The organism is Chromobacterium subtsugae (assembly GCF_001676875.1).
GTDB lineage: Bacteria > Pseudomonadota > Gammaproteobacteria > Burkholderiales > Chromobacteriaceae > Chromobacterium > Chromobacterium subtsugae.
In genome coordinates this window covers 1-57,671 of the sequence record NZ_JYKA01000022.1, presented here as the reverse complement: position 1 = coordinate 57,671, position 57,671 = coordinate 1, and the positions used below count along the sequence as shown (strand labels likewise).

At 64.1% G+C, this 57,671-nt stretch carries 45 protein-coding genes and 5 tRNA genes (1 of these 50 running past the window's edge); 26 read left to right on the top strand and 24 right to left on the bottom strand.

The window, feature by feature from the left end; translation table 11 throughout:
• A protein-coding gene (locus MY55_RS19585) for a hemagglutinin repeat-containing protein (RefSeq protein WP_167595313.1) crosses the window boundary here: on the top strand, positions 1–2,118 show its 3' portion. 2,679 nt of this gene lie to the left of the window's left edge; 2,118 of the gene's 4,797 nt are visible here — the last part of the coding sequence; its start codon lies beyond the left edge, outside the window; the stop codon is at positions 2,116–2,118.
• A gap of 90 nt (positions 2,119–2,208) precedes the next feature.
• Entirely contained in the window at positions 2,209–2,616 is a 408-nt protein-coding gene (locus MY55_RS19580) for a response regulator (RefSeq protein ID WP_047236456.1), read from the top strand.
• A 61-nt stretch (positions 2,617–2,677) separates the two neighbouring features.
• Here the strand turns inward: MY55_RS19580 and MY55_RS19575 are convergent, their stop codons facing one another.
• Complete coding sequence (locus tag MY55_RS19575; protein WP_047243607.1) at positions 2,678–3,517, bottom strand: pirin family protein; 840 nt, start codon at positions 3,515–3,517, stop codon at positions 2,678–2,680.
• A gap of 99 nt (positions 3,518–3,616) precedes the next feature.
• Here MY55_RS19575 and MY55_RS19570 point away from each other — a divergent pair, with 99 nt between their 5' ends.
• A complete protein-coding gene (locus tag MY55_RS19570; RefSeq protein WP_043577502.1) occupies positions 3,617–4,525 on the top strand; it encodes a LysR family transcriptional regulator in 909 nt (302 codons plus the stop codon).
• On the opposite strand, the gene MY55_RS19565 is transcribed toward MY55_RS19570, so the two are convergent.
• The 7 genes from MY55_RS19565 to MY55_RS19540 form a co-directional block, all read right to left on the bottom strand.
• Entirely contained in the window at positions 4,519–5,193 is a 675-nt protein-coding gene (locus tag MY55_RS19565) for a GntR family transcriptional regulator (RefSeq protein ID WP_043577501.1), read from the bottom strand. The two genes, MY55_RS19570 and MY55_RS19565, sit on opposite strands and share 7 nt — an antisense overlap.
• Positions 5,194–5,255: 62 nt before the next feature.
• A complete protein-coding gene (locus MY55_RS23885) occupies positions 5,256–5,660 on the bottom strand; it encodes a hypothetical protein (RefSeq protein ID WP_157889392.1) in 405 nt (134 codons plus the stop codon).
• 4 nt (positions 5,661–5,664) lie between these two features.
• Positions 5,665–5,740, bottom strand: a tRNA-His gene (locus tag MY55_RS19560).
• A gap of 47 nt (positions 5,741–5,787) precedes the next feature.
• Positions 5,788–5,863, bottom strand: a tRNA-His gene (locus tag MY55_RS19555).
• 247 nt (positions 5,864–6,110) lie between these two features.
• Positions 6,111–6,186: transfer RNA gene (locus MY55_RS19550), tRNA-His, on the bottom strand.
• 26 nt (positions 6,187–6,212) lie between these two features.
• A tRNA-Arg gene (locus MY55_RS19545) sits at positions 6,213–6,289 on the bottom strand.
• Positions 6,290–6,310: 21 nt separating this feature from the next.
• Positions 6,311–6,387, bottom strand: a tRNA-Pro gene (locus MY55_RS19540).
• 227 nt (positions 6,388–6,614) lie between these two features.
• Between MY55_RS19540 and folD the strand changes: the two genes are divergently transcribed.
• From folD to MY55_RS19525, 3 genes are all read left to right on the top strand, one after another.
• Positions 6,615–7,466, top strand: coding sequence for a bifunctional methylenetetrahydrofolate dehydrogenase/methenyltetrahydrofolate cyclohydrolase FolD (folD, locus tag MY55_RS19535; protein ID WP_043577500.1), 852 nt, complete (start codon positions 6,615–6,617; stop codon positions 7,464–7,466).
• Positions 7,467–7,620: 154 nt separating this feature from the next.
• Entirely contained in the window at positions 7,621–8,484 is an 864-nt protein-coding gene (gene purU, locus MY55_RS19530) for a formyltetrahydrofolate deformylase (protein WP_043577499.1), read from the top strand.
• 7 nt (positions 8,485–8,491) lie between these two features.
• On the top strand, positions 8,492–9,088 hold the full coding sequence (locus MY55_RS19525) for a hypothetical protein (protein WP_065202904.1): 597 nt from the start codon (positions 8,492–8,494) through the stop codon (positions 9,086–9,088).
• Positions 9,089–9,153: 65 nt separating this feature from the next.
• On the opposite strand, the gene MY55_RS19520 is transcribed toward MY55_RS19525, so the two are convergent.
• From MY55_RS19520 to rlmD, 5 genes are all read right to left on the bottom strand, one after another.
• Positions 9,154–9,624: an NUDIX hydrolase gene (locus MY55_RS19520; protein WP_047236458.1), complete on the bottom strand. Its 471-nt coding sequence runs from the start codon at positions 9,622–9,624 to the stop codon at positions 9,154–9,156.
• A gap of 159 nt (positions 9,625–9,783) precedes the next feature.
• Positions 9,784–10,611 carry an undecaprenyl-diphosphate phosphatase gene (locus MY55_RS19515; RefSeq protein ID WP_047243611.1) on the bottom strand — a complete coding sequence of 276 codons (828 nt, stop codon included), beginning with the start codon at positions 10,609–10,611 and terminating at the stop codon, positions 9,784–9,786.
• A 102-nt stretch (positions 10,612–10,713) separates the two neighbouring features.
• Positions 10,714–11,340 carry a YecA/YgfB family protein gene (locus MY55_RS19510; RefSeq protein ID WP_047236459.1) on the bottom strand — a complete coding sequence of 209 codons (627 nt, stop codon included), beginning with the start codon at positions 11,338–11,340 and terminating at the stop codon, positions 10,714–10,716.
• Positions 11,341–11,444: 104 nt separating this feature from the next.
• A complete protein-coding gene (locus MY55_RS19505; RefSeq protein WP_043577496.1) occupies positions 11,445–12,635 on the bottom strand; it encodes a NupC/NupG family nucleoside CNT transporter in 1,191 nt (396 codons plus the stop codon).
• 264 nt (positions 12,636–12,899) lie between these two features.
• Positions 12,900–14,444, bottom strand: a complete 1,545-nt coding sequence (gene rlmD / locus MY55_RS19500; protein WP_043577495.1) for a 23S rRNA (uracil(1939)-C(5))-methyltransferase RlmD — start codon at positions 14,442–14,444, stop codon at positions 12,900–12,902.
• Between the two features lie 398 nt (positions 14,445–14,842).
• Here rlmD and MY55_RS19495 point away from each other — a divergent pair, with 398 nt between their 5' ends.
• Positions 14,843–15,736, top strand: a complete 894-nt coding sequence (locus MY55_RS19495; protein ID WP_043577494.1) for a L,D-transpeptidase — start codon at positions 14,843–14,845, stop codon at positions 15,734–15,736.
• 54 nt (positions 15,737–15,790) lie between these two features.
• Here the strand turns inward: MY55_RS19495 and MY55_RS19490 are convergent, their stop codons facing one another.
• Both MY55_RS19490 and MY55_RS19485 read right to left on the bottom strand, forming a co-directional pair.
• Complete coding sequence (locus MY55_RS19490; protein ID WP_047237391.1) at positions 15,791–17,068, bottom strand: O-acetylhomoserine aminocarboxypropyltransferase/cysteine synthase family protein; 1,278 nt, start codon at positions 17,066–17,068, stop codon at positions 15,791–15,793.
• 119 nt (positions 17,069–17,187) lie between these two features.
• The gene (locus tag MY55_RS19485) at positions 17,188–18,615 is read right to left on the bottom strand and encodes an aminotransferase-like domain-containing protein (RefSeq protein ID WP_043577491.1); all 1,428 of its coding nucleotides are present in this window, start codon (positions 18,613–18,615) and stop codon (positions 17,188–17,190) included.
• A 203-nt stretch (positions 18,616–18,818) separates the two neighbouring features.
• Here MY55_RS19485 and MY55_RS19480 point away from each other — a divergent pair, with 203 nt between their 5' ends.
• On the top strand, positions 18,819–19,442 hold the full coding sequence (locus tag MY55_RS19480; protein ID WP_043577490.1) for a LysE family translocator: 624 nt from the start codon (positions 18,819–18,821) through the stop codon (positions 19,440–19,442).
• 89 nt (positions 19,443–19,531) lie between these two features.
• Complete coding sequence (gene gltX, locus MY55_RS19475) at positions 19,532–20,920, top strand: glutamate--tRNA ligase (RefSeq protein ID WP_208856065.1); 1,389 nt, start codon at positions 19,532–19,534, stop codon at positions 20,918–20,920.
• A 67-nt stretch (positions 20,921–20,987) separates the two neighbouring features.
• Here the strand turns inward: gltX and MY55_RS19470 are convergent, their stop codons facing one another.
• From MY55_RS19470 to crcB, 3 genes are all read right to left on the bottom strand, one after another.
• A complete protein-coding gene (locus tag MY55_RS19470) occupies positions 20,988–22,409 on the bottom strand; it encodes a Dyp-type peroxidase (protein WP_065202902.1) in 1,422 nt (473 codons plus the stop codon).
• 72 nt (positions 22,410–22,481) lie between these two features.
• Entirely contained in the window at positions 22,482–22,934 is a 453-nt protein-coding gene (locus tag MY55_RS19465; RefSeq protein WP_157889391.1) for a hypothetical protein, read from the bottom strand.
• 91 nt (positions 22,935–23,025) lie between these two features.
• Positions 23,026–23,439, bottom strand: a complete 414-nt coding sequence (crcB, locus tag MY55_RS19460) for a fluoride efflux transporter CrcB (RefSeq protein ID WP_425266123.1) — start codon at positions 23,437–23,439, stop codon at positions 23,026–23,028.
• Positions 23,440–23,792: 353 nt separating this feature from the next.
• Between crcB and MY55_RS19455 the strand changes: the two genes are divergently transcribed.
• Positions 23,793–24,218, top strand: coding sequence for an acyl-CoA thioesterase (locus tag MY55_RS19455; RefSeq protein ID WP_043577475.1), 426 nt, complete (start codon positions 23,793–23,795; stop codon positions 24,216–24,218).
• A 4-nt stretch (positions 24,219–24,222) separates the two neighbouring features.
• Here MY55_RS19455 and mnmC read toward each other — a convergent pair whose 3' ends face one another.
• Positions 24,223–26,226 (bottom strand): bifunctional tRNA (5-methylaminomethyl-2-thiouridine)(34)-methyltransferase MnmC2/FAD-dependent 5-carboxymethylaminomethyl-2-thiouridine(34) oxidoreductase MnmC1, encoded by a 2,004-nt coding sequence (gene mnmC / locus MY55_RS19450; protein ID WP_047257885.1) that lies wholly within the window; start codon positions 26,224–26,226, stop codon positions 24,223–24,225.
• Positions 26,227–26,509: 283 nt separating this feature from the next.
• Here mnmC and MY55_RS19445 point away from each other — a divergent pair, with 283 nt between their 5' ends.
• Together MY55_RS19445 and clpB are read left to right on the top strand one after the other, a co-directional pair.
• A complete protein-coding gene (locus MY55_RS19445; RefSeq protein ID WP_160309811.1) occupies positions 26,510–28,540 on the top strand; it encodes a methyl-accepting chemotaxis protein in 2,031 nt (676 codons plus the stop codon).
• A 117-nt stretch (positions 28,541–28,657) separates the two neighbouring features.
• Complete coding sequence (gene clpB / locus MY55_RS19440) at positions 28,658–31,237, top strand: ATP-dependent chaperone ClpB (RefSeq protein ID WP_043573229.1); 2,580 nt, start codon at positions 28,658–28,660, stop codon at positions 31,235–31,237.
• A 62-nt stretch (positions 31,238–31,299) separates the two neighbouring features.
• Here the strand turns inward: clpB and MY55_RS19435 are convergent, their stop codons facing one another.
• Both MY55_RS19435 and fliW read right to left on the bottom strand, forming a co-directional pair.
• A complete protein-coding gene (locus MY55_RS19435) occupies positions 31,300–31,869 on the bottom strand; it encodes a DNA-3-methyladenine glycosylase I (RefSeq protein ID WP_043573227.1) in 570 nt (189 codons plus the stop codon).
• Positions 31,866–32,309, bottom strand: a complete 444-nt coding sequence (fliW, locus tag MY55_RS19430) for a flagellar assembly protein FliW (RefSeq protein ID WP_043573224.1) — start codon at positions 32,307–32,309, stop codon at positions 31,866–31,868. The genes MY55_RS19435 and fliW overlap by 4 nt, the downstream gene beginning before the upstream one ends.
• A gap of 307 nt (positions 32,310–32,616) precedes the next feature.
• Here fliW and MY55_RS19425 point away from each other — a divergent pair, with 307 nt between their 5' ends.
• The 13 genes from MY55_RS19425 to argS all read left to right on the top strand — a co-directional run bounded on the left by MY55_RS19425 (position 32,617) and on the right by argS (position 49,774).
• Positions 32,617–33,831 (top strand): EAL domain-containing response regulator, encoded by a 1,215-nt coding sequence (locus MY55_RS19425; RefSeq protein ID WP_047237384.1) that lies wholly within the window; start codon positions 32,617–32,619, stop codon positions 33,829–33,831.
• 10 nt (positions 33,832–33,841) lie between these two features.
• Positions 33,842–34,576, top strand: a complete 735-nt coding sequence (locus MY55_RS19420; RefSeq protein ID WP_172670402.1) for a response regulator — start codon at positions 33,842–33,844, stop codon at positions 34,574–34,576.
• A 1-nt stretch (position 34,577) separates the two neighbouring features.
• Complete coding sequence (locus MY55_RS19415; RefSeq protein ID WP_052877998.1) at positions 34,578–38,453, top strand: PAS domain-containing hybrid sensor histidine kinase/response regulator; 3,876 nt, start codon at positions 34,578–34,580, stop codon at positions 38,451–38,453.
• A 51-nt stretch (positions 38,454–38,504) separates the two neighbouring features.
• Positions 38,505–39,335 (top strand): ferritin-like domain-containing protein, encoded by an 831-nt coding sequence (locus tag MY55_RS19410; RefSeq protein WP_043573219.1) that lies wholly within the window; start codon positions 38,505–38,507, stop codon positions 39,333–39,335.
• A gap of 15 nt (positions 39,336–39,350) precedes the next feature.
• Positions 39,351–39,566: a hypothetical protein gene (locus tag MY55_RS19405; protein ID WP_043573215.1), complete on the top strand. Its 216-nt coding sequence runs from the start codon at positions 39,351–39,353 to the stop codon at positions 39,564–39,566.
• A 156-nt stretch (positions 39,567–39,722) separates the two neighbouring features.
• On the top strand, positions 39,723–40,142 hold the full coding sequence (locus MY55_RS19400) for a hypothetical protein (RefSeq protein ID WP_043573213.1): 420 nt from the start codon (positions 39,723–39,725) through the stop codon (positions 40,140–40,142).
• A gap of 22 nt (positions 40,143–40,164) precedes the next feature.
• Positions 40,165–41,511, top strand: a complete 1,347-nt coding sequence (gene trhP, locus MY55_RS19395) for a prephenate-dependent tRNA uridine(34) hydroxylase TrhP (protein WP_043573256.1) — start codon at positions 40,165–40,167, stop codon at positions 41,509–41,511.
• A gap of 689 nt (positions 41,512–42,200) precedes the next feature.
• Positions 42,201–43,301 carry a polyamine ABC transporter substrate-binding protein gene (locus MY55_RS19390; RefSeq protein WP_080962429.1) on the top strand — a complete coding sequence of 367 codons (1,101 nt, stop codon included), beginning with the start codon at positions 42,201–42,203 and terminating at the stop codon, positions 43,299–43,301.
• Between the two features lie 194 nt (positions 43,302–43,495).
• Positions 43,496–44,401, top strand: a complete 906-nt coding sequence (locus tag MY55_RS19385) for an ABC transporter permease subunit (RefSeq protein WP_043573210.1) — start codon at positions 43,496–43,498, stop codon at positions 44,399–44,401.
• Positions 44,398–45,237: an ABC transporter permease subunit gene (locus MY55_RS19380; protein ID WP_065202899.1), complete on the top strand. Its 840-nt coding sequence runs from the start codon at positions 44,398–44,400 to the stop codon at positions 45,235–45,237. The genes MY55_RS19385 and MY55_RS19380 overlap by 4 nt, the downstream gene beginning before the upstream one ends.
• Positions 45,238–45,287: 50 nt before the next feature.
• Positions 45,288–46,757 carry a DUF3138 family protein gene (locus MY55_RS19375; protein WP_043573204.1) on the top strand — a complete coding sequence of 490 codons (1,470 nt, stop codon included), beginning with the start codon at positions 45,288–45,290 and terminating at the stop codon, positions 46,755–46,757.
• A 104-nt stretch (positions 46,758–46,861) separates the two neighbouring features.
• Positions 46,862–47,896, top strand: coding sequence for an MBL fold metallo-hydrolase (locus MY55_RS19370; RefSeq protein WP_065202898.1), 1,035 nt, complete (start codon positions 46,862–46,864; stop codon positions 47,894–47,896).
• A 159-nt stretch (positions 47,897–48,055) separates the two neighbouring features.
• Positions 48,056–49,774 carry an arginine--tRNA ligase gene (gene argS, locus MY55_RS19365; RefSeq protein ID WP_047238325.1) on the top strand — a complete coding sequence of 573 codons (1,719 nt, stop codon included), beginning with the start codon at positions 48,056–48,058 and terminating at the stop codon, positions 49,772–49,774.
• 79 nt (positions 49,775–49,853) lie between these two features.
• Here the strand turns inward: argS and MY55_RS19360 are convergent, their stop codons facing one another.
• From MY55_RS19360 to MY55_RS19350, 3 genes are all read right to left on the bottom strand, one after another.
• A complete protein-coding gene (locus MY55_RS19360) occupies positions 49,854–50,486 on the bottom strand; it encodes a HugZ family pyridoxamine 5'-phosphate oxidase (RefSeq protein WP_047238326.1) in 633 nt (210 codons plus the stop codon).
• Positions 50,487–50,582: 96 nt separating this feature from the next.
• Entirely contained in the window at positions 50,583–52,202 is a 1,620-nt protein-coding gene (locus MY55_RS19355; protein WP_065202897.1) for a S53 family peptidase, read from the bottom strand.
• A 246-nt stretch (positions 52,203–52,448) separates the two neighbouring features.
• Positions 52,449–54,077 carry a S53 family peptidase gene (locus tag MY55_RS19350; RefSeq protein WP_065202896.1) on the bottom strand — a complete coding sequence of 543 codons (1,629 nt, stop codon included), beginning with the start codon at positions 54,075–54,077 and terminating at the stop codon, positions 52,449–52,451.
• A gap of 740 nt (positions 54,078–54,817) precedes the next feature.
• Between MY55_RS19350 and MY55_RS19345 the strand changes: the two genes are divergently transcribed.
• A complete protein-coding gene (locus MY55_RS19345; protein ID WP_052877999.1) occupies positions 54,818–57,373 on the top strand; it encodes a TonB-dependent receptor in 2,556 nt (851 codons plus the stop codon).
• Positions 57,374–57,671: the final 298 nt, after the last annotated feature.

Below are 57,671 nucleotides of genomic sequence, written 5' to 3'. Positions count from 1 at the left end.
TGGGGCGTGGATGTCGGCGTCAATGTCGACTACAGCGGCATCACCCGTCCGATCGCCAATGCCGGCGGCAGCGTGGCCAAGGGCGACGTGGCCGGCGCGGCAGGCCAGGCGGCCAATCTGGGCGCGGCCAACCTGGGCGTGGACATCGGCGCCATCGGCGGCAGCGCCAGCTCGCAAAGCCAGAGTAGCGCGGCGCAGGCCACCAGCATCGCCGGTTCGGCCATCAACGTGGCCGCGAGCGGCGCCTTGAAGGACCAGGCGACGCAATACCAGGCGACCCAGGGCCAGGTGAGCATCAGCGCCGACAGCCACCAGATGACGGCGGCGGCGAATAGCCAAACCCAGAGCAGCCAGGCCAGCGAAGGCGGCGCCAGCGTGCGCGTCTACACCACCACCGGCCAGGACGTGAACGTCAAGGGCAGCGGCCAGGGCAGCTACAGCAACAGCCAGAGCGCGTCCAGCAACGCGGTGACCGGCGCCATCCAGTCCGCCGGCGGCGTCAGCATCCAGGTGAACAACGACGCCAGCTACCAGGGCGCGGCCATCAACGGCGGCAGCGGCCAGGCCGCTATCCAAACCGGCGGCAAGCTGACGCTCTCCCAGGCCAACAACACCAGCAGCAGCCAGCAGCATGATGTGAAGGTAGACGTCGGCCTGGGCATCAGCACCAGCCCGATCGACGGCGGCAGCAAGCTGGGCGGCAGCGGCAATCTGGCGGTGGGCAATCAGCAAAGCCAGGCGGCCAGCAGCCAGGCGGCGACAGGTTCGGTGCAGTCGGCCGGCGGCATCGCGCTGACCGCCGGCAACGGCCTGACCGTGCAAGGCGGCAGCCTGCAGAGCGGCGGCGACGTCAAGCTGCAGTCCGACGGCAAGGTGAGCCTGCAGGCCGCTACCGGCAACGACAGCAAAACCGGCAGCGGCTGGGGCTTCAACGTCAACGCCGGCGGCAACAACAGCAAGGGCAAGGACGCGTCCGGCCAGGGCTTCAATGTCGGCGGCGGCGTGCAGCTGTCCAGCCAGAACGAAAGCAGCGCCAGCCAGTCGGGCGCGCAGGTGAGCAGCGGCGGCGCGCTGAGCGTGGCCGCCGGCGCGACCGGCAACAACGCCATCCAGCTGCAAGGCAGCCAATTGGGCGGCAAGACGGTCGGCCTGACGGCCGATAACGGCGGCATCAGCCTGCAATCGGCGCAGAACAGCAGCCAGAAAAACGACTGGAGCGCCAGCGCCAGCCTGGGCGGCGGCGGCAACAGCAGCGTGGCCAAGGAAAACGGCCAGCCCAAGGCCGACGGCGCGAGCAAGACCTACCAGGCGAACGGCGGCTTCGACGTCAAGGTGGACCAGCAGGACAAGCTGGCCAACGCCAACGCGACGGTCAAGGGCGACCAGGTCAACGTAAAGGCCGATGGCCAACTGACGCTGGCTGGCGGCAACATCGCCGGCGGCAAGGTGGACGGCAGCGTCGGCGGCAACGTGGTGGTGCAAAGCCAGCAGGACCGCAACAACAGCACCCAGGTGGAAGTGGGCCTGAACGTCAGCAGCTCCAACGCCAAGGCCCCCAGCGTGGTGGACCAGGCCGCGGCCGTGGCCGGCCCGCTGTCCGGCGCGGTGAAGGACAAGGCGACTGACGCGGTGAACGCGGTGGCTGACAAGGTGCAGGGCGCTCCGGCAGCGGCAGATGCCAAGCCGGGCCTGGTGGACGGCGCGCGGCAGCAGGCCGGCAGCACGCTGAAGGACAAGCTGCTGAACCCGCAGGACAAGGGCACCCAGGTGTCAGGCGTGATCGACGTCAGCGTCAAGACCGACAACAGCGTGGGCAGCGTCAGCGCCATCAGCGGCGACCAGGGCGTCAATCTCGCGGTGGGCGGCAAGGCGCAGTTGAACGGCGGCCAGATCGCCTCCAGCGGCGGCAAGGTGAACCTGGGCGACGCCAAGGTGGAAACCAGCGACATCCAGACCAGCAGCTATACCGGCGCCGGCGGCGTCAAGCTGGACGGCACGCCGGCGGCCATCATCCAGCAGGCGGTGAAGGATGTCACCTCCGGCCAGATGCCGCTGATCCATGTCGAGCGCGGCAGCCAGAACCAGACTGTGGCCGGCCAGGTGAAGTCGGGCAGCTGAAAACCGGCGGCTTCCGCCTGAGGGCGGGCTATGCTGACTCCATGGCGGAGTCGCATGGCCCGCCTTTTTTGATGCCGAGGGGGGGGCGGAATGACGTGTGAAAACAACGCGCGCATCCTGGTGGCCGACGACCATCCGCTCAGCCGCGAGCTGCTGAGGCAGATGCTGGAGCATCTGGGCGCGGAGGCGGATTTCGCCGCCGATGGCGAAGAGGCCGTCGACATGGCAGGACGCGCGGATTACCGGTTGATCTTGATGGATGTGAAAATGCCGCAGATGAACGGCCTGGAGGCTGCCTTGAGGATTCGCGGCCGGCGGGAGCGGCCGCAGCCCTGCATCGTCGCGATGACCGCTTGCGCGTTTGGATGCGAGCGCGATGGTTGCCGGGAGGCGGGGATGAATGCCGTGCTGGTCAAACCGTTCAAGCTGGAGGAATTGCGGCGCGTATTGGCAGCCTGTTTGCCGGATGGCGCGGGGGGAGACTGCTGCCCGTTGTAGTGGTGGAGTCTCGCAATGGAAAACGGCAGCCCGCGGGCTGCCGTTTTTGCGCGGCGAAGGCTTAGAAGCGGCCTTCGCTGTAGTCCTCCATCGCTTGCTCGATCTCCTGCCGCGTGTTCATCACGAACGGCCCCCACTGCGCGATGGGTTCGCCCAGCGGCCGCGCCGCCAGCAGCAGCAGCCGGCTGGGCGCGCCGCCATTGGCCAGCAACAGGCCTTCGCCCTCATTGTCCAGCACCGCCAGCTGGCGCGCGCGGATGTCGGCGCCGCCGGCCTGCAGCTCGCCCTGATAGAGATAGGCGAAGGCATGGTGCCCGGCTGGCAGCGGTAGCCATAGGCTGCCGTTGGCGGGCAGCGCGATGTCCAGGTACAGCGGCTCGGTGGAGGGGCGCTCGATCGCGCCGTGGCGGCCGTCGAAGCGGCCGGCCAGCAGCTTCAGCTGGTTGCCATCGGCGTCTTGCCAGCTGGGGATGTCCGCCGCCTGGATGTCGCGGTAGCCCGGCGCAGTCATCTTGTCCGCCGCCGGCAGATTGATCCATAGCTGGAAGCCGTGCATCAGGCCGTCCTGCTGCTCGGGAACCTCCGAATGGACGATGCCGCGCCCGGCCGTCATCCATTGCAGGCCGCCGGGGCCGAGCAGGCCTTCGTTGCCGGCGTTGTCGCGGTGGCGCATTCGGCCCGCCAGCATGTAGGTGACGGTTTCAAAGCCGCGGTGCGGGTGGCTGGGAAAGCCGGCGATGTAGTCGTCCGGATTGTCGGAGCGGAATTCGTCCAGCATCAGGAAAGGGTCCAGCCGCCGCTGCAGCGGCTGGGTCAGCACCCGCAGCAAGCGCACGCCGGCGCCGTCCGATACTTCCTGTCCGTTGACGATGCGTTCCACTTTTCTGCTGCGTTTTGACATGGCTTGGCTCCAGATGAATCACGATGACCCTATTGTTGCAGTGAAAAATCAGATAAAAAAGCGCAAAATACTGTGCAAAATGATCAAGAATTTAGATAAATGAAGCCATTCAGGACGACGCTGGAACAATGGCAGGTGCTGCAGGCCATTGTGGAAGAGGGCGGTTTCGCCCAGGCGGCCGCGCGGCTGCATCGCAGCCAGTCGGCGGTCAGCTACGCGGTGGCCAGGCTGCAGCAGCAACTCGGCGTGGAATTGCTGCGGCCTGACGGGCGGCGGATGCGCTTGACCGCCGACGGCGCGGCGCTGCTGCGCGAAGCGGGTGATTTGCTGCAGGCGGCGGACCGGCTGGAGCGGCGCGCGCAGGGTTTGCAGGCGGGCTGGGAGCCGGAGCTGCGGGTGGCGTTGGACAGCCTGCTGCCGACCGAGGTGATGCTGGCCGCCTGCGGCGATTTCGCCGGCCACTGCCGGGAAACCCGGTTGCAGCTGCGCGAAGTGGTGATGTCAGGCGCCGACGACGCCTTGCACCAGGGCGAGGCGGCGCTGGCGGTGGCGGGGAGGGTGCCGCAGGGCTTTTTGGGCGATTGGTTGCTGGACGCCGAGTTCGTCGCCTGCGCGGCGCCGGGGCACGCGCTGCACGCGCAAGGCGGGATGCTCGACGAGGCCAGGCTTCGGCGCGAAGTGCAGGTGGTGCTGCGAGATTCCGGCAGCCGGCAGCCGCGCGACGAGGGCTGGCTGGGTGCGCATCAGCGCTGGACGGTGTCGCAGCCGGAAACCGGCATCGCGATGGTGGAGGCCGGGCTGGCTTTCGGCTGGCTGGCGCGGCACCGCATCGCCGCGCAACTGGCTGACGGCAGGCTCAAGCCCTTGCCGCTGAAGAGCGGCGCGGTGCGCAAGGCGTCCTTGTATCTGGTGCTGGCGGATCCGCCGGCGGCGGGGCCGGCGTGCCTGTATCTGGCTGAGGCGCTGCGGCGCGCGGCTCAGGCCTGGATAGCCGCGCTGGCTCAGTGATTGGCCTGCTGGCCTTTCAGATAGCTTTCCAGCGCGTGGCCGGCGGAAAGAATGTGGAAGCGCAGGAATTCCGCCGCCTCGTCCGCCTTGCCCTGGCGGCACATTTCCAGCAGCCGGGTGTGCTCTTCGTGCGCGCGCTCCATGGTGCGGGTGAACAGAATCTGCATCCGGGTATAGCGGTCGGTCTTGTTGTGCAGCTGTTCGATCAGCGCCAGCGTGTTGGGGCGCTTGGCGGCGCGGTACAGCGCCAGGTGGAAGCGCGAGTTGATCTCGCCCCAGTGGCGCACGTCGTTGTTGTGGAGGGCGGCCTCGAATTCGCGCAGCGTCTGCTGGGCGGCGTCGTGGTCGGCCTGGGTCTGACAGGGGATGGCGGCCTTCAGCAGCGAGCCTTCCAGCATGGCGCGCACTTCCAGCAGCTCCAGCACGTCTTCCAGCGACAGCTTGGAAACCAGCGCGCCCTTGTGGTCGATGATCTGGATCAGGCCTTCGGCCTCAAGCTGGCGCAGCGCTTCCCGCACCGGCACCCGGCTGACGCCGTATTCGTTGGACAGCGCCTCTTGGCGCAACTGTTGGCCGTCGGCGAATTCGCCGGACAGGATGCGGCGGCGCAAGGATTCGGTAACGGCACTGGTAAGCGTCTGGCGCTTGATCGGCTGCAGGGTGGTCATGGTGGGTATCGTTATCTGTCAGTCAATCGGATACATGCAAATGTATTCGATTATACGGAGCTTCATTGTTCAGGCAAGCGGCAAAATTGAACATTTTCGTCGCGAATCTGTAATTCTTGGCTGCCGGGGTGAAAAAGCCGGCGGCGGGGCGGATTTTTCGCTTCCCCCATGGGCGTGGGCGCGATCGGCCAGCCGGGAAATCGGCAGGGGCGCCGGTTGCGGCCCGCCTGTTTGAGCGCGGTGCGCACGGCGCAGGGCTGGCGCAAGGCGTGCCGGGTGAGTCCCGATGGCTGGCACTTTTGCATGCTTGGCTTTCGCGGCAAGGCCTTATCCAGTGCCCAGGCGAGGAGCGCGCCTGTGGCGGAGGCGTTGCCTGAAAGTAGCGGCGCAGTCTCAATTTGATGCGCTGCGGCGCATCGGGATGCGAAAAAGGCCTTGGTTTCGAAAGAAGCCAAGGCCTTTTGCATGTTTTGGGGTGGATAATGGGACTCGAACCCACGACAACCGGAATCACAATCCGGGACTCTACCAACTGAGCTATATCCACCGCTGAAACGGCTGGTTTCACGGCGCAGCCATGAGACCGATAAACTGTGGGGTGGATAATGGGACTCGAACCCACGACAACCGGAATCACAATCCGGGACTCTACCAACTGAGCTATATCCACCGCTGATCGCCGATCAGACTTGCTGTCCGACGAGGAGGCGAATTATATGGGGACATTGGCCGGAGCGCAAGCATATTGTGCAATTTCGTTTGAAAGCGTTTGCGCGGCGATTTGGACTGGTTTTGCTTTGTCGTCTGGATGGTTGGAAGGCTGGCGAAATCGGTAGGCTTGGACCGGTGGCGAGGATTGGGCGGCGGCGGAAATGCAAAAAAGCGGCCAAATGAATGGCCGCTTTCTGCGTAATTCGTGGGGTGGATAATGGGACTCGAACCCACGACAACCGGAATCACAATCCGGGACTCTACCAACTGAGCTATATCCACCACTGGGTACTGCTATCAAGCAAGCTTGGCGCGCCCGACAGGAATCGAACCTGTAACCCCCAGCTTAGAAGGCTGGTGCTCTATCCGGTTGAGCTACGGGCGCTCTATCGGGCTGCTTGTCTGCTGGTCGGGGCGGCGGGATTCGAACTCGCGACCCCCTGATCCCAAATCAGGTGCGCTACCAGGCTGCGCTACGCCCCGAACAGAGAACGCAACTATACGGATGGGGCTTTGGCCTGTCAATGCCTTTGCTGAATTATTTTTCATGTTTTTCTCGGGTATTTTGAGCATGAAATATTTGCCTGCGGCATTTTTCCTTATATCTCTTGAGCTTAAGAGAAATAATCCTGGCGGGCCGTCTTACCGCGCTGCGGAAAAAATGCGAGAATGGCGGCCGTTATTTATCTGCGTCAAGATGGGATTCAGGCATGTCGGCACAATTGATCGATGGCAAGGCGGTAGCGGAAAAGCTGGTGGAGAAAGTGCGCGAAGGCGTGGGCGAGCGTTTGCTGCAGGGCAAGCGCGCGCCGGCGCTGGCGGTGGTGCTGGTGGGCGACAACGCGGCATCGGCGGTATACGTCGGCAGCAAGAAGCGCGCTTGCGAGAAGGCGGGCATCCGCTCGGTGGCTTATGACTTGCCGGCCACCACCAGCCAGCAGCAATTGCTGGAAATCATCGACGACCTGAATGCCGATGCCGGCATCGACGGCATTCTGGTGCAATTGCCGCTGCCCAAGCAGATCGATCCGCAAGCGGTGATCGAGCGCATCGATCCGAAAAAGGACGTGGACGGCTTCCACCCTTATAATGTCGGCCGCCTGGCGATCAAGATGCCGCTGATGCGGCCGTGCACGCCGCGCGGCGTGATGACGCTGCTGGAGGAGTACGGCATCGACCCCAAGGGCAAGAAGGCGGTGATCGTCGGCGCGTCCAATATCGTCGGCCGTCCGCAGGCGCTGGAGATGCTGCTGGCGCGCGCCACCGTTACCGTTTGCCATAGCGCGACGCAGAACCTGGCCGAAGAAGTGGCCGGCGCCGACATCCTGGTGGCGGGCGTGGGCATTCCCAACTTCGTCAAGGGCGAGTGGATCAAGCCGGGCGCGGTGGTGATCGACGTCGGCATCAACCGCCTGGAAAGCGGCAAGCTGTGCGGCGACGTGGAGTTCGACGCCGCGCGCGAGCGCGCCGGCTTCATCACCCCGGTGCCGGGCGGGGTCGGTCCGATGACGGTGGCCACGCTGCTGCAGAACACGCTCGACGCCGCCAATCAGTACGCCTGAGTCCGCCATCGCCCTGGCGGCGTTGACGGCCATGCTCGCCACAGCCACCGGCGCCGCCGGGCTGTGGCGATTTTGTTTGCGCCGGCGCGCCGGATTGCAGACAGCGGCGCCCGGCTGTTTTAGTATTAGGTGAAACTAAATTACGGATTTGAACATGAGTCACGAAAAACACTCGGCGACGCTGCTGATGAGCGCGCCGGACAAAAAAGGCCTGGTCGCGGCCATCGCCAATTTCCTGATGACCTACAATGCCAATATCATGCATGCCGACCAGCATCAGGATACCAGCGAAAACCTGTTCCTGATGCGGGTGCAGTGGGACCTGGATGGTTTCACCCTGCCGATGGACAGCTTCGCGGCCGCTTTCCAGCCCATAGCCGACGAACACAATATGAGCTGGACGGTATCGCTGTCGGCGCGCAAGCCGCGCATGGCCGTTTTCGTGTCGCAATACGAGCACTGCCTGGCCGACCTGCTGCACCGCTGGCGCATCGGCGAGCTGGAGTGCGACATCCCGCTGGTGATCTCCAATCACGAAACCTGCCGCCGCCTGGTGGAGTTCAACGGCATTCCCTTCCATCTGATCCAGGTGACCAAGGACAACAAGGCCGAGGCCGAGGCCGAGCAGTTCCGCCTGCTGGAAGAGGCGGGCGTCGATTTCATCGTGCTGGCGCGCTATATGCAGATTCTGTCCGGCGAGTTCGTCGAGCGCTACCCGGACCGCGTGATCAATATCCACCACAGCTTCCTGCCGGCTTTCGATGGCGCCAAGCCCTACCATCGCGCATTCGCCCGCGGTGTGAAGCTGATCGGCGCCACCAGCCACTACGTGACCGAGGATCTGGACGAAGGCCCGATCATCGAGCAGGAGGTCACCCGCATTTCGCACCGCGACGCGGTGGAGGATTTGATCCAGAAGGGCCGCGACCTGGAAAAAGTGGTGCTGTCGCGCGCGGTGCGCTGGCATCTGGACAACCGCGTGCTGTCGTACAACAACAAGACCGTGGTCTTCGATTGAGCCTGCCATGCGTTTGTTGATCGACGATGTGCTCGATTTGCTGCGGCTGCGGGTCAAGCCGCTGGCCGTCTACCAATATCCGTGGTGGCAACCGGCGCTGCTGCTGACCCTGCTGGGCCTGATCGCCAGCGGCGACACCGCCGAGCTTGGCGGCAACATCGCCGGCCGCATCGGCTTCATGGTGTTGTTCACCTGGCTGGAGACGCTGCTCTTTACCCGCTTCATCACCTTCTGGCTGCGCCTGTCCAAGGGCGAGCTGGCCGCGCCGCTGTTCGGCCTGGTGGTGGTGGCCAGCGGCCTGCAGTTCGTCGAGCCGCTGACCAGCTGGCTACCGGACGACGCGGCCGCCGTGGTGGACGTCCTGTTGTCTCTGATCGGCCTGGTGGTGCTGGTGAACGCGCTGGCCGTGGTGTCGGCGGTGTCGCGCCTGCGGGTGTTGCTGGGCGTGGCGCTGTTCATGCCGCTGGCGCTGGTGCTGCTGGCGGCGACTTTGTCTTTCGCCAAGACCGCCGGCTGGGTGGATTTGCCGGCCGACATGGTGGCGATGATGCAGGAGCGGGGCGTGGCGGTTTCGGCGTCGGAGCCGGCGGCCAAGGCTCGCTAGACCCATCGGGGTCATGAAAAAAGGGCATGCCCGCAGGCATGCCCTTTTTGTTTCAAGGCCGGGGCTTAGTCCACCTTGGCGATGTAGCGCGCCAGCCCCAGCAGCGCGCGCAGGGCCTGGCCCTTGGCGGTTTCCTCGCCGCGCAGCCTGGCGTAGCGGCGCAGGATGGCGCGGCCCTCCACGAACAGATCCATGTCGGTGTCCGGCGACGACACCAGCGCGATGCGTTCGATCTCGTTCTGCGGCTTGGGCTGGCCCTGGGCGATGCAGAGGTAGACCTTGTGCGCGTTGAACGGCGTGATGTGGTCGAACAGATAAAGCATGGAGTTGATGCGCAGGCCGGTTTCTTCGCGCACTTCGCGGATCAGCGCCTGGGAGCGCAGCTCCCCGCGGTTGGCCTTGCCGCCTGGCAGATTGTAACGGCCGCCGCGGCTGGCGGTGACCAGCACGCCGTCGGGCATCTCGATGATGGCTGTGGCTCGCCTGGCCAGGTCGCTGGGCAGGCGTTCATTCTTGCGTTCTTCCAAAACACTCATTCTTCCGAAAAGTCATTGTTAATGATGAGGTCTTGCGCCTCTTTGATGGCAGTCATTCTAAAACAGATGGCGCTTTAGTAGAGCGCCATCTGTATTTCAATAAGTGGAATTACTGTCTACTTGCAATTTTATAATAGGCGTCGCCCAAGTCCAGTCTATTTACACGAATTTGGCCGCGAGGCCGCCTATGCCCACCAGCAGGCAGTAAAAGCCGAAGGGGCGCAGCGATTCGATTTCGGTTTTCTTGAAGTAGCGCATCAGGAACCAGGTGCTGGCATAAGCGCACAGGCCGGCCACCGCGCCGCAGGCCAGCAGCAGGCCCCAGGGCGCCGGGGCATGGCTGTGGGCGAGCTTGGGGATTTCCAGCACGCCGGCGGCGGTGATGATGGGGGTGGCCAGCAGGAAGGAGAAACGGGCCGATGACGCGTAGTCCAGGCCGTGGGCGAGGCCGGTGACCAGCGTGGCGCCGGAGCGGGAAAAGCCCGGCAGCAGCGCCAGCGCCTGGCCGGCGCCGATCTTGATCGCCCCGGCCAGGCTGAGTTCGGACAGCTCGTGCGAGGCGGTTTTTTTCTTCAGGCGGTCGCCCCACAGCAGCATCAGGCCGTTGAGCGCCAGGAAGATCAGCACCGCGGTGGTGCTGGTGAACAGCTGGCGCAGCTGTTTTTCCAGCAGCAGGCCGAGCAAGCCGGCCGGGATGGTGCCGGCGATCACCAGCCACATCAGCCGCGCTTCGGGATTGCTGGCGCGGCCGCGGGCCTTCAGCCAGCCGCCGATCAGCGCGATCCAGTCGCGGCGGAAGTAAATCAGTAGCGCGGCGGCGGTGCCCAGATGCAGCATCACCATGAAGGGAAGGAAGTCCGGATGGGTGCGGTTGATCGACCAGTGCAGCCAGTCGGGAATCAGCACGCCATGCCCCAGGCTGCTGACGGGAAACAGTTCGCTGATTCCTTGGATGACGGCAAACAGCAAAGCTTCGATTGCGTTCATGGACAACCCCTGTTCAAGTGATGATGCGGCGGCAGCCGGCGAATTGCCGGCTGCCCATGGTTGTTTTGCATAACGCGCGCGCCGGCGCGGGGTTTACCCGGCTCAGTGCGGGCGGCGCTCCTGTTGCTCCAGCGCTTGCTCTTCCTGTTCCAGCTGGCGGCGGATCGCGGCGAAGAAGTCATGGATGCCGTGCACCGACGGCGAGATGGCGGCCAGCCAGGCCGCGCGCTGCTCCGCGCTGACGGCTTCGACGAAGGGACGCATTTCGGCGTCCGGGTGGCGTTCGAAGCCCAGCGCCAGGATGGGTTCCAGCAGCGGGGCGTTTTCTTCCGATTCGAACAGCATGCCCCAGTCGTCGTTCAGCAATTCCATGCCGGCGATGAAGCCCTCGCACCAGTCGTTGCCCAGCACCGCGCCGTTGGCGTCGGCGTCCAGCCAGGGCTGGAATTCGCCGCCGGACAGCGCGTTGGAAATATCCTGCCAGTGGCCGCGCAGCAGCGCGACGAACTGTTCCAGCGATTTTTCGCTGGGGAAGGCGCTTTCATCGTCGAAAGCCTCGCCCAGGATCAGCGGCAGGCATTCGGCCGGCGGAATGGCTTGCGGGCCGGACAACAGGGCGGAGAAGAAGCCGTCCAGCTGTTCCAGATTCATGCATTGCTGGCTGGTGAAGCGGTTCAGGGTGGCGGACAGGCGCTGGTAGTCCTGCTCGCTGAGCGGCTTGTGCGGCATATTGGGCTTTCTGAGAGGGTATGGCGGCCATTATGCCGCCGAGGCGGCCAAAACAAAACCGCCCGCATCAGCGGGCGGCGGGAAACTCGGGGCGGCGGGGCCGATTAGTAGGAAGCCAACACCAGGCCGGCGATCAGCGCGGACAGAATGCTGACCAGGGACGAGCCGTAAACCAGCTTCAGGCCGAAGCGGGACACCATATTGCCGCGATCTTCGTCCAGGCCCTTCACCGCGCCGGCGATGATGCCGATCGAGCTGAAATTGGCGAAGGACACCAGGAAGATGGACAGCACGCCGCGGGTGTAGCTGGACAGGTGGGCGGCCTGGTTCTTCAGTTCCAGCATGGCGACGAATTCGTTGGTCACCAGCTTGGTGGCCATGATGCTGCTGGCGGTCAGCGCTTCGTGCGTCGGCACGCCCATCAGCCAGGCGAACGGCCAGAACACGTAGCCCAGCATGGTCTGGAAGTTGATGCCGAAGATGGCGGTGAAGATGAAATTGACGCAGGCGATCAGCGCGATGAAACCCACCAGCATGGCGGCCACGATCACGGCGATCTTGAAGCCGGTCAGGATGTACTCACCCAGCATTTCGAAGAAGGACACGCGGTGCGCGTCGCTGCTGATCAGCTCATCCTCGCCCAGCGCGCTGTCGTAGGGGTTGATCAGCGACAGCACGACGAAGGTGCTGAACAGGTTGAGCACCAGTGCGGTCACCACGAAGCGCGGCTCTATCATCTGCATGTAGGAGCCGACGATGGACATCGACACGGTGGACATCGCGGTGGCGGCCAGCGTGTACATGCGCTTCTCGTCGAAGGTGTGGATGATGTTCTTGTAGGCGATGAAGTTTTCCGACTGGCCCACCATCATCGAGCTGATGGCGTTGAACGACTCGATCTTGCCCATGCCGCTGATCTTGGACAGCACGAAGCCGACCGCGCGGATCACCACCGGCAGCACGCGGATGTGCTGCAGGATGCCGATCAGCACCGAGATGAACACGATGGGCATCAGCACGTTCAGGAAGAAGCTGAACTCGCCCTTGTTCTGGATGCCGCCGAAGGCGAAGTCGGTGCCTTCCTTGGCGAAGTCCATCAGCTTGGTGAAGACGCTGGAGATGCTGCCGACGATGGCGAGGCCGTAAGTGGTGTTCAGCAGGAAGAACGCCAGGGCGATCTCGATGACCAGCAACTGGATCACGGAGCGGATCTTGATGTTCTTGCGGTCGCGGGCGACCAGCTGGGTCAGGGCCAGCACGACCACGAGGCCGATGATGAATTGGACGATATGCATGAGATTAGTATCGCTTTTGGGTTTCCCCTGCCTTGGCAGGTTTCGAGCAACGTTTCGGTCCCGCAAGCGGGCCGCACGCCAGTTTTTATAGGGCTGCGGGCAAAGCCGCGGCCGCCGCGCCGCCATGTTCCGGGGATATGACGTTGCGGCAGTAGGGACAATGCGCTGAAGTTCGGATGAAAACTAGTCTTTACATCAAACTATCTATCTTTAAGTGAAGATAGATCGGCCGCTATGGCATAAACGCCACAGGCGGCCGGCGGTTTACGCCTGGGGAGACGAGTCTTCGTTTTCGCGGCGCGCCTTCTCCGCGAAATAGTGGGCGCGGCGGGCTTCCTTGGCGGCGGCCTTTTCCGCCAGCTCGGCGGCTTTCTTGGCCTTCTCCGCGTTTTCCTCCGCCAGATGCGCGGCCTTGGCGGCCTCGCGCTCGGCGGCTTCCAACGCCTCGATTTCCTCGACTTCCTTGCGCGTCTTGCAGGGGCTGGTTTTTTCGAACCAGGCCACCGACTCCACGTGCGCGGTGTGCGGGAACATATTGATGATGCCGGCCGTCTTCAGCGTGTAGCCCTTGGTGTTGACCAGGATGCCGGCGTCGCGCGCCAGCGTGGCCGGATTACAGGACACGTAGACGATGCGCTTGGGCGCGGTTTCCTCGGTGATGGCCTTCAACAGCTGCACCGCGCCGTCGCGCGGCGGGTCCACCAGCATCTTGTCGAAATGGCCCAGCGCGGCGAACGACTCCTCGGTCACCTCGAACAGGTTGGCCATTTCATAGCTCACCTTGTCCTGCAGGCCGTTGTGGGTGGCGTTTTCCACCGCGCGCTTCACCAGCGGCTGGCTGCCTTCCATGCCGTGCACGATGGCGCCGGAACGGGCGATGGGCAGCGTGAAGTTGCCGATGCCGCAGAACATGTCGGCGATGCGCTCGCCCGGCTGCGGGTCGAGGAATTTCAGCGCGCGCGCCACCATCACCGCGTTGATCTGCGGATTCACCTGGGTGAATTCGGTGGGGTAGTAGGGCATTTCCACCGCGTATTCCGGCATGCTGTAGGTCAGCTTGGGCGCGTCCAGCGGGTAGATCGGATAGCAGGTGTCCGGGCCCTTGGGCTGCAGCCAGACCTGCAGCGGACGCTCGGCGGTGCCGTGCCGGTCGGAGAATGCCTTCAGGATGGCGAAGTCGGCATCGGTGATGGCGTCCATATTGCGGAACACCAGGATGTCGAGCTTGTCGCCGACCGCCACTTCCACCTGCGGCATGCGCTGGCTGATGGACAGCGTGGCGATCATCGCGCGCAGCGGCATGATCAGGTCGGAGATGTGCTTGGGCAGAATGTGGCACTCGCGCATCTCGGCGATGTAGCTGGAGCTTTTCTCATGGAAGCCCACCAGCACGCCGCCCTTCTTGGCCACCATGCGTGCGGACAGGCGGGCGCGATGACGGTAGTGCCAAGCCGGTCCGGCGATGGGGGTGAGAATGCGTTCGGCCTTGACCTTGCCGATGCGCTTGAGGTTGTCTTCCAGCACGCGCTGCTTGATCGCCACCTGGGCGGTGAATTCCACGTGCTGCATCGAGCAGCCGCCGCAGGTGCCGAAGTGCGGGCAGCGCGGCTCGGCGCGCATGAAGCTTTCCTTCAATACGGCGCTGGTCTGGGCGTTTTCGTAGCTGGGCTTCTTGCGGTAGCTGCTGTAGACAACCTTTTCGTACGGCAGCGCGCCATCGATGAAAATGGTCTTGCCGTCAACGTGGGCGACCCCCCGGCCTTCGTGATCCAGCGATTCGACCAGGGCAATAGTCTGTGGGTGCGTCATCGTCTTGCTTGCAAAATCAAACGGTAAACGCGGATTTTCTCAAAAACCGGCGATTCTTGCTGGTTTTTTTACGTTGAGGGAGCGGGCGGGGCGGTCGGCGCAAGTCGCTAGGAGTCAGTTGCCCCATGCCGCAGGCGGGCGCTCTTTACTCCATGAAGACATCGCAGACGCGGTGGCCGGCGCTTGCCGGTCCCGGCATGGCTTGGCTGAGTTGCGCCGGGCCGCGCGGCAGTCGGTAATAGAGCGGTATGATCTGAGAAGTGTTTGTTTGCCCAGACAGCTGCAGCTGCTGGGTTTGACGAATTGATGCTTGGCGGGGCGGTGTAAATTCGCACAATCCGGGCCGGCGGGGCTTTCTGTTACAATCCGAACCATGTTCATGTAATTCAGGGCAAGGTATGTTGAAGTGCTTATCGGTGCTGGCGCTGGGGGGCTCGCTGGCGTTTCCGTGCGCGGCTGCGGTGATGCCGGCGCCGGACATCCAGGTGAACCCGGCGGGACGACACCTGGTGCTGAACTTGCCGCAGGCGCGGCTGTTCCTGTACCAGGATGGCAAGCTGGCGCGGATTTTTCCGGTGGCGGTGGGCAAGATGCTGACGCAGACGCCGACCGGCAGCTTCGACATCACCGGCATTTACAAGGCGCCGGCGTGGCATGTGCCCAAGTCCATCCAGGATGAAATGCGCCGCAACGGCAAGGAAGTGCAGACCGTGGTGCCGCCGGGGCCCAACAATCCCTTGGGGCCGGTATTCGTGCGCTTTGGCGAAAGCCGGCTGGGGCTGGGCTTTCACGGCACCAACGCTCCCGGCTCGGTGCCGGGTTTTCGCAGCCACGGCTGCGTGCGGCTGAAAAACGACGACGCGCTGGAGCTGGCCGGCACGGTCAGCCGCGGCGACGCGGTCACCGTCGCCTATCAGACCATTCTGCTGAGCCAGGATGAAGCCGGCCAGTTGTGGCTGACCGTCTACCGCAACCATTACAAGCAGGAAGATCCGTCGCTGAAATACCTGGCGCAGACGCTGCTGGACTGGCAGCGCCAGCACCAGCAGGCGCTGTACGGCCAGCGGGTGGACGATGCGCTGAAGCAGCGCAGCGGCAAGCCGGTGTGCTTGAGCTGCAAGAGCGCCAGCGGCGCGATCAGCGGCGGCTTGCAGCCTTTTGCCTGGCTGTCGCGCCTGACGCCGGCCGCCGCGCCCGAGACGCCGGCGGCCAGCCAGCCGGCGCCGGATCGCGAGCCGGGTCCGCCGGCCAGGGCCAGCCAGCGCGGCAGAACCGCCGCCCGGGCCGGTTGATAGGGTTTTCGGACGAAAAAGGCCGCTTTCGCGGCCTTTTTTCTTGCTCGCCGTTTACTGCGCGGCGGCTTTCAGCGCCTGGCCGATGTCGGCCAGGATGTCGTCTATGTGTTCAATGCCGATGGACAGCCGCACCAGCTCCGGCTTGACGCCCGCGCTCAGCTGTTCTTGCGGCGACAGCTGGCGGTGGGTGGTGGAGGCCGGGTGGCAGGCCAGCGACTTGGCGTCGCCGATGTTCACCAGCCGCGTCACCAGCTGCAGCGCGTCGATGAAGCGGCCGCCGGCGGCTTCCCCGCCCTTGATGCCGAAGGACAGGATGCCGGAGGCGCGGCCGCCCAGGTAGCGGTCCACCAGCGGCTTGCTTGGGTTGTCGGGCAGACCGGCGTATTCCACCCACTCCACCGCCGGGCTTGCTTGCAGGAAATGGGCGACTTTCAGCGCGTTGTCGCAAATGCGGTCCAGCCGCAGCGCCAGCGTTTCTATGCCTTGCAGGATCAGGAAGGCGTTGAACGGCGACAGCGCCGCGCCCATATTGCGCAGCGGCACCACGCGGGCGCGGGCGATGTAGGCGGCCGCGCCCAGCGCTTCCACGTAATTGACGCCGTGGTAGCTGACATCGGGCTCGTTCAGCCGCTTGAAGCGCGCCTTGTGCTCTCCCCACGGGAATTTGCCGGAGTCGACGATGGCGCCGCCTATGCTGTTGCCGTGGCCGCCCAGGTATTTGGTCAGGCTGTGCACGACGATGTCGGCGCCGTGTTCGAACGGCCGGCACAGATAGGGCGAAGGCACGGTGTTGTCGACGATCAGCGGCAGGCCGTGGCGATGGGCCTCGGCGGCGAAGGCGGCGAAATCCACCACATTGCCCAGCGGGTTGCCTATCGATTCGCAGAACACCGCCTTGGTGCGTTCGTCCACCAAAGCGGCGATGGCGGCCGGATTCTGGTAGTCGACGAAACGCACTTCAATCCCCAGCTGCGGGAAGGTGTGGGCGAACAGGTTATAGGTGCCGCCGTACAGCGTGCGGGTGGCTATGATGTTGTCGCCGGCTTCGGCGATGGTCTGGATGGCGTAGGCGATGGCCGCCATGCCGGACGCCACCGCCAGCGCGCCTATGCCGCCCTCCAGCGCCGCCACCCGTTTTTCCAGCACGTCGGTGGTCGGGTTCATGATGCGGGTGTAGATATTGCCCTGCACCTTGAGGTCGAACAGATCGGCGCCGTGCTGGGTGCTGTCGAAGGCGTAGCTGGTGGTTTGATACAGCGGCACCGCCACCGCCTTGGTGGTGGGGTCGGGGCTGTATCCGGCGTGGACGGCTAGGGTTTCCAGTTTCATCGTCAGGCTCCAGGGCGGGTCATCGGGTCAAGCGCTTGTCATGATCGCCTACCTTAATGCCTGGCCTGCTCAATCGCAAGGTGCTAACGATGCTTCAAAATATAACTATCCGTTATATTTCAGTCCCTATCCGCCAGATCGGCTGCCAGTTCTCCGACCCGCGCCAGCGCGCGCTGGTAGGCCTCGTTCCACGGATAGCAGCAGGACAGCCGCAGGCAGTTGCGATAGCGGCCCTTGGCCGAGTACATCGCGCCGGGCACCACGGTGATGCGTTCGGCCAGCGCGGCCTGGAACAGCTGCATGGTGTCGGCGTGGCTGGGCAGCTCCACCCACAGCAGGCAGCCGCCAGAGGGCAGCGTGGCGCGGGTGCCGGCGGGGAAGTGCTGGGCCACCGCGCCGCGCAGCTTTTCCATCTGGCTGTTGAAGTGGCGGCGGATCAGCCGCAGGTGGTGGTCGTAGCCGCCGCTTTCCAGGTATTCGGCCAGCGTTTCCTCCAATAGCGCCGGCTGGCCCAGGCTGCTGGAAAACTTCAGCCGCCGCACTTCGCTGAGGAAGCGGCCGGGGGCGATCCAGCCGATGCGGAAACCCGGCGCCAGCGTCTTGCTGTAGCTGGCGCATAGCAGCACCCAGCCGTCGCGGTCGTAGGCTTTCACCGCGTTTGGCGTCGCGGCGCCGTAAAACAGGTCGGCGTGCGGCACGTCCTCGATCAGCGGCACCTGGTAGTCGTTGACCAGTTGCGCCAGCCGCTGCTTGGCTTCCGGCGGCATGGTGCTGCCCAGCGGGTTGTGCACGGTGGGCATGGCCACCACGGCGTTGAGCCGTTTTTCCGACAGCAGCAGTTCCAGCGCGTCCAGCGCCAGCCCGCTGGTGGGGTGGGTGGGGATTTCGATCACGCTCAGCCCCAAGTCCTTCAGCATGGGCAGCAGCGCGAAATAGGTGGGGGACTCCACGCCCACGGTGTCGCCTGGCTTGCAGGTGGCGCGCAATGCCAGCTGCAGCGCCTCGGTGCAGCCGTTGCTGATCACCAGCTCGTCGGCGGCCAGCACGCAGCCCCAACTGACGGCGCGCTGGGCGATCTGCCGCCGCAGCCGTTCCGAGCCGGGCGGGAACGGGTAGTCGGTGGTCAGTTCCGGGTGCTGGCGCAGCAGCCTCCCCATGATGTGCTTGAAGCGGGTGGTAGGGTAGAAGTCGCTGCCGCGCGGGCTGGCCAGCGACAGGTCGATGAAGTCGGCCTGGTTTTGCGCGCCCATCACGGCCTCGATCTGGTCTACCACCTCGCCGGTGTGATGGGCGGCGCTCTGGCGGCGCATCCGCGGCAAGGGCAGGCTGGCGGCGGATTTGACGTAGAAGCCCGACTGCGGCCGCGCCTCGATCAGGCCGCGGTCTTCCAGCGTGCGGTAGGTCTGCAGAATGGTGGACGGGCTGACCTTGTGCATCGCGCAGGCCTTGCGCACCGAAGGCAGCCGCTCGCCCGGGCGGATGGTGCCGGTCTGGATCAGGGTGGTCCATTCGTTGACCAGTTGCTGGTAAAGCGGTTCGCTGCTCATGTTGGAAGGCTCCGGACGGGGACGGACGGTACAGTTTCGAACGAAATTAACCATAACAGTTTTGCAACTGCAAAACTGTTATGGTCTCAATTGTATTTTTCTGAATCTGTAATTGTCCAGGGCAAAAGCTTAAGATGACGGCCTTGAGTCGGGGCGCGCCCCGAGAGTGCCGGCGGCGCGCCGGCTGCGGTCTAGGAGTCGTCATGAATCTGCTTGCACTGGTCACCTATCTGCTGGTGATGTCCATCACCCCCGGCCCCAATAATCTGGTGCTGGCGTCGTCGGGGGTCAATTTCGGTTTTTCGCGCACGCTGCCGTCGCTGCTGGGCATGGCGCTGGGCCTGTCGCTGCAGGTAGGCATCCTCTCTGTCGGTTTGGGCGCGCTGATGTCGCTGATGGAGTCGCTGCAGCTGTATCTGGCGATCGCCGGCTGCGGCTACCTGCTGTGGCTGTCGTGGAGCATGGCGCGCGCGGGGGCGGCCAAGAGCGCCGACGCCGGCGTCCGGCCGATGGGCTTCTGGGGCGGCATCCTGTTCAACTGGCTCAATCCCAAGGTGTGGCTGATGGGCTTCAACCTGGTGATGGTGTTCCTGCCGGCGCACATGAATCCGTGGCACGCCGCCGCGCTGTTCGCGCTGATCACCTTTTTCACCAGCCTGCCGTGCATCGCGGTGTGGGCCGGCTCCGGCGTGGCCATCCGACGTTTCCTCGATTCCCCGCCGCGGCTGCGCGCGTTCAACTTCAGCATGGCCGCGATGCTGGCGCTGACCGCCTTCTGGCTGCTGGCGCAGATGATGCCGAGCGGGGCCTTGCCCAATATGGTCTGAGCCGGCCAAAAAGAAGCCCGCAAGTTTGCGGGCTTTTTTGTTGGCGGCGTACAATGGCGCCCTTGTGTGTTTTTCTCAGAGTCCAACCCATCATGATCCGTACCCGTTTCGCCCCCAGCCCCACCGGTTACCTGCACATCGGCGGCGTGCGCACCGCGCTGTTCTCCTGGGCCTATGCCCGCAAAAACAACGGCGTGTTCGTGCTGCGCATCGAAGACACCGATCTGGAGCGCTCCACGCCGGAGTCGGTGAAGGCGATTCTGGACGGCATGCACTGGGTGGGCCTGGACTACGATGAAGGCCCGTTCTACCAGACCCATCGCTTCGACCGCTACAAGGAAGTGATCCAGCAGCTGCTGGCCTCCGGCCACGCCTACCACTGCTATTGCAGCAAGGAAGAGCTGGAAGCGATGCGCGCCGAGCAGGAAGCCCGCGGCGACAAGCCGCGCTACGACCGCCGCTGGCGCCCGGAAGCCGGCAAAACGCTGCCGGCCATCCCGGAGGGCGTGCAGCCGGTGGTGCGCTTCAAGACGCCGCTCGCTGGCGTGGTGGCCTGGGACGACGCGGTCAAGGGCCGCATCGAAATCTCCAATGAAGAGCTGGACGACCTGATCATCGCCCGTCCCGACGGCAGCCCCACCTATAACTTCTGCGTGGTGGTGGACGACTGGGACATGCAGATCACCCACGTGATCCGCGGCGACGACCACGTCAACAACACCCCGCGCCAGATCAATATTCTCAAGGCGCTGAACGCGCCGCTGCCAGTGTACGGCCACCTGCCGATGATCCTGAATGAAGACGGCCAGAAGATGTCCAAGCGCCGCGACGCGGTCAGCGTGGTGGACTACGCCGACAAGGGCATCCTGCCGGAAGCGCTGCTGAACTACCTGGCGCGCCTGGGCTGGGGCCATGGCGACGACGAATTCTTCAGCATGGAGCAGTTCGTCGAATGGTTCACGCTGGAGGCGGTGAGCCCGTCCGCCAGCCGCTTCAACCAGGAAAAATTCATGTGGCTGAACGCGCAGCACATCAAGGCCGCCGACAACGGCCGCCTGGCCGAGCTGATCGCGCCGCGCCTGGCGAAAGCCGGCGTCGATACCACCCATGGCCCGGCCATCGGCGACGTGCTGGCGCTGGTGAAGGAGCGGGTGCAGGACCTGAACGCGCTGGCGCTGGAAGTCGATTACTTCTACAAAAAGCGCGAACCGGTCGCCGCCGATGTGGAGAAGCATCTGGCCGGAGACGCTGTAGCGCGCATGGGCCGCTTCGTCGACCGACTGGCTGCTCTGGAAGCCTGGAGCGCCGAATCCATCCATGAGCTGTTCAAACCGTTCTGCGCCGACGAAGGCATCAAGATGGGCCAGCTGGGCATGCCGCTGCGCGTGCTGGTATGCGGCACCACCCAGACCCCGTCGGTGGACGCGGTGCTGGCCTTGATCGGCAAGGACGAGGTGCTGCGCCGCCTGCGCGGCTGACCCTTTCCGCCGCACGGCAGGAAACCACCCCCGCCGCCCGCATGGGCCGCGGGGGTTTTCGCGTTTGTCAGCCGGCCGCCAGTTTCGCCAGGTAGCGCAGGCCACTGATGCTGGGGAAGAAGCAATAGGCGCTGCCGCGGGTGTGGATCAGCCGGGGAAAGCCGGTGATCCGTTTGTTGTTCTGCCCCTTGGGGCCGGCCTGGGCATCGGTGAAGGAGCTTTGGTCGACCGGGTTGACGCCGATGAACACGTCCTCCCCGCTGATGTTGAACACCGCGTTGCCTTGTTCCGGCCCGCCCGGTCCGGTGGCCGATTTGACGAAGTCGGAGCGCAGCACCCACTGGCTGGTGACGAACTCGAACTGGTTGGCGATGCTGGCATTGATGAAATAGCCGATCAGGCCGCGCTTTTGCGCGTCCGGCTTGGCCGGGTCGTATTCCGGGCCGTATGGCATGGCGCGGCGCACGATGCGGTGCAGCGGGCTGCCGGCGCCCACCACCGCGCCGTCGCGCGGATTGCTGCGGCGGATGTGCGAGCCTATCGGGCACTTCAGGCCCAGCGTATCGTCCTTGTCCAGCGTGGCGTCGACGTAATGGAAGTCGTTCAGCTGCGAGGGCGGCAAGACCTCGCCGGCCGCGTCGGGACGCAAGGTCAGCGGGTTGCCGTTGCGCCAGCGGCCGCAGACTTTCGCCGCCAGCGTTTCGGCATCGACTCCCAGGCGGGGAGCGTAGGTTTGCAGAAAGCTTTCGAAGCCTTCCACATCCTGCTCCAGGATGCGGAAGGCGGCGAAGCTGCTGTTGAGCGACAGTTCTTTCGGCTCCAGCGTGTAGCTGCCGCCGCTTTCGTTGGGATAACCCAGCAGGAATTCGCCGGTGGCCACCGGCGGTTGATCGTCCGGGATGTCGCGCTTGCGCGGCGGCGCGCCGATGATGGTGGGCTGAGCGATGCTGTCGCGATAGCCGAAGTGCACTTTGTTATCCGGCAGTGCCACGGCGTCTTGCGCCGACAATTTCTTCACGCCGTAATCGGCGAAGGCGCAGCATAGCTTGGCGCTGGCCGACTCCAGCTGTTCTGCAGACCCATCCACCCATAGGCTGAGCAGCGCATGGACTTGGGCGCCCTGATCCAGGCCGCCTATCCAGTGCTGCGGCGCGCTGTCGCCAGTGTCGCCGATGCTGGCGGCGATGCCGGGATCGGTCGCGCCCTGGCGGAAAGACGCGTCGAAGGTTTGCAGCTGCGCATCGCTCAGTCCCAGCCGCGCCAGGCCGGCGCAGGTGAAGCTGAGATTGAGGAAGTGGATGGGTTTTTGCGCGCCGCGTTGGGCGGTGGTGATGGGGGGCAACCCCAGTTCGCCGTCCACCAGCTTGAGTATCAGCGCCGCCGCGCGGGCTTTGTCGTCGATGCGCAGGATGAAGTGGCGGGCGCGTTCCACCCGGTAGCCGCGCAGAATGGTGCCCTGCACGTCGTCGTAGGCAATGGCTGGGGTCATGCGGCAGCTCCTAGGGGGCGGGATGCGGGCGGCCGCCGCTGGCGCGGGTGGGCCGCTTGGTCCGGGCAATGTTCAGGGCAGCGAGGCCAGCACCTGCTGCACGGTGGCGGTGTAGGCCTGGTACATGTCATTGTTGGGGGCGTGCTGCGAGGCGTCGTTGGCGGCGATGAAGGCCTTGAACGCGGCGACGTGGCTGGCGACCGGAATCAGGCCGGAGGCGCCGTCGATGAAGCGCAGCAAGGCGTCGAAGATGGGGCCGACTTCCTTGACGAAGTCCTGGATGTAGCTGTCGAAGCTGCCGTCGTATTCGGTGATCACCGCCAGCACGTAGCTTTTGCTGGGCTTGATGCCGGGCTGGAGATTGGGCGCGGCGCGGTCCAGCAACTGGGTGCGGGCGTAGTGGACGGTGCCGATCTTGGTCAGCGCCGCGTGCAGCAGCGGCTGGTTTTCCTTCACGGTGGCGGCCAGGGCGGTCAGGTCCGCGTCGGGCGCCACCGGCATCAGCAGGGTAAGGGGACTGGCCATGTTTCTCTCCTAAACGCAACTATCGGAGGTTGAAACATAGGAAGCGGACAGCCGGTTGGTAATTGTGTTGAATACGTAGCGCCGGCTGCGGTCAGCGCCGCAGCAGCTGCCAGCTGGCGATGCCGGCCATGGTCATCAGCAGGGAGCCGCTGACATGCGCGGCGATGGCGGTGAAGGCGGGAACCAGTTGCCCCTGGCGCAGCAGTTCCACCACTTCGGCGGAAAAAGTGGAAAAGGTGGTCAGGCCGCCGCAGAAGCCGGTGATGATCAGCAGCCGCCACATCGGCGGCAGGCTGGGCATGTCGGCGAACAGCGCCACCGCCAGGCCGATGATGTAGCCGCCTATCAGGTTGGCGGCCAGCGTGCCCAGCGGCAGGGAGGGGAACAGGCTGTTCAGCCGCAGGCCGAGAAACCAGCGCAGCAGCGCGCCGATGGCGGCGCCGGCGGCGATGGCGAATATCGATTTCCACATGGTGACGAGGGCGGGAGTGGCGATGCCAGCCATTCTGCATGGCGCGGCAGCTTTCGTACAGGGAGCGGCCGGGCGAAAAAAAAGAGCCCCACAGGGGGCTCCCAATTGCACCTTCGCTCAGGTGACCAGACTGCGCGCCGTTGACGACGCAATCCGATCGCGTCCGGTCCGCTCATCCCTTGGGTTTCGCGAACTGACGAGGTGATTATCCCGGCAGGGCCGGCGGCGCTGTAGCATGATTGTTGAGCGCTTATGTGACGGGGTGTAATGAAATCCGGCTGGAATTAACACTTCCGCAAAACAATCGCCTGGAATGCCCAGAGGCAGACGCGTCAGGCAATTTGCCGTTATTATCCGGAGATCATCGGGGAGCAAAGGACCAGATTTTGACTACGCATTATCCGGTAATAGACAAGCGCACCATCAGCATGCGCTGGGGCGATATGGACGCCGTCGGCCATCTGAACAACACCTACTATTTCCGCTATCTGGAGCAGGTGCGGATAGAGTGGCTGAATTCGCTGGGCTACGGCATCGACCCGGAAGGCATCGGGCCGGTGCTGGCCAATACCGCCTGCACCTTCCGCAAGCAACTGACCTACCCGGCGACGCTGGACATCACCATCGAACTGGAAAAACTGGGGAACAGCAGCCTGAAGCTGCGCCACCACTTCTACCGGCAGGACGACCCCGGCACGGTTTACGCCAGCGCCGAGGTGCTGCTGGTATGGGTCGATTACAAGGCGGAAAAGTCGGTCGCCATTCCCGACCCCATCCGCGAAGCCATCCAGCGCGCGCTGCCGGCGGCGTGATTCGTCACGCGGCCGGATCCAGCTTGCGGCGGATCAGGTCGCGCAGCAGGAAGCGGCTGGGATGGATGGCCTGCATCAGGTGGGCCGGCAGCGGCGTCGGTTCGTCTTCCAGCAGCGCCGCCAGGATCTCGCCCGACAGCGGCGCGGTGATCAGCCCGCGCGAGCCGTGCGCGGTGTTGACGTACAGGCCTTCCACCCATGGGCAAGGTTGCTGCGGCTGCAAGGACGCATCCCGGGCGAGTTCGGCGTAGCATTGCGCGAAGTCGCGGCGGGCGACGGCCGGGCCGATCAGCGGCAGGTAGTCCGGGCTGGTGCAGCGGAAGGCGGCGCGGCCATCCAGCGCGCCGCGGCCGCCGCTGGTCAGGCCGTCATGCAATTGCGGCGCCAGCTCGGCCAGCATCTGCAGGTTTTCCGCATGTTCGGCGTCGTTTACCGCCAGGTCGTCGCTGTCGAACTTGAAGGTGGCGCCCAGGCAATGGCGGCCGCCGCGCGCCGGCGAGATATAGCCTTCGCCGCACAGCACGGTGGCCAGCCGCTCGCTGTCCGGCGTCGCGGCGATGCTGGTGACCTGGCCGCGTATCTTTTTCAAGGGCAGATGGCTGGTGGCGTCGAACTGGGCGGTTTCCGCCGCGCCCGCCAGCACCACCACCGAGGCCAGGGCCAGCGGGCCGCTTTCGTCGCTGGCCAGCCAATGGCGCTCGTTCTGGTCATACTCCAGCTCCAGCACGGTATGGCTGGTGCGCACGGCGATATTGGGGTGGTCGGCCAGCCGCGCCACCAGGGCCGGCGGATGCACCCAGCCGCCCTGCGGGAAGAACAGCCCGCCTGAGGGCAGCGCCACGCCAGCCAGCTCGCTGGCCTGCTCGCGGTCCAGCTTGCGCATCACCGCTTCCGGCAGCCCCAGTTCCGCCAGCGCCTGCTGTTTTTCCCCTTCCTTCGCTTCATGCGCCAGCTGCAGCACGCCGCAGGCGCGCCAGTTTTCGCCATCCTCCGGCAGCAGTTCGCGCAGGGTCCGCAGGCTGTACGCGTAGCCGGACAGCACCAGGCGCGACAGCGGCGTCAGGTGCGGCGACAGCTTGGTGTACAGCACGCCCTGCGGGTTGCCGGAGGCGGCGCTGGCAAGCCGGGGCATCCGTTCGATCAGCGTCACCTGCCAGCCGCGCACGGCCAGGCTGTGCGCGGTGGACGCGCCGGCGACGCCGCCGCCCACCACGATGGCGCTGCGTTCGCGCCAGCGCTGCGGCGGGCGGGCGAACCAGGGGGCTTGCCAGGGCATCGCGGCGGCGGTTTGCAGCCAGCCGCGGCTGATATGGCGTTTCTGGCCGTGGCCGGGGGCTTTTTCCACCTGGAAGCCGGCCGCGGTCAGGCCGCGGCGCACGGCGCCGGCGCTGGTGAAGGTGGCGAAAGTGGCGCCAGGGGCGGACAGACGGGCCATCTGGTCGAACAGCGGCTGCTGCCACATGTCGGGATTTTTCGACGGCGCGAAGCCGTCGAGGAACCAGGCGTCGACGCGGGCGTCCAGCTGCGGCAGCACGTCCAGCACGTCCCCCACCATCAGCGTCAGGCTGACGCGGCCGCCGGCCAGCAGCAGGCGGTGCCAGCCCGGCGTCAGCATGTCGTATTGGCGCAGCAGCTGGTTGGACTGCGCCGCCAGCTCCGGCCACAGCGCCAGCGCGCGGGACAGGTCCTGCGGGGTCAGCGGGTATTTCTCGGCGCTGACGAAATGCAGCCGGGCGTCGGCGGGCGCGTGCTGCTCAAAGCATTGCCAGGCGCAGAGGAAATTCAGGCCGGTGCCGAAGCCGGTTTCGGCGATGGTGAATTGCCCGCGCTGCGGCAGGGCGGCGAAGCGCTCGGCCAGCTGGTTGTGCTGGAGGAAAACGTGGCGGGTTTCGTCGAGGCCGGCGTCGCGGGAAAAATACACGTCGCCGAAGGCGATGGACGTAGGTTGGCCATCCTGCCAGTCTAGCTGGGCAGGCGTGGAAATGCGTGGGGTGCTTGGGCTTGTCATTGCGGCTGGGCCCGCGGCCGGCGGGCTGGCGGATTCTGTTCTGTCAGCCTGGATTGTCGCACGGCCAATACAGCCGTTCCAGATGGATGGCGCGCAAACGCCGCCGCTTGTCGTTATCTAATGCTTGGGAATGTATTTTGCGCATTTAAATGCCAATGAACTCATCGCGCTGCCATGGGTGTCGAGACCGGCGCTGCCGAGCGCCTGGCTTGTAATAAGATGAGGAAGGGGGCGTCGGCGGATGGGCGGCCATGGAAGGTTCTGCAGGGCGGAGGCGTGGAAGATGAGGCGAGCGAGCAGCATAGGCAGTCGGCTGGTATTGACCCAGGTAGTGCTGATGGCGCTGGTGGCCGGCGCGATCCTGTATCCCTTGTATGTGTTCAGCCAGCGCTTGATGCTGGAGCGCACCCAGAAAGTGCAGGCCCAGCTGCTGGCGCAGTCGCTGAACATGGTGGACGGTTTCAACGAATCGTTGCGCCTGTCCACCCGGCAATTCGAGAAAGTGTTCTTCGCCGAGTTCAGGAGCGGTTTCAGCCTGAATCCGGCAGAGAAGATCAATGTGGCCGGCGCGGCGACGCCGGCGTTGTTGATGGGCGGCGAGCCGGTCAACGGCAATAACCGGATGGTCGACCACTTTTCCGCGGTCAGCGGCAATGTCGCGTCCATCTTCGTCCGCGACGGAGACGACTTCGTGCGCGTGTCCACCACGCTGCTGATGGAAAACGGCAACCGCGCGCTGGGCAGCCGGCTGGAGCGCGCCGCGCCGGCTTACGCCAAGCTGGCCGCCGGCGACGGCTACATCGGCCTGGCCAATCTGTACGGCAAGGATTACGTCACCAGCTACAGCCCGATCAAGGACGGCGACGGCAAGGTGATAGGCGCCACCTTCGTCGGCGTCGGCGCCACCGAGGGTATCGCCAGCCTGCTGGTGCGGCTGGGCAAGGTGAAGCTGGAGGATAGCGGCCACATCGACGTGATCGATGTCAATCCGGCTTCGGCCAGTTTCGGCCGCTATCTGCTGCATCCGCGGCTGAACGGCCGTTCGGTGGACAAATCGCTGGACGCCGACGGCAAGCCCTATCTGCGCGAACTGCTCAAGGGCGGCAGCGGCAATCTGTCGGTGCGCCTGCCCGGCGACAAGGGCGCCGCCGCGCACATGCTGTCCTACGCCAGCTTCGCGCCGTGGAACTGGCTGCTGGTCAGCGACGAAACCGAGTCCGAGCTGCAGCGCGAAAACCGCATGCTGATCGCCTGGCTGGCCGCCGGCTGCGGCGTGCTGCTGGCGGTGCTGGCGCTGGCGTTGTGGGGCGCGACCCGCATCCTGGTGACGCGTCCGGTGCGCCAACTGGTGGCCGAGGTGGCGTCCATTCAGGACAACCATGATCTGCAGCGCCGCCTGCCGACGGGGCGGGGCGGCGAGATGGGCGAAATGGCCAATGCGTTGAACGGCCTGCTGGACAGCTTCCAGCTGGCGCTCAACCGCACCAGCCATCACGCGCTGGACCTGGACCGGGCGGCGCAGGATCTGTCGCACAAGGCCGGCGCGGCGGCGGCTTCGTCGGGCGAGCAGCGCGACAGCGCCCGGCAGATGTCGCAGCACACCGAGCTGCTGATCGCCGGGGTGGAGCAGATCGAAAGGGTGGCGGGCGAGGCCAGCGAGGTGGCGCAGGCGTCCAGCGAAGCGGCGCAGAACGGCAGCGCCAGCCTGGCGGCGGCGGTGGACGAGGTCAATCGCATCGCCGCGACGCTGGACAACGCCGCCGACAGCCTGCTGGCGCTGGAGAGCAACGCCGGCCAGATCAGCGACATCGTCAACGTGATCCACGACATCGCCGACCAGACCAATCTATTGGCCTTGAACGCGGCGATAGAGGCGGCGCGCGCCGGCGAGATGGGCCGCGGCTTCGCGGTGGTGGCGGACGAAGTGCGCAAGCTGGCCGAGCGCACCAGCCAGTCCACCCGGCAGATAGGCGAAATGATCGCCGCGATGCAGCAGGCGGCGACGCTGGCGGCGCAGGCGATGCGCCAGTCGGTGAGCTGCGCGTCTGAAGGGGCGGCCATCACCGCCAGGGCGCGGGAGGCGATGGGGTCCATCGTCGCCGACGCCGAACGTTCGATGGCGGTGGTGTCCGCCATCAACCAGGAGCTGGCGTCGCAGCGGCAGACCGTGGAAAACATCGCGGAACAGGTGGCGCAGGTGGCCCGGTTGGCCGAAACCCACAATCAGGAAGCCGAGCGTTCGGCGCAAACCGCCGGCGAAATGGCGCAGCTGGCCGACTCGCTGAAGCAGGAAGTGCGGGTGTTCCGCGCTTGATTCCCGGCAGCCGCCGGGTTTGCGCGCGGTCAAACGCCGGCGCGGCGGCGCCCTTGAAATGGCCGGCAGGCTCCCCAAGATGGAAGTCATCGACAGTTTTCACGGGAGCCGCAAATCATGCGATTCGACAAGCTGACCACCAAATTCCAACAGGCGCTGGGCGACGCCCAAAGCCTGGCCGTAGCGGGCGACAACGCCTATATCGAGCCGCAGCATCTGCTGCTGGCGATGCTGGACGACGCCGAAGCCGGCGTCGGCGGCCTGCTGGCGCGCGCCGGCGTCAACGTGCCGGCGCTGAAGGCCGGCCTGAAGTCTGCCATCGAACGGCTACCGCGGGTGCAGGGCCATGGCGGCGAGATCACCGTGTCGCGCGATCTGGCCAATCTGCTCAACGCCGCCGACAAGATCGCGATGAAGCTGGGCGACGAATTCATCGCCAGCGAGCTGTTCCTGTCCGCGCTGAGCCAGGACAAGGGCGAGACCGGCCGCCTGCTGAAAGAGCACGGCGGCAACCACGCGTCGATCCAGGCGGCGATAGACGCGGTACGCGGCGGCGAGAACGTCAACAGCGCCGACGCCGAGGGCCAGCGCGAAGCCTTGAAGAAATATACGATGGACCTGACCGAGCGCGCCCGCCAGGGCAAGCTCGACCCGGTGATAGGCCGCGACGACGAAATCCGCCGCGCCATCCAGGTGCTGCAACGCCGCACCAAGAACAATCCGGTGCTGATCGGAGAGCCGGGCGTGGGCAAAACCGCCATCGTCGAAGGCCTGGCGCAGCGCATCGTCAACGGCGAAGTGCCGGAAAGCCTGAAGAACAAGCGCCTGTTGGTGCTGGACCTGGCGGCCTTGATCGCCGGCGCCAAGTTCCGCGGCGAATTCGAAGAACGACTGAAGGCGGTGCTGAACGATCTGGCCAAAGACGACGGCCAGACCCTGATCTTCATCGACGAAATCCACACGCTGGTGGGCGCCGGCAAGGCCGAAGGCGCGATGGACGCCGGCAATATGCTGAAACCGGCTTTGGCGCGCGGCGAACTGCATTGCATCGGCGCCACCACGCTGGACGAATACCGCAAGTACATCGAGAAGGACGCCGCGCTGGAGCGCCGCTTCCAGAAGGTGTTGGTGGGCGAGCCATCGGTCGAGGACACCATCGCCATCCTGCGCGGCCTGCAGGAAAAGTATGAAATCCACCACGGCGTCGACATCACCGACCCGGCCATCGTCGCCGCCGCGGAATTGAGCCAGCGCTACATCACCGACCGCTTCCTGCCGGACAAGGCGATAGACCTGATCGACGAGGCCGCATCCAAGATCAAGATGGAGCTGGATTCTAAGCCGGAAGCGATGGACAAGCTCGACCGCCGCCTGATCCAGCTGAAGATCGAGCGCGAGGCGGTGAAGCGCGAGAGCGACGAGGCTTCGCAAAAGCGTCTGCAGCTGATCGAGGACGAGATAAGCGGCCTATCGCGCGAATACGCCGACCTGGAAGAGATCTGGAAGGCGGAAAAAGCCGCCCAGCAAGGCTCGCAGAGCATCAAGGAGGAAATCGACCGCCTGAAGGCGAATATGGAAGACCTCAAGCGCAAGGGCGACTGGCAGAAACTGGCCGAGTTGCAATACGGCAAGTTGCCGCAACTGGAAGCGCGCTTGAAGGAGGCCGAGGCCGCCGGCGAGCAGGGCGAGGCCAAGCCCAACCGTCTGCTGCGCACCCAGGTGGGCGCCGAGGAAATCGCCGAGGTGATCAGCCGCGCCACCGGCATTCCGGTGTCCAAGATGCTGACCGGCGAGCGCGAGAAGCTGTTGCACATGGAAGACGTGCTGCATCGGCGCGTGGTGGGGCAGGACGAGGCGGTGACCGCGGTGGCCGACGCCATCCGCCGCTCGCGCTCGGGTCTGGCCGACCCGAACAAGCCGTATGGATCATTCCTGTTCCTGGGACCGACCGGCGTCGGCAAGACCGAGCTGTGCAAAACGCTGGCCGGCTTCCTGTTCGACAGCGAGGAGCACCTGATCCGCATCGACATGTCCGAGTACATGGAGAAGCATTCCGTCGCCCGGCTGATCGGCGCGCCTCCGGGCTACGTCGGCTACGAGGAGGGCGGCTACCTGACCGAGCAGGTGCGCCGCAAGCCGTACAGCGTGATCCTGCTGGACGAGGTGGAGAAGGCGCATCCGGACGTGTTCAACGTGCTGCTGCAAGTGCTGGACGACGGCCGGTTGACCGATGGCCAGGGCCGCACCGTGGACTTCAAGAACACGGTGATCGTGATGACGTCCAATATCGGCAGCCAGCAGATCCAGGCGATGGCCACCGACGATTACCAGGTGATCAAGCTCGCCGTGATGGCCGAGGTGAAGACCCAGTTCCGCCCGGAATTCATCAACCGCATCGACGAGGTGGTGGTGTTCCACGGCCTGGACGAGAAGCACATCCAGTCCATCGCCCGCATCCAGCTGAAGGGCCTGGAGGCGCGGCTGGCCAAACTGGACCTGAACCTGCAGATCAGCGGCGAGGCGCTGGCGCTGCTGTCCGAGGCCGGTTTCGACCCGGTTTACGGCGCGCGTCCGCTGAAACGGGCTATCCAGGCCGAACTGGAAAATCCGCTGGCCAAGGCGATTCTGGCCGGCAAGTACCCGCCCAAGTCCACGGTGCTGGTGGAGGCGAAAAACGGCCAGCTGGTTTTCGACTGACCGTCGCCGCTGCGCGCGAAAACGGCCGCTGTTCGCAGCGGCCGTTTTTCATGGGCGGGCGCTCAGGCGTCGCCGTGCGGGTGCAGGAAGCAGCCGGCCAGGTGGTCGTTGACCACGCCGCAGGCCTGCAGGTAGGCATAGACTACCGTGCTGCCGACGAAATTCATCCCGGCTTTCTTCAACTCCTTGCTGATATGGTCCGACAGCTCGGTGCTGGCCGGCACCCGTTCGTCGTCGCGGCGGCGCAGAATCGGCTGGCCGTCCACGTGCCCCCACAGCCAGTCGGCGAAGCTGCCGTGTTCCCGCTGCATTTGCAGGAACACTTTGGCGTTGCGGATGGCGCTGCGGATTTTCAGCCGGTTGCGCACGATGCCGGGATTCTGCATCAGCCGTTCGACGTCGTCCTCGTCCATCGCCGCCACCTTTTCCGGGTGGAAGCCGTGGAAGGCGGCGCGATAGCCTTCGCGCTTCCGCAAGATGGTGATCCAGGACAGCCCGGCCTGCGCGCCTTCCAGAATCAGCATTTCGAACAATTTGCGGTCGTCGCGCTCGGGCCGGCCCCATTCCTGGTCGTGGTAGGCGACGTACAGCGCATCGTCGCCGCACCAGGCGCAGCGTTGGGTCTCGTTCATGGCGTATGCAGCAGGATGTCGATCTTGAGGCCGGTTTTCTGGATGCCGCGCTGGGACGACAGGCTGACCACCAGCGGATTGCAGAGGTTGGCCTGCAGCTGGCCCAGCGCCGGGTGGGAATCGCGCTCGGTTTCCAGCGGGCGGTACAGCATCAGCAGGATGGCGGCGTCCTCCGGGCCGCGCAGTTGCAGCTGCGCCACTTCGTCGTCGGTGAGCTCCACCTGGAAGCGGACGCCCAGCCGCTCGGGCAGCGCCAGGCTGAAAGTGATGCCCGGGTCGTCCAGCGACTGCAGCCAATAGACCTGCGGCGTTTTGTGGGCGGCGTCGTGGAACAATTTGAAGCGCGTGCAGTTCTCCAGGGCCGGAATGCCGTGGGGAAAGGTGAGGATGGTCTGTTCGTCCACCTCTACGTTGCCAAGCTGGCCGGAATCGAAACGCATGGGGTTCTCCTTGCGGAATGGGTGTCGCGGCCGACCATGATACCGCAGCGGCGGCGCATGGCATAAACCGGCGCCGCGAGCGCGCGGCCGGCCGGCAAGGCCGTCTTGTACTGCCAAATTTGTCAGCCTATACATGGTATTACGCTGTCTGGTCTTACGCGAATGTCTTAGTTTTGGAGCCGGCCCTCGGTGGGGAAGCCGGCGCGCCCAGATGGTTTTCCGCAGCGCTTAATTTCGGTAAGGCGGCATTTCCGGCGAGCTGTGCTGCAAGGCCGGTTCTGCCATGCCTGGGAAGGGGCGGTCTAGCATGGAGCTGAAACCGAAGCGTTTTTTGATTCTGGACGATCAGCTGGTATTGCGGAAGCTGATCTCGCGCCAGGCCAGCTTCTTCAGCCGTTTCGCGGTGGAGATAGACGAATTCAGCGACCCGGCCGAGGCGCTGCGCAGCATCGCCGAAGGCGGCTACCAGCTGGTCATCACCGATATCGGCATGCCGGGCATGAACGGCATCGATTTCATCAAGAATGTGGCCAGGCTGGGCTACCAGTCCGCCTTGCTGATCATCTCCGGCTATGACGGCAAAACCCTGCAGACCATCGCCGACATGTCGGCCAATCTGGGCATCTCCTGCACCCGCTTCCTGGCCAAGCCGTATTCGGCCGAGGCATTCGTCGCCATGTTGAACGGCATTTTCAATGAAATGGAGCGCGCCGAGGCGCCGGCGCAACTGGATATCGAGCCGCTGCTGGCCGATATCTGCGACGACCGCTTCGCGCTGGAGTTCGTTCCCGTGGTGACGCTGGCCGACCGCCGCCCGGTCAGCTTTTCGCTGCGCGCGCTGGCGTTGGGCGAGAGGCGCTGCGGCATCGATCATCTGCTGCCGCTGCTGGCGGGCCGGCGCATGGCGTCGGCGGTGGCCCTGGAAACGATAGTGGAGCGGATGGCCAAGCTATTGCAGGGCATTTCGCTGGCGTCGGGCCAGGACGAGTGCCAGATGCACATCCGCATCGACGAGGCGTGCCTGTGCGCCGACAACGTGTTCGACCACTGTTTCACCCTGGTGCAGCAATACGGCGTCGCGCCGCGCCGGGTGAGCTTCGAGCTGGCGGACGGCTTGAGCCGGCGCTCCGACGCGCTGTGCTTCGAGAACATCGCCAAGATCAAGTACCTGGGGTTTCATCTGACGGCGGACGCGTTCGGCATCGGCTCGCTGACCATCGGCAACCTGCTCAAGTTTCCGTTCGACCAGGTCAATGTGCCGGTGGAAACCCTGCACTGGCTGAAAACCCTGCAGGGCGAAGATCCGCACACCTTTCGTCTGTTGCGTCATTTCGGCTTGTCGCAGACCGCGGTTTGCGCCACCCGGGTGGATGACGAGGAGGGCAGGGAGCTGGCGCTGGCGATGGGGTGCGTCAAGGGAGTGGGGGATGGGCTGGCCGGCGTCGTCGCGGAGCAGGATCTGGCCAGGCTCATCGTGGACTGCCAGGGCGACCGGGCAGCCTCAAGCGGAACCATAGTGTAAAGGATGCGCGATGATTTCGGTCGACCTGGCGCGGTTGCGGATCATGATCGTCGATGACCAGACGCTGGTCAGGACCCTGATATCCCAGGCCTTGCAGAACATGGGGGTCAAGTCGGACTATATCTTCCAGGCCGCCGACGGCACCACGGCGATGCGGCTGCTGGATATCCGCATGGTGGACATCGTGCTGTGCGATGTGCAGATGCTGCCGATGAACGGCATGGATCTGCTGAAGGAGCTGCGTTGCGGGCATACCGCCAACGTCTCCAATCTGCCCTTCGTCTTTCTGTCCGGCCACGCCGACCGCTCCAACGTGGTGCTGGCCAGCCAGCTGCACGCCGACGGTTTCGTGGTGAAGCCGCCGAAGCCCGCCGACGTGGAGAAGGCGATCCAGGCCGCGATGCACCGGCCCAGGCCGGAGATCGATCCATTCAGCTACTACAACATCGCGACCGGCACCGACTACGACAACAAAGTGTTCGGCAAGCTGTTCGAAACCCGGGCGCCGGTGTATCAGGAAGAGCCGGCGGAGCAATGCCTGCCGCTGGACAAGATCAAGCCGGGCTCCTATCTGACGCGCGACTTGCGCAGCAAGGCCGGCCATTTGCTGCTGCCGCGCGGCGCCACCATTTCGGCCAACCAGCTGGCGGTGCTGAAAGACTTCAGCGAGCGCTACGGCGTGGCGCAGATTTTCGTCACCGAAAGCCTGGACGCGGTGGCGAGCTCTTCCGCGGCAAGGCATTAGCATGCTGCAACCCAAGGCGCGCCATAGCCAGGCGATGGCGATAGGCCGGAGCGTGCTGGCCATTGTGCTGCTGCTGGGCATTCTGCAGGCCGGCGTGATGGTCCAGCTGCAGGTGACGGCCTGGAGCGAATACCGGCAGGCCGACCGGCTGGTGGAGCTGAATCAGGACAGCAGCCTGTTGTATCGCTTCTCCGATATCCAGCATCAGGAAAGCGGCCAGCTGCGGGCGCTGTTGCTGGGACGGCAGCCGGACGCCGCGACCCTGGCAGCCTTGGACCGGCTGTCTCGGCTGGTGGACGAGCGCTTCCTCGCCATGGTCACTTCGCTGCATGGCCGCGACGAAGCGCGGACCAGCGAGAAGATCGCCCGGCTGCAGCAGCTATTCCGCCAGTATCAACAGCTGCGGGTGCAGGCCAAGGCGGTGTGGCAGTCGAGCTCCGGCCCGAACGAGGCGCTGACCACCAGCCTGTACGAGCAGACCCGCGACGTGCAGGAGCAGGTGCAGCATCTGGTGGACGACTCCGTGGTGCAGATGGCGGCCAGCGGCGACGCCAGGATCAACGACTTGGCCTGGCTGACGCAGGATGTGTGGATACTGGACTACTGGCTGCGCTCCAATGCGCAGGCGCTGGTGCTGCGCGCGGAGCTGGACCACCGGCTGGATCGTAGGATGGAGGAGGATCTGGCGCGGCGGCTGGCGGCCGGCATGCTGACGCTGGGCAAGCTCCAGCCCAGAGTCGACAGCGTGCGGGATGTCAGGCTGGCTCAGCAGTTCATCCAGCTGACCCGTCTTGCCAGCAAGCTGCAGCTGTTGGCGCAGCTGCAGCTGGAACAGTTGGACGGCAGGCTGAAGTTCAGCCAGGCCGCCGACTACCCGCTCAATCTGCGGCAGCTGACCTCGGCGTTGCAGCAGTTGCAGGCGATGGTTTCCGCGCGGGCGGAGGCGCTGGCCACGGAAAACCGCCAGTACTATCTGCACATTCTGCTGCGCGAGGGGGCGTTTGGCCTGGCGGCGATGGCGCTGCTGGTGTTCCTGCTGTACGTGATGGTGCGCAAGGTGCTCAAGCCGCTGGATTTCCTGCAGCGCATGCTGGACATCTCCGGCGACGCGATGCTGGTGGTCAATCAGGACGGAGTGATAGAGATCGCCAACGAGGGCGCGGGGCGGATGTTCGGCTACCCGCTCGCCGCCTTGGTGGGCATGCCGGCGCGGCAATTGTTCGTGATGAACGACGAGATGCACGGCGTGATGGCGGCGCTGGAGCTGCAGGTGGGACGGACGCTGCCGGTGGAGGGCATGGGCAGCGGCGGCGAGCATTTCCATGCGATGCTCAACATCAGCCGTTTTTCCGGGGAATCTGACCCGCCGCTGAATATCCTGATCGTGCGCGACGAGCACAAGCGCAGGCTGGCGGAAAGCTCGCTGGAGCGCAGCGTGGCGCTGCTGTCGGTGATTTCGGAAATCGAGGCGATGCTGCTAGCCCGTTCGGCGCGGGATGCGGTGTTCCAGCGCCTGCACGACACTTTCGTCGAGTTCACCAGCTCCGAAGAGTGCATGCTGGTGGCCTGGTCGGCCCAGGACGGCGGCGACGAGGCATTGCAGCTGCAAGCCGGTGAGTGGCCTGAGTTCCTGCCGCTGATCCAGCAACTGTCGCAGGCGGAAATGCCGCTGGCGGCGCTGTTCCGCAGCTTGTCGGCGCAGCCTTCCTGGGTATCGCTGCCGGTGATGCTGGGTGGCGAGGCCACCGCTGGCGTCTGCCTGCTGCGGCCCACTTTGTCGCAGCTGGGCATCAGCATCCTGCCGCTATTGGGCGCCTACGCCAATATTCTCGGTTTCTACGCCGAAGAAGACCGGCGCAAGCTCTCCGAAGCCCAGCTGCGGGCGGTGCTGCAGGAGGAGGAGGCGGTTTATTCGGCGTCGCCGGTCGGCCTGCTGCGGCTGAACGAGCATTTCCAGATCACCCGGGCCAACCTCACCGCGGAAAGCATCTTCGATGTGGGCGACGAGTACGGCCTGTCCGGGATGCATCTGATGGAGCTGCTGGCTTCCGAGCATGGCTGGTATGAGCTGGCCGAGCAAATGTCGAAGATGCAGCACGACAATGCCCGCATCCATTGCGAACTGGAATGCCTGACCGGCACCGGCCGGCCGATCTGGGTGCTGTTCGAAGGCCAGTTGCTGTTCCCGGACGCGTCCGAATCGGTGATCATCCTGGCCTGCCTCGACATCACCGAACGCAAGATGGCGGAATTCGAACTGCGCATGGCGCGCGACCAGGCCAACGCGGCCAACCGCGCCAAGAGCGCCTTCCTGGCCACCATGAGCCATGAGATCCGCACGCCGATGAACGGCGTGCTGGGCATGCTGGAATTGCTGGCGATGACCAAGCTGGACGCCGAGCAGAGCGATACCGTGCTCACCATTCAGGACTCGGCCAACACCCTGTTGCGCCTGATCGACGATATCCTGGATTTCTCCAAGATCGAGGCCGACCGGCTGGAGATCGTGCCCACCCGCACCGCGGTGCGCCCCTTCATGGAAAGCGTGCGCAGCCTGTACCACGAGAACGCCAGCAAGAAGGGCCTGGACCTGTCGCTGACGCTGGACGAAAAACTGGCGCCCACCCTGGTGCTGGACCCGCTGCGGGTGCGGCAGATCCTGCAGAACTTCATCAGCAACGCCATCAAGTTCACCTCGCGCGGGCGGGTGGACATCCGCGTGAAGGTGATGGACACCCTGGCCAATTACCAGGTGCTGAGCTTCGAAGTGGCCGATACCGGCATCGGCATGTCGCAGGAACAGCTGGGCAAACTGTTCCAGCCGTTCACCCAGGCGGATTCGGAAACCACCCGGCGCTTCGGCGGCACCGGTTTGGGGCTGGCGATCTGCCGCCGCTTGGCCGGCCTGATGGGCGGCCACGTGGAAATGGAGAGCGAGCAGGGCAAGGGCAGCTGCGCCCGCTTGCTGCTGGAAGTGGAGTGGCTGGCCGAGCTGGTGGAGCCGGTGGTGCTGCCAGAGCAGCGGGTGCCGCTGGAGTCGGTGGCGGCGCTGTCGGGCGGCAACCTGGCGGACGAGGGCGAGGAGCTGTTCCCCATCTTGTTCGCCGAGGACAACCCCACCAATCGCAAACTGACGCTGAAGCAACTGGAAAAGCTCGGTTATCCGGCGGACTGGGCCGAGGACGGCGACCGGGCGTTCAGCAAGTGGCTGGCCGGGCGGTATTCGCTGATCCTGACCGATTGCCATATGCCGGGCATAGACGGCTACCAGTTGGCCAGACTGGTGCGCGCCCACGAGGAGTCCCATCCGGAACGCGGACGCATTCCCATCGTCGCCTGCACCGCCAACGCGGCCAAGGAGGAGGTGGACAAGACCCGTGAGGCCGGCATGGACGATTTCCTCACCAAGCCTTTGTCCATCCACTCGCTGGAGGCGGTGCTGCGCAAATGGATGGGCCATGGCGGCGAGGAAGAGATCGAGCCGCTGGCGCGGGAGCTGGCTCCGCCGCCGCCGCCCGAGCCGGCGCAGGATCCCTTGCCGGTGGACCGCAGCGTGCTGGAGGTTTACAGCAATGGCGAATTGAGCGTGGAGCTGGAGATTCTGCGCGAATTCCAGACCGGCAATTTGGAGGACGTGGCCGAGCTGCGAGCCGCGCTGCAGGCGGAAGACGCTGATCGGGTGGGCTTTTCCGCGCATCGGATCAAGGGCGCCAGCCGCATGGTCGGGGCCAACGAGATGGGCGCGGCGGCCGAGGCGGTGGAAAAGGCGGGCAAGGCGCATGACCTGGAGCAGGCGCGCCGCGCGATGGCGCTGTTCGAGGAAAAGCTGGCCGCCTTCGAAGGCTGGCTGGCCGGCCAGGTGGAAATCGCCATGTGACAAGCCGCCGGGCTTGGCTTGGGACGGCGCGGCGCTTTAGAATCCGCAGCCATGAACCGCCCTCAATCGCTATACCCTGCGCTGGAGCAGGCGCTGCTTTGTCCGGACGTGGAAGAGAAGCTGGCGCTGGCGGAGGCCGCCCGCCGCGACTGGCTCGCCGGCGCGCTGCCCCGGCTGGACGCCCCCGCGCCGTATTCCCTGCCGGAAGCCGGCCGTCCCGCCCGGCCCGAACTGGTGCACCCGGCCAAGGTGCCGCGCCGCGGCCTCTCCACGCCCCACGGCCACGCCGCTTTGCTGCACGCCATCGCCCACATCGAATTCAACGCGGTCAATCTGGCGCTGGACGCCGCCTGGCGTTTCCGTGAAATGCCGGACGATTTCGTCGGCGACTGGCTGCAGGTGGCGGCGGAGGAAGCCAAGCATTTCCGGCTGTTGCAGCGACGGCTGCTGGACCTGGGTTTCGCCTATGGCGATTTCCCGGCCCACGATGGCCTGTGGGCGATGAGCCGCCGCACCGATAACGACGCGTTGGCGCGGATGGCGCTGGTGCCGCGGGTGCTGGAAGCGCGCGGCCTGGATGTCACCCCCGGCATCCAGCGCCGGCTGGCACGCATCGGCGACGACGCCAGCGTGGCGGTGCTGGACGTCATCCTGCGCGAGGAAGTGGGGCATGTGCGGATCGGCAACCGCTGGTTCTGCGAGCTGTGCCGGCAACGCGGCCTGGAACCGCAAGCCGCTTTCCGCGGTCTGTTGGAAGCGTACGCGATGCCGCATCGGCCCGGGCAGTACAATTTGGCCGCCCGCGAGGCGGCGGGTTTCTTCGCCGACGAATTACAGGCGCTGGCCGCGCTGGACGACAGCTCCGCCGCCATCGACAATTGAATCCCGGAACAGGACATGATGAATCTGATCAAGCGCATGCAGCGCAACCGCAAGCTGGCTTTGGCCGTGTTGATACTGTCTACTTTGCTGTTCACCGCCTTGTCGGCCGCGTGGCGCGGCGGAGAGGCCGGCTCGATCTGGCTGACGATCGCGTGCCCGGTGCTGCTGTTGCTGGCGCTGGCGGGGCAGCTGAGCGCGCTGTTGGCTTTATTGCAAAAACCACGAAAATAAAACGGCTTTTAAAAACAGCGGCTTAAAGTTTCGCATGCGCGGCGGACATGCTTGACGCTGTCCGCATCGCCGCGCATAATCGCGCCGGATATTAAAGAAACAGGCTCCCCTGTCGGGTGGGCCTGTCGTTTTTTGCACTTTCGGAGTGTCTGCACCATGGAGCACCAGGTATTCCTGCGCCAGCTGGAAAGCCATTCGCTGCCTGCATCGGATTTCAATCACCAAGCCCACCTGTACGCAGCCTGGGGGTATCGCCGGGAGTACCCGGCGCCCGAGGCGGCGGCCCGTTGCGCCCACGCCTTGTCGCGCTTCGCCATGGCGAACGGCGCGGCGACCAAGTACAACCACACGCTGACGATGGCGCTGCTGGCGATCGCCTACAGCCGCATCGAGTCCAGCCCGGCGCTGGGCGGCGACTGGCCGGCCTTTCTCGATTGCTGCAGCGATCTGGCGCAAGACGCCCGCGCGGTACTCGAACAATATTATTCCGCCGAGCGCCTGATGGCCGACTCCGCGCGCAAGGCCTTCGTCAAGCCCGACAAGCAGCCTTTGCCCGTGTCCTGTCTGCTCAACTAAACCGACAAGCCCCACCGCAATGATCAAAGCTCCCGAACTGCTGCTGCCCGCCGGCACGCTGGATAAAATGCGCGCCGCCTACGACTACGGCGCCGATGCCGTCTATGCCGGCCAGCCGCGCTACAGCCTGCGCGCCCGCAACAACGACTTCAAGCTGGAAGAACTGAAAATCGGCATCGACGAGGCCCATGCCCGCGGTAAGCAGTTTTTCGTCGCCAGCAACATCCTGCCGCACAACAGCAAGATCAAGACCTATATGGCCGACATGGCGCCGGTGATCGAGATGAAGCCGGACGCGCTGATCATGGCTGATCCGGGCCTGATCATGATGGTGCGCGAAAAATGGCCGGAAGTGCCGGTCCATCTGTCGGTGCAGGCCAATACCGTCAACTACATGGGCGTGAAGTTCTGGCAGAAGCTGGGCGTGTCGCGCATCATCCTGTCGCGCGAGCTGAGCCTAGACGAGATCGCCGAGATCCGCCAGGAATGCCCGGACATGGAACTGGAAGTGTTCGTCCACGGCGCCTTGTGCATCGCCTATTCCGGCCGCTGCCTGCTGTCCGGCTACTTCAACCACCGCGATCCCAACCAGGGCACCTGTACCAACGCCTGCCGCTGGGACTACAAGATGCACGACACCCAGGGCGACGACGCCGGCGATGTGCAGGTGATCCAGTTCGACTTCAACAAGGCGATGGAAGAGGCCAATCAGAGCTTCTCTTCCTGCGGCAGCCAGCAGCGCCATCCTTTGGCCGACAAGACCTATCTGATCGAAGAAGGCAGCCGTCCGGGCGAACTGATGCCCATCATCGAGGACGAGCACGGCACCTACATCATGAACTCCAAGGACCTGCGCGCTGTCGAGCAGGTGGAGAAGCTGGTGAAGATAGGCGTGGATTCGCTGAAGATCGAAGGCCGCACCAAGAGCCTGTACTACGTGGCGCGCGCCGCCCAGGTGTACCGTCAGGCGATCGACGACGCGGTGGCCGGCCGCCCGTTCGACCTCAAGCTGCTGTCCGACCTGGATGGCCTGGCCAACCGCGGCTACACCCCGGGTTTCCTGGAGCGCCATCAGACCCAGGAATACCAGAACTACCTGACCGGCCACTCCAAGGCCAAGCAAAGCCAGTATGTCGGCGATGTGATCGAAGTGGACGCCGACGGCTGGGCGCTGATCGAGGTGAAGAACCGCTTCGGCGTCGGTGACAGGCTGGAGGTGATCCACCCGTCCGGCAACCGCATCATCGAACTGGCGGAAATGACCCGCAACGGCGAGTCGGTGCAGCTTGCCGCCGGCAACGGCATGCAGGTGCGCATCCCCGGCCTGCAGGGCTATGACAGCAAGGCGCTGATTACCCGCCTGATGTGAGCGGCGAGCGTCGCTGTACGGAAAAGGCCGCCGCGAGGCGGCCTTTTTGTTTGGCGCGTCGCCGCGGGTGTTGCGGGATTTCCACTGGACGGCGCCAGCGGCCGGCGGCGGGGTGGCGGAGCGTTTTTCTGGAGATGACAATGTCTTGACTGGCCGCCCGGCCAGCGCGGCGCCTTGGCGGGCTGGCGCGGCTGAGGTGTTGATGATCCTAGACGGCACGCGCGGACATCGGCTGTCGTGTCGAATTTTTTACCCATGCCGACGCTGTCGCTATTGCAAGCATAAGTAATTGTGATTAAAAAGTAGTGACATAAAGAAAAGTGGTGTGGATTTTATTAAACACCAATGCCGTGCCTGGAGATAGAGAGAGGAACCCATGATGCAAGCAGCCCACCTGTGGCCCGCCTGTCCGGCATCGCGCCGCCTCAGCCCGTCCGCCTCCTTTGCCGCCCGCGCCTCCCGCCGCCGGCCCAGCCCTTCCGACTCTTCCTGAATTCCTGCCCGATCGCGCGCATGCCGGATGCGATCCGGTTTACATGCCGTAACGCGCCGGCGATGGCGCGCTCCTGCCCAGGGTGTATGTTGGCAGTAGCGCCGGCGCGGCGCGGGCGGTAGGAAACAATGCGGTTCTTTGCTTCCCCTGGGTTCGGGGGAAGCGTCTATGGTCGTGCTTACCTAGGAAGCCTGTCATGAAGAAGAAACTGATTCGCAAGGTTCTGTATTCGCTGCTGCTGTTGTTGCCAGCCGCCGGCGCGCTGGCGGAGGACAAGGTGCTGAATGTCTACAACTGGTCCGATTACATCGCCAAGTCCACCATCCCCGGCTTTGAAAAGCAGACCGGGATCAAGGTGAAATACGATGTCTACGACAGCGACGACACGCTGCAGGCCAAGATGCTGACCGGCCGCGCCGGCTACGACATCGTTGTGCCCACCTCCAACTTCATGGCCAAGCAGATCGAGGCCGGCATCTACCAGAAGCTGGACAAGTCCAAGATTCCCAACCTCGCCAACCTGGACAAGGCGCTGATGGCCAAGATCGTCGACGCCGATCCGGGCAACGCCCACGGCGTGCCCTGGGCCTACGGCACCGATGGCCTGGGTTACAACCTGACCAAGGTGAAGGCCGTCCTCGGCGCCGGCGCGCCGCTGGACAGCTGGGACATCCTGTTCGATCCCAAATACCTGTCCAAGCTGAAGGGCTGCGGCGTGTCGGTGCTGGACCAGGCCAACGACGTTTTCGCCGTCACGCTGCACCATCTGGGCAAGGATCCCAACAGCAAGAACCCGGCCGACTACCAGGCCGCGTTCGAGGCGCTGAAGAAAATCCGCCCCTACATCACCCAGTTCAATTCCTCCGGCTACATCAACGACCTGGCCAACGGCGACATCTGTCTGGCGCTGGGCTGGTCCGGCGACGTCAACATCGCCAAGCACCGCGCCGCCGAGGCCAAGCGCAGCTATCAGCTGGCCTACGTGATCCCCAAATCCGGCGCGCCGATCTGGTTCGACGTGATGGTGATTCCGAAGGACGCGCCGCACCCGGAGGCGGCGCTGGAATGGATCAACTACATCGAAACGCCGCAGGTGAACGCCGCCATCACCGACGAGGTGTTCTACCCGACGGTGAACGCCGCGGCGCGCAAGTTCGTCAAGCCCGAGATCGCCAACGATCCCACCATCTATCCGCCGGAGTCGGTGATGAAGGCGCTGTTCCTGCTCAAGCCGCTGCCGCCGGACATCATGCGCCTGCAAAACCGCCTGTGGACGCAGCTGAAGACCGGCCGCTAAGCCGGCTCCCGGCCGGATGACGCCGTCCGGTCTTGTCTGTATCGCACAACTATAGTCCGCCGCCCGGCGCCGCCGGGACGGCCGGACAGCCGTGGGACATTGTCCGCCCGGGCCGGGCGGTCTGATGGTGTCGGCGAAGCCGCTTCGCCGATGGGGACCCAATGTTCGGACGCCTCAGGCGTCGTGGTGCCGCCATGAAACTACCCGATTCGAAATGGTTGCCGTCGGGCAGGGGGGCCGTGATTTCGGTGCCTTTCCTGTTCCTGTTCGTGTTCTTCCTGCTGCCCTTCCTCTTGGTGGTGGGCATTAGCTTCTCCCAGCAGCAGCTGGGCATTCCGCCGTACACGCCGCTGGTCAAGCTGGAAAACGACGTGTACACGATCGCGCTCAATCTGAGCCATTACCGCTTCATGTTCACCGACGACCTGTATTTCGCCACCTATGTCAGCTCGGTGAAGATGGCTTTCTTCTCCACGGTGCTGTGTTTGCTGATCGGCTATCCGATGGCCTATTACATCGCCCGGGCCGAAGGCGCGACGCGCAACACGCTGATGATGATGGTGATGCTGCCGTTCTGGACCTCTTACCTGATCCGCGTCTACGCCTGGATTGGCATTCTGAAGAACGACGGCTTTCTCAATCAGTTCCTATTGTGGCTGGGGGCGATAGACAGCCCGCTGCACCTGTACCACACCAATTGGGGCGTTTACATCGGCATGGTGTTCTCCTATCTGCCGTTCATGATCATGCCGCTGTACGCCCACTTGGTGAAAATGGACCTGACACTGCTGGAGGCCGCCTACGATCTGGGCGCCAAGCCGTGGCGCGCGTTCTGGCAGGTGACTTTGCCCTTGTCCAAAAACGGCATCATCGCCGGCAGCCTGCTGGTCTTCATCCCGGCGGTGGGCGAATACGTGATTCCGGAGCTGCTGGGCGGATCGGACACGCTGATGATAGGCCGGGTGATGTGGGACGAGTTCTTCAACAATATGGACTGGCCGATGGCCGCCACCGTCACTTGCTGCATGGTGCTGCTGCTGTTGGTGCCGATGGCGCTGTTTCAGCATTACCAGGTGAAGACCATGGAGGAAGCAAGATGATCAAGCCGAGCAAGCCGCTGTCTTTCCTGGTGCTGGGGCTGGGTTACGGTTTTCTCTACCTGCCCATCGCCTTGCTGGTGATCTATTCGTTCAACGAATCCAAGCTGGTGACGCTGTGGTCCGGCTTTTCGCTGAAGTGGTACGCCGCCTTGCTGGACGATGACGAACTGATCACCGCCGCCTGGCTCAGCCTGAAGATCGCGCTGATGACGGCCACCGCCTCGGTGGTGATCGGCACCTGGGCGGGTTTCGTTTTGGGCCGTTTCGGCCGCTTTCGCTTTTTCACCCTGTTCACCGGCATGGTCAACGCGCCCTTGGTGATTCCCGAGGTGATCCAGGGCATTTCGCTGCTGCTGCTGTTTGTGGCGATGGAGCAAAGCTTCGGCTGGCCGGAGGGCAGGGGAGTGTTCACCATCTGGATCGGCCACGTGATGCTGTGCGTGTCCTACGTCGCCATCGTAGTGCAGTCGCGGGTGCGGGAGTTGAACCTGTCGCTGGAGGAGGCGGCGATGGACCTGGGCGCGCGGCCGCTGAAGGTGTTCTTCGTCATCACGCTGCCCCTGATCTCGCAGGCGCTGGTGTCGGGCTGGCTGCTGTCGTTCACGCTGTCGCTGGACGACCTGGTGCTGACCGCCTTCCTGTCCGGGCCCGGCTCCACCACGCTGCCGATGGTGATCTTCTCGCGGGTGCGGCTGGGCCTGAATCCGGAAATGAACGCGTTGGCCACCTTGTTCATCGTGTTGGTGTCGGTGGGCGTGGTGGCGGCCAACATCTATATGAGCGTGATGACGCGCAAGCGGGAAAAGGAGATGCGGCTGGCTTTCGCCAATGGCTGAGACGGGTGGTGCGCAGTGCTGTCGGCAGGTTCACACAAGGAGAAATGACGATGAAGAGGGTACTGATCAGTGCATTGATCGCGGCGCTGCCCGGCGTGGCGTTGGCGGATGCGAAAGCGGACGAAATCGCCAGGCTCAAGGCGCAGATGCAGAAACTGCAGGCGCAGATGGCGGAATTGCAAAAGGCGGTGGAAGCGGCCACGGCCGAGAAACCGGCCCCTGCGGCATCGGCCGCCGCGGATGACGCCAATGCCGATCTGAAGGAGAGGGTGGCCGGCATGGAATTGAAAGTCGACCGGCTCAACACCGCCGCCAACGAGGGGCCGATCGCCGGTCTCAGCGTCACCGGTTACCTGGACCCCACCTATATCTATAACCGCGGCAACAACAGCGCGGGCTTCCAGTTCCTCAACCACCAGAACACCTACGCCTACAGCAACAGCACCTTCGGCGACGTGTACCTGGACATCAAGAAGACGTTCGGCGTCGGCCCCACCGCGCCCAGCGCCGAAATCAGCATCATGCCCAACCGCGGCAGCGGCAACACCCTGTTGGATGGCGGCAGCGGCAACAACATCATCAACACCGCGGTGATCAATGTTCCGTTGTCGGACACCTGGTCGGTCAATGCCGGCTTGATGAACAGCTTCGGCGGTTACGAGGTGCAGCAGTCCAACCAGATGGTGACGCTGACCCATGGCCTGCTGTACGACTTCAGCGACCCCGGCAGCTATGTCGGCGCCGGCTTCGCCTGGAGCCACGACGTGTGGGCGTGGAAGTTCCTGCTGGCCAACGAGCAATACCGCACCCACGCCAACCTGGCCAATGCCGGCAACAGCAGCGTCACCGGCGCGCCGCAGGTCAAGAGCAACAACACGCCGACGATGACCGCGCGCGTCGACTACACCTGGAGCAGCGCGCTGGATCTGGGAGGATCGTTCAACGCTGGCCGCCAGACGCTGCTGACAGGCTCGAATTGCCAAGGCAGCTACGGTTACCAGTGCACGGCGAACAGCCCCTACTCGAATTACTTCTTCACCGAAGCCGACGCCAGCTACACGCTGGGCGACGTCCAGTACAACGCCGAATTGGACTACGGCCAGCAGCAGAACGCCGCCTGGAACGGCGGCAACGCGCAGTGGTACGGCGTGTCGCTGCTGGGCCACCGCAAGTGGATGACGGACACGGTGGGCAAGATGGGGGCGACGCTGCGCTACGACTATCTGAATGACAGCAAGAACGGCGGCGGCGGCGGCGGCATCGCGCTGGGCAGCAGCGGGTATGACGGAACCAACGCGTTCGGCGTGTCGCCAGCCTGCGTGGCCAGCGGCGCGGCCAACTGCAAGGGGGCCAACCGCCAGGCGCTCACCGCCGATCTGCTGTTCTTCCCCACCGACCAGCTGACGCTCAAACTGGAATACCGGCACGACTGGGCCAGCGAAAGCGTGTTTCTGCGCAACGACGGCAGCTTCCGCAAGAACAACGATCTCTTGGGCGCGCAAGCGGTCTATAGCTTCTGATGCCTGGCGCGGCGTGCGGCGGCGGGGCGACCCGCCGCTTTTTATTTGGAGCCGCCATCGCTCTGCGGCAAAATGCGGCCATCATTTACTGTTCGAGCTTGCGCATGTTTCGTAATTTTCTGCCGCATTGGCCATTGCCGCGCTACCGGGCCGACTCCGCCCGTTCCCACCACGGCGCGGCCGGCTATCAAAACCTGTATCCGTTCAAGCAGCCGCGCTTTGCCGATCTGTTGCGCTGGAACTGGCAACGCTGGCGGATGCCGGCGGTGGCGCACCGGCTGCAGGACATCCGCCGGCAAACGCCCGACGCCGCGGCGCTGGCGGCCAACGCCAGCCAGCCCTCGTACACCTGGATCGGCCACGCCAGCGGCTTCATCCAATTGGCCGGGCTGAACCTGCTGCTGGACCCGGTGTGGTCGGAGCGGGCGTCGCCGTTGAGGTGGGCCGGCCCCAGACGTCTGCTGCCGCCGGCGCTGGCGCTGGAGTCGCTGCCCAGAATAGATCTGGTGATGGTCACCCATAACCATTACGACCATCTGGACTTCACCACCATCCGCCGCCTGGCGCGGCAGGCCGGCGGCGCGCCGCAGTTCGTCGTGCCGCTGGGCGTGGCGCCCACCTTGCTGCGCGCCGGGGTGCCCGCCGCGCACATCCATCAGCTGGACTGGTGGGAGAGTTTCAAATTGGGCGGGGTGGAGGTGGTGCTGACGCCTGCGCAGCATTGGAGCAAACGCATGATCTTCGGCGACCGCAACCGCGCGCTGTGGGGCGGTTTCGCCGTGCGCGGCGACGGCCTGCAGCTTTGGTACCCGGGCGATACCGGTTATCATCCCGAGCTCTTCGCGCTGATTGCCGAGCGCATCGGCTCGCTGGACCTGGCATTGCTGCCTATAGGCGCTTATCAGCCGCGCTGGTTTCTGCAAGCGCAGCATATCGACCCGGCCGAAGCGGTGGAGATCTTCCGCATCATGCGGCCGCGCCGCGCGCTGGCCGTGCACTGGGGCACTTTCGTGCTGACCGACGAGGCGCTGCACCAGCCGCCGCTGGATTTGGCCGCGGAACGGGACAAGCATGGCATCGATGCCGCCGATTTCTCGGTTCCCGCGATGGGCGAGACTTTCTGGCTGCCCCCCGATTGATCAGCTGCGGGGCGCGCTGGATCAAGCAATGGGCATTTTCCTGGGCACGGGCGGCATCAAGCATTGCCGGTGCAGGCTTAGGCGCATACAATCAAACACAAGTTTATTTTCAGAAGCGAAGACGCGTTTTCGTTTTCGCGGCATTTCGTGGGGCTACCAATGACAATTCATCAACTGATCAACGAGCGGGTACAGGCGGCGCTGGCGGCAGCGGGCGCGCCTGACGCGCCTGCCGTGATTCAGCCGGCGTCCAAGCCGGAATTCGGCGACTATCAGGCCAACGGCGTGATGGGCGCCGCCAAGGCGCTGAAAACCAACCCGCGCGCGCTGGCCGAAAAGGTCGTCGCCGCGCTGGATCTTGCCGGCATCGCCGACAAGGTGGAAATCGCCGGACCGGGTTTCATCAATATTCATCTAGCCCCTGAATATCTGGCCCGACGAAGCGAAGCCGCCCTGAAAGACGACAAGCTGGGTCTCGCGCCGGTGAAGCCGCAGCGCGTGATGGTGGAGTACTCGTCGCCTAACCTGGCCAAGGAAATGCACGTCGGCCACCTGCGCTCGTCGATCATCGGCGACGCGCTGGCGCGCGTGATGGAATACGTCGGCCATGACGTGGTCCGCGCCAACCACGTCGGCGACTGGGGCACCCAGTTCGGCATGCTGGTGGCCTATCTGGTGGAAACCAGCCACGCCGGCGACGCCGACCTGCAGCTGTCCGATCTGGAAACCTTCTACCGCAACGCCAAGGTCCGTTTCGACGAGAGCGAGGACTTCGCCAATACCGCGCGCGACTACGTGGTGAAGCTGCAAGGCGGCGACCAGGAGGTGCTGAAGCTGTGGCGCCAGTTCGTCGACGTGTCGCTGAAGCACTGCGAAGAAGTGTACCAAACGCTGAACGTCGGCCTGAAGCGCGAGCATGTGCGCGGCGAATCGTCGTACAACGACGACCTGCCGGTGATCGTGCAGGAACTGCGCGCGGCCGGCCTCTTGACCGAGAGCGATGGCGCGCAGGTGGTGTTCCTGGAGGAGTTCCGCACCCAGGAAGACAAGCCGATGGGCGTGATCGTGCAGAAGAAGGACGGCGGCTTCATCTACACTACCACCGACATCGGCGCGGTGCGCTACCGCCATCGCGAGCTGAAGCTGGACCGCGTGATCTACGTGGTGGACGCGCGCCAGAGCCAGCACTTCGCCCAGATGTTCACCATCTGCCGCAAGGCCGGTTTCGCGCCGGAAGCGATGAAGCTGGAGCACGTCGGCTTCGGCGTGATGATGGGCGATGACGGCAAGCCGTTCAAGACCCGCTCCGGCGGTACCGTCAAGCTGATCGAGCTGCTGCAGGAGGCGCAGGAACGCGCCTACGCGCTAGTGGCGGAAAAGAATCCGGACCTGTCCGAAGAGCAGAAACGCGAAATCGCCAACGCGGTGGGCATCGGCGCGGTGAAGTACGCCGACCTGTCGAAGAACCGCATGAGCGACTACATCTTCAACTGGGACACCATGCTGGCCTTCGAGGGCAATACCGCGCCGTATCTGCAGTACGCGTACACCCGCGTGCAGAGCGTGTTCCGCAAGGCCGAGGACTATGACGCGGGCGCGAAGATCGTCATCGCCGAGCCAGCCGAGAAACAGCTTGCCGCCGCGCTGGCGCAGTTCGAAGACACGCTGAACGCGGTGGTGGAAGGTTGCTACCCGCACTATCTGTCGCAATACCTGTACCAGATCGCCACGCTGTTCTCGCGCTTCTACGAGGCCTGCCCGATCCTGAAAAGCGAAGGCGAAGTGCGCGCCAGCCGCCTGCAGTTGGCCGCGCTGACCGCCCGCACGCTGAAGACCGGCCTGGACCTGCTGGGCATCAAGGTGCTGGAGGCGATGTAAGCGGCATCCGCATGCGCTTAAGCAAGCCAAACCCCGCCAGACCGGCGGGGTTTTTCTTTGGCGGTCCGGACACGCCGGCTCAGCCCAGCTGCGCCAGCCGCTCGCGGATGCGGGCCGGCTCCGGCAGCGCTTCGTCCCAATCCACCCGGCGATAGCTGCCACGCCAGAGCAAGTCCGCGCCGAAGCAATCGCAACCCAATGCGCGGATCGATTCCGGCAACGCGGCCTGCGCTTCTTCCAATAGCAGCCGCTCTTCCTCCAGGCTCAAGGCGGGCAGTTCGTTCCAGGCGCGTCCATCCACCCAGCCCATGCTGCCCAGGCCGGCGATCAGCCGCGTCCGCATGGGCCGCAGGCGGAAAAACATGAAATCCAGCGCCAGCCATTCCTCGGCTTCCGGCTGGTAGCGCAGCAGCCGCGCGCACAAGGCGTCGGACGCATCGAAGCGCTCTGCGTCGCCCAGCATGGTCAGCCGAGCGGCAGATTGGGCGGCGTCATCGTCCGGAGACAGCAAGGACAGGCTGATGCGCGGGTCGGCCAGCAGGTTCTTGCTGTGTTCGGCCAGCGCGCTGACCACGAATACCGGCCGCTGGCGCTCGTCGCAGAAAAACTGGATGGCGCTGGCATAGGGGTAGCCGGGATATTGCCGCGACTGGGTGGCAAGCGTGGCGTGGCGGCATTGATGCAGCAGGCGGATGGCGAGGTCGGGTTTCATGGCGTTGGCGGGCAGGGAAAGATGCCGACATTCTAGGCCGGCGCGCGGCCAAAGCAAAACGCCCCGCGTCGGCGGGGCGCGTCGGGCAGGGCGGGCTCAGAAGCCGGCGGTCTTGCCGATGAAGCTGTTGAGATTGGCGACGTTGAGGCTGCCCCAGCCGGTGGCGTAATCCCAGCCAGCGGCAGCCTTGAAAGCGCCGTTGCCGCCGCCGCTCACATCATGGTACAGCGCGGGATTGGCCTTGAAGTATTTGTAGATGGCGGTGGCAGGCGAGCTTAGTTTGTTGCCGTTTGCCGATTGGATGCGGTTCCAGAAGCCGGTGAACAGCGGCGCCGCCAGGCTGGTGCCGCCCACTTGGTAGGCGGCGCCGGCCACCAGCACCAGCTCGCCGCTGTTGGGGTCGGCATCGAAGGCGATGTCGGGCACGCCGCGGCGGGTTTTGCTGACGCTCAGCACGCCGGCGGCGGTTTGCCATGCCGGTGCGGCTTCGGTATAGCTGGGTCCGCCGCCGCCGCCGCTCCAGGCTTGCTCGCTGCCGTAGGCGGCGCTGCCGTTGGTGGCGAGCGTGGTGCCGCCGACCGCGACCACATAGGGCGATACCGCGGGGTAGCTCTGATAGGCAGTGCCGCCGCCGCATTCGTAGGAGCCGGCATCGCCGCTCGATACCGAGAAGGTCTGGCCATGGGCGACTGCAGCCTGCAGCATCTGGTCGACACTGGCGGTCATGCCGGAAGCTTGCGCGCCCAGTTCGCATTCGCCGAGCGAGACATTCACCACTTTGGCGCTGTTGGCGCTCACCGCCTTGTTGATCGCCGCTGCGATGTCGGCATTGCTCATCGACGGCGCTGCGTAAAATTGCAGCTGTTTCAAGGCTCCGCCGCTGGCGGCCAGGATGGTTTGGCTGTCCAGATTCCACTCCACGATGCCGGAGGTGTCGCCGCTGGGCGCGCCGGCGTTGACGATGGCGACGCTGGGCGCGGCGAAGCCGGCGCTCCTGGCGTAGCTGTTCAGGTCGGCCACCGTCTGGTTCAGATTGCCTTCGGCGATGATGCCGGCCACGCCGCTTTTGGCTGCCGGCAGGCTGGCGGCGTTATAGATCGATGCGAAATCGGCGGGCTTGTGGGCCATCACGCCGGCGCTGGATTTGGCGACGGCCTGCGCGCGGAAGGCCGCGTGGAACTGGTGGACATTCTGCAGGCCGTGCACCGCCAGCACGATGCCGGCCAGGCTGGCCGGCACCTGAGCAGTCGCCACGTTGGCGACAGCCTGGCGGCCGTTGACGTTGTAGCGGTGCAGCCTGGTTTGGAAAGCGCTGTAGACGGTGGCGGCGCTGCCGTCGGCGTGGATCAGCAGATTATTGGGATCGACGCTGATGTTGCGAAAGCCGTTTTGCTGCAAATGGCTGACCACCTGCTGCACCTGGGCGGCGGTGGGGGCGTATTGGGCCATGAACTGGGCGTCGCTGATCGGCTGCCCCTGGCCGGCCAGGATGCCGGCGGTCAGCGCGTCGAGTCCGGCTTGGTTGCGTAGCGCCAGACTCACCGCGATTTGGACCAGCTCGCCGCTGGCGATCTCTCCATTATCTGTCGCGCTGGGGATCAACTGCCGTACCGGGTGGGCTTGGGTGCCGGTGGCGGCCCAGCCGCCGGCGGCATGGGCTGCCAGGCTGATCGCGCTGCCCAGCAGCATGGCAAGGGTTTGATTTTTCAACGACATCCCAGCTCTCCTGATAGAAACCCGTCGGACAGTTCCAAGATTAGTACGGGTTTTTACTAGATAGCGAGGGCTCTCCGCTTTTTAAAGCAATTACTCTCAAATTACCCGTTTTATCTGTAATTGAAATGTGAAAATGACGGCGTGGTGCCATGCGCAGGCTGTTTTGAGACGGATTGGCGTGGGGCAGGGCGCAAAGAAAAACCCCGGGCAAGCCCGGGGCGGATGACTGCAAGCGGCACGCTTCGATCAGAAGCCGGAATGGCTGCCGATGAAGGTGTTCAGCGCGGAGACGTTCAGGCTGCCCCAACCGGTGGCGTAGTCCCAGCCCTTGGCGGCCTTGTAGCCGCCGTTGTTGCCGGAAGTCACGTCGTGATACAGACCGGTGTTGGCCTTGAAGTACTGATAGAAGGCGGTGTTCGGCGATACCAGGTTGTTGCCGTTGGCGGACTGGATGCGGGCCCAGAAGCCGGTGAACAACGGAGCGGCCAGGCTGGTGCCGCCGATTTGCTGGCTGCTGCCTTGCACGATGACCAGCGCGCCGCTGTTCGGGTCGGCGTCAAACGATACGTCCGGCACGCCGCGCTTGGTCTTCGAGGTGGTCAGTACGCCAGCTTTGGTTTGCCAAGCCGGGGCGGCTTCCACAACGCTGGGGCCGCCGCCGCCGCCGTTCCATACCGATTCCGACGAGTACTTGGTGCCGCTGGTGGACAGCGTGGTGCCGCCTACCGCGATCACGTACGGCGAAGTGGCCGGGTAGCTTTGGCCTGCGCTGCTGCCGCATTCGGCGGAGCCGGAGTCGCCGGTGGAGACCGAGAAGGTCTGGCCCTGGGCTACGGCGGTCTGGAAGATCTGGTCGTCGGAGGCGACGGTGCCGTCGCTCTGCGCGTCGCTTTCGCATTCGCCCAGCGATACGTTGATCACCTTGGCGGAACCATCGCTGACTGCGGAGTTGTAGGCAGCGGTGATATCAGCGTTGGTCATCGAGGTGGCGACGTAGAAGTTCATTTGCTGCAGCGCGCCGCCGGCGGCGGCCAGGATGTCCTGGCTGTCCAGGTTCCACTCGCCGATGCCATCGGTGTCGGACGACGCGTCGCCGGCGTTGATCACGTTGGTCTGCACATAGCTGTAGCCGGCGGAATCTTCAAACTGCTGCAGGTCTTGCAGGGTTTGGGTCAGGTCGCCTTCGGAGATGATGCCGACGGTGGTGTTGGTAGCGGCCGGCAGGCTGCTGGCGTTGTAGATCAGCGGGAAGTCGGTCGGGTTGTGGCCGGTGACGCTGTTGGTTTTGGCCGCAGCCAGGGTCTTCACGCCGGCCTTCTGCAGGGTGGTGTGGAACTGATGCACGTTCTGCAGGCCGTGAACCGACAGGACGATATTGCCCAGCGATTGCGGAACCTGAGCGGCCGTCGAGTTGGCGAAGCCGCTGCGGCCGTTCACGCTGACGTGGCGCAGGCTGGCGTTGAAGGCGGTCTTGGCGGTGGCGGCGCTGCCGTCGGCGCTGACCAGCATGCGGTTGGCGGCAACCTTGATGTTGCGGAAGCCGCTCTTTTGCAGGTGGGCCACTACCTTGTCCACTTGCGCCTGGGTCGGCGCGTATTGAGCCATGAATTCGGCATGGCTGAGGGTTTTGTGGCTGGTGCCGGCCAGCAGGCTGCTGGTCAGAGCGTCCAGTTGAGCCTTGTTGCGGACCTTAAGGGTGACGGCGACATGCACGGATTGGCCGGCGGCGACTTCGGTGGTGGCCTTGGCGGCGGTAAGGGTGGCCAGAACCGGATGCGCTTGAGTGGCGGTATTGACCCAAGCTTCAGCTGCGTTGGCGCCGGCGCCGAACATGCCGGCGATGATCAATGCAATAGCGTGCTGTTTTACAAACATGCAAATTTCTCCTCTTTGCAGTTAAGTGCAGGGGGCGACGGTATGTCTTTCCCTGATATCGGCGGGGTTTGTATTGCGGATTGTGTCCGCGCCCTTCGCCTTGAAACATCCTCTCCGTTTCGGGAGGCATGTCGTAATTTCATACGACTATTTCGCAATAGATTAAACGCAGAGAAAATGCCAAATGGATTTAACACAAATTCATAATTACAGCGTGTATTTAATGAAATAGACAAGAATTATCCATTTTGAAAGATTGAGCATTCAGTTAAATGACGAAATAGAGCATTTATTCAAATTTGAATAAAATCAGCGGTTCAGTATTTCTCATGTGTTGAATGAGTAAAGCTGATAAATGGTGTCGAGTGCGGTGTGGATTATTTGTGAAAAACACAACAGAAAGCTGAAAGGAAATGCATAAATGCAACAATTCAGTGGGGAATCGAGTGCGGTAAAAGATGTGTATTTATGTGTTTATGTGACAGAGTGTGACGAATGTATCGGCGGATTTAGCGAATGCGCCCGCAATGATTGAAATATGGATTGTGACGGTTTGTCTCTATAAAAAAAGCAAATATTCACTTCCTTTTACGTTGCAATCATGAAAGTAAATGGTTATTGACGTTAGTCATTACAAACTTTCACACTCAAAACGCATCTCCTCAGTATGAAAAAGACATAGAGCCATGTGCCCACGAGGCGAATGGACGACACATCTACAAAAGGGATTTGGAGAAATCATGAATTACAAGAGAAAAACTCTGGTGGTGGCGCTTTCGCTGATCGGCAACGTCGGCTATGTCCAATTGGCGCACGCCGACGACGGCACGCTGGACCGTGTGGAGATCACCGGCTCCAACATCAAGCGCTCGATCAAGAAGGAAACCGCTGTGCCGATGACCGTCGTCAAGACTGACGACTTGGTCAAGCAAGGCCTGACGACGGTAGAGCAAGTGGTGAACAGCCTGGCCGCGAACCAGTCTTCGCAAGGCGCCAACGCCGCTGTCGGCGCTTCCACCGGCGGCGCCGCTTTTGCCAGCCTGCGCGGCCTGGGCCAGCAGTACACCCTGGTACTCCTGGATGGCCGCCGCATCGTCAACCAGCCGCTGGATGGCACTGCGGTTGACCTGAACGCCATCCCGCTGTCCGTCATCGACCGCGTTGAAGTGGTGCGCGACGGCGCTTCCGCCATTTATGGCACCGACGCCATTGGCGGCGTGATCAACTTCATCACCAAGAAGTCGATTACCGGCCTGACCATCGGCGGCGAGTTCGTCGGCCCGCAGCATCCCGGCGGCAAGGAAAAGAGCGGCTCCGTCACCTATGGCTACGGCGACCTGGCCAAAGACGGCTTCAATATCTACGGTTCGTTCGACTACCACAAGACCGATCCGGTTTTTGCCAGCCAGCGTGATTTCGCCTCCCTGGTGACCAGCAGCACCAAGCTGAGCGCGAACTCCTTCCCGACCACCTACCTGGACCCGACCACTGGGAAAATGGTCAGCGCCGGCTACCCGCAGTGCTCGCCGCCGTATTCCATTCCGAAAGGCGGCGTCTGCAAGGAGGTCTTCTCGCTGTTCCCCGGCATTCAGCCCGAGGTTGAGCAGAAGTCCGGCATAGTCAAGGGCACTACGATGCTGGGCGACCATGAGTTGTCGCTGCAGTACATGGTTACCCAAACCAAGAATATCAGCAGCGTCGCTCCGGCCCCACTGTCCGGCGATGTGACGTCTCCGACTGCGCCTGGCCTGCCGAGCGCCGACGGCCCGTTCCCGTTGTACGGCCGCACGGTGCCGATGGGCAATCGAGTTGACCAGAGCATCGCCACGACCCAACGTCTGCAAGTGAATTTGGAAGGCTTGTTGGCGGGGTGGGATTATCGCGCCGGTTTGGGGCACTCGATGAGCATCGTGACCCACGATCTGGTGAGCGGCTACCCGGGAACTTCGCAGCTGCAGAGCGCGCTGAATAACGGCTTCGATCCTTCCAATCCGAATCCCGCCGCATGGCAGAGCATCGGCGTTTCCGGCCAGATCGAAAACGCCAAGTCGACTCTGGACACCGCTGACTTCAAGGTCAGCAAAGAGGTATTTCAGCTGCCGGCCGGCATGGCTGCGGTGGCCTTGGGCATCGAGGCGCGCCATGAGGAAATGGCGCACAACTATAATCTGGGTCTGGCTGGCAATGCGCTCAGCACAGGCCTGAACAACACGACTTCGGCTAGCGGCAAGCGTTCGTCGCAAGCGCTTTACGGCGAGATGGACATCCCGGTGATCAAGAATCTGGATGCCAACCTGGCCGTGCGTTACGACCACTACAGCGATTTCGGCGATTCGGTTAACCCGAAAATCGCGCTGAAATACCAGCCGACCCCGCAAGTGCTGTTCCGCACTTCCGCGAGCACCGGCTTCCGCGCGCCGTCGCTGTATAACATCAACCAGCCGAGCCAGCTTCAACTGACCGAAGACAACTATACCGATCCGGTATATTGCCCTGGCGGCATTAAGCAGCCGGGTGCGGGCAGCCAGTCTTGCGTGAGCACCCAGCAGAATCTGCAAGTAGGGGGCAACAAGCACCTGAATGCGGAGAAGTCGTCGTCGCTGTCGTTTGGCGTGGTGTTGGAGCCGGTGAAGAACTTCACCGCCAGCGCCGACTTCTGGTGGACGATGATTCAGCACACCATCGGCACGCTGCCGGAGCAGACCATCTTTGGCAACCCGGCTAAATACGCCAATCTGTTTGTTCGCGACGCCAACAACAATCTGCTGTATGTGGTCGACAACTACCAGAACCTCGGCAATACCAGCGCCGCAGGTGTAGACCTGGGGCTGTCCTACTCGTTCCCGCACAATGCCTTCGGCAACTTCACCGTTTCGCTGGATGGCACGTATACCAGCAAGTACTCGTATCAACACGAGGAAAACGGTGTGTATGTGAGCAGCCTGGGCGCCTATGTGGATTCCGCTCCGACCTTCCGCTGGCAGCACAATCTGTCTCTGAACTGGAGCAAGGGCTCGTGGGGCGCGTTGCTGAGCCAGGAATACAAGTCTGGTTACACCGACCAGAACACGATTATTCCGGGCGCGGCGCACAACGTGAACTCCTACGCCACCTGGAACCTGTCCGGCTCCTACGTTTGGAACAAGCAGCTGTCGCTGACGGCCGGCGTGCGCAACCTGTTTGATAAGACTCCGCCGTGGAGCAACCAGCAGGCTACCACTCCGCAGGGCTACGATCCGCGCTTTACCGACGCGATCGGCCGCGCTTACTTCCTGAAGGCGTCTTACAAGCTCTGATAGCGAAGAGCTGTTTGGAACCCATGCGGCGGGAGCCTGGCTCCCACCGCATGGGGGAAGTTGCGGATAGACCCAGCAAGGCTGGATTGTCCTTGTGTGTCGCTGCCGCGCGCATCATTTCGATATGAATCCGAATGCGCTGCCGCGGACAGCATAGCTGTCAGGTAGACCCCAATATGGTAAGTGCCTCCCTCAAACGTAATCCCAATCTGAGAAACCGGCGCAGCGCCGGCCTGATCGGCGTGATCGCGTTCCATGCTCTGCTGATCTACGCGCTGGTGACGGGCTTGGCGCAGGG

Bases quoted from the DNA above. Each gene is read 5' to 3' on its own strand.
- MY55_RS19345 (WP_052877999.1), top strand. From the start codon at position 54,818: ATGAATTACAAGAGAAAAACTCTGGTGGTGGCGCTTTCGCTGATCGGC.
- purU (WP_043577499.1), top strand. From the start codon at position 7,621: ATGAGTCACGAAAAACACTCGGCGACGCTGCTGATGAGCGCGCCGGAC.
- MY55_RS19355 (WP_065202897.1), bottom strand. From the start codon at position 52,202: ATGTCGTTGAAAAATCAAACCCTTGCCATGCTGCTGGGCAGCGCGATC.
- mnmC (WP_047257885.1), bottom strand. From the start codon at position 26,226: ATGACAAGCCCAAGCACCCCACGCATTTCCACGCCTGCCCAGCTAGAC.
- MY55_RS19505 (WP_043577496.1), bottom strand. From the start codon at position 12,635: ATGCATATCGTCCAATTCATCATCGGCCTCGTGGTCGTGCTGGCCCTG.
- MY55_RS19490 (WP_047237391.1), bottom strand. From the start codon at position 17,068: ATGAAACTGGAAACCCTAGCCGTCCACGCCGGATACAGCCCCGACCCC.
- MY55_RS19575 (WP_047243607.1), bottom strand. From the start codon at position 3,517: ATGTCAAAACGCAGCAGAAAAGTGGAACGCATCGTCAACGGACAGGAA.
- MY55_RS19420 (WP_172670402.1), top strand. From the start codon at position 33,842: ATGATTTCGGTCGACCTGGCGCGGTTGCGGATCATGATCGTCGATGAC.
- MY55_RS19360 (WP_047238326.1), bottom strand. From the start codon at position 50,486: ATGAAACCCGACCTCGCCATCCGCCTGCTGCATCAATGCCGCCACGCC.
- rlmD (WP_043577495.1), bottom strand. From the start codon at position 14,444: ATGACGCACCCACAGACTATTGCCCTGGTCGAATCGCTGGATCACGAA.
- MY55_RS19435 (WP_043573227.1), bottom strand. From the start codon at position 31,869: ATGAACGAGACCCAACGCTGCGCCTGGTGCGGCGACGATGCGCTGTAC.
- MY55_RS19480 (WP_043577490.1), top strand. From the start codon at position 18,819: ATGAATCTGCTTGCACTGGTCACCTATCTGCTGGTGATGTCCATCACC.
- fliW (WP_043573224.1), bottom strand. From the start codon at position 32,309: ATGCGTTTCGATTCCGGCCAGCTTGGCAACGTAGAGGTGGACGAACAG.
- MY55_RS19350 (WP_065202896.1), bottom strand. From the start codon at position 54,077: ATGTTTGTAAAACAGCACGCTATTGCATTGATCATCGCCGGCATGTTC.
- folD (WP_043577500.1), top strand. From the start codon at position 6,615: ATGTCGGCACAATTGATCGATGGCAAGGCGGTAGCGGAAAAGCTGGTG.
- MY55_RS19415 (WP_052877998.1), top strand. From the start codon at position 34,578: ATGCTGCAACCCAAGGCGCGCCATAGCCAGGCGATGGCGATAGGCCGG.
- MY55_RS19385 (WP_043573210.1), top strand. From the start codon at position 43,496: ATGAAACTACCCGATTCGAAATGGTTGCCGTCGGGCAGGGGGGCCGTG.
- MY55_RS19515 (WP_047243611.1), bottom strand. From the start codon at position 10,611: ATGAACGCAATCGAAGCTTTGCTGTTTGCCGTCATCCAAGGAATCAGC.
- MY55_RS19570 (WP_043577502.1), top strand. From the start codon at position 3,617: ATGAAGCCATTCAGGACGACGCTGGAACAATGGCAGGTGCTGCAGGCC.
- MY55_RS23885 (WP_157889392.1), bottom strand. From the start codon at position 5,660: ATGCAAAAGGCCTTGGCTTCTTTCGAAACCAAGGCCTTTTTCGCATCC.
- MY55_RS19375 (WP_043573204.1), top strand. From the start codon at position 45,288: ATGAAGAGGGTACTGATCAGTGCATTGATCGCGGCGCTGCCCGGCGTG.
- MY55_RS19485 (WP_043577491.1), bottom strand. From the start codon at position 18,615: ATGAGCAGCGAACCGCTTTACCAGCAACTGGTCAACGAATGGACCACC.
- MY55_RS19380 (WP_065202899.1), top strand. From the start codon at position 44,398: ATGATCAAGCCGAGCAAGCCGCTGTCTTTCCTGGTGCTGGGGCTGGGT.
- crcB (WP_425266123.1), bottom strand. From the start codon at position 23,439: ATGGCTGGCATCGCCACTCCCGCCCTCGTCACCATGTGGAAATCGATA.
- MY55_RS19425 (WP_047237384.1), top strand. From the start codon at position 32,617: ATGGAGCTGAAACCGAAGCGTTTTTTGATTCTGGACGATCAGCTGGTA.
- MY55_RS19510 (WP_047236459.1), bottom strand. From the start codon at position 11,340: ATGCCGCACAAGCCGCTCAGCGAGCAGGACTACCAGCGCCTGTCCGCC.
- MY55_RS19390 (WP_080962429.1), top strand. From the start codon at position 42,201: ATGAAGAAGAAACTGATTCGCAAGGTTCTGTATTCGCTGCTGCTGTTG.
- MY55_RS19465 (WP_157889391.1), bottom strand. From the start codon at position 22,934: ATGGCCAGTCCCCTTACCCTGCTGATGCCGGTGGCGCCCGACGCGGAC.
- MY55_RS19525 (WP_065202904.1), top strand. From the start codon at position 8,492: ATGCGTTTGTTGATCGACGATGTGCTCGATTTGCTGCGGCTGCGGGTC.
- MY55_RS19410 (WP_043573219.1), top strand. From the start codon at position 38,505: ATGAACCGCCCTCAATCGCTATACCCTGCGCTGGAGCAGGCGCTGCTT.
- MY55_RS19580 (WP_047236456.1), top strand. From the start codon at position 2,209: ATGACGTGTGAAAACAACGCGCGCATCCTGGTGGCCGACGACCATCCG.
- MY55_RS19495 (WP_043577494.1), top strand. From the start codon at position 14,843: ATGTTGAAGTGCTTATCGGTGCTGGCGCTGGGGGGCTCGCTGGCGTTT.
- MY55_RS19405 (WP_043573215.1), top strand. From the start codon at position 39,351: ATGATGAATCTGATCAAGCGCATGCAGCGCAACCGCAAGCTGGCTTTG.
- MY55_RS19400 (WP_043573213.1), top strand. From the start codon at position 39,723: ATGGAGCACCAGGTATTCCTGCGCCAGCTGGAAAGCCATTCGCTGCCT.
- MY55_RS19520 (WP_047236458.1), bottom strand. From the start codon at position 9,624: ATGAGTGTTTTGGAAGAACGCAAGAATGAACGCCTGCCCAGCGACCTG.
- MY55_RS19565 (WP_043577501.1), bottom strand. From the start codon at position 5,193: ATGACCACCCTGCAGCCGATCAAGCGCCAGACGCTTACCAGTGCCGTT.
- MY55_RS19470 (WP_065202902.1), bottom strand. From the start codon at position 22,409: ATGACCCCAGCCATTGCCTACGACGACGTGCAGGGCACCATTCTGCGC.
- MY55_RS19370 (WP_065202898.1), top strand. From the start codon at position 46,862: ATGTTTCGTAATTTTCTGCCGCATTGGCCATTGCCGCGCTACCGGGCC.
- MY55_RS19445 (WP_160309811.1), top strand. From the start codon at position 26,510: ATGAGGCGAGCGAGCAGCATAGGCAGTCGGCTGGTATTGACCCAGGTA.
- argS (WP_047238325.1), top strand. From the start codon at position 48,056: ATGACAATTCATCAACTGATCAACGAGCGGGTACAGGCGGCGCTGGCG.
- clpB (WP_043573229.1), top strand. From the start codon at position 28,658: ATGCGATTCGACAAGCTGACCACCAAATTCCAACAGGCGCTGGGCGAC.